This is a genomic window from Sinorhizobium meliloti, assembly GCF_017876815.1.
Lineage (GTDB): Bacteria > Pseudomonadota > Alphaproteobacteria > Rhizobiales > Rhizobiaceae > Sinorhizobium > Sinorhizobium meliloti.
On sequence record NZ_JAGIOS010000003.1, the window covers coordinates 110431 to 168101 of the forward strand.

Consider the following 57671-nt stretch of genomic DNA (forward strand, 5'->3'; position numbering starts at 1 on the left):
CTGAATGACGGACCGGTCCTGGCCGCCGCAGATATCGGTATCGCCGTCGGCTCCGCCACAGATCTCGCCCGCGAGACTGCAGGGCTCGTGCTGCCTGCGGATGGATTTTGGATGCTGCCCTGGATCGTCGACGTGGCCCGCGCGGTCCGCAGGACCATCTTGGCCAACCTTATGTGGGCGTTCGGCTACAACCTCGTCGCGCTGACGTTCGCAGCATTCGGACTTCTGCAGCCAATCCTTGCGGCGGCGGTCATGGCCGGCTCGAGCATCCTCGTTGTGGTGAATTCGCTGCGGCTGGAGCGGCTGCCCGATCCTGTTCCAGCGCTCATGCCGGCGCAACGATCCGACATCAATGTGGAGCGCACACACAACGTAAGCGGCATTTCCGCGATGGCCGGGCCGGCCGTCGGGCATGACCTTGCCACCCGTGGTCCGCTCGATCCTTAAAGCCCACGACTTCTCATGCAAGACGATCATACCTCTGTCACTCGTGGGGCTACGGACTGGGGGACAGCTTGTCAGTTCTGGCCAGGCGTACAACCGCAGGCGCGGCTCGCCGATGCATTCTCTATGCAGGCACCGCAAGAGAGGCAGACGATAACCCGAGTAATGGATTGGATTGGCAAAATCCGCCGGTGAACATCGCCTGTCCAACTCACTTGCTCGCTGCCCGCGCCGACTGTCGTATGCGCGCTCTGGCAAACAAAGCGGCCTGAGCAATTGATTGCAAGGACGTGCGAACAGCACCGCCTTGGTGACGGTCAGCGCTCTCGTTGCGACCGGTTGTGTCGCGCAGCTACGAGCCACTTGAATCTCGGCATGGACAATGGACTGACGCTGGATCAGATCGCGGGTGCCATCTGAATGGCCCGCTTGGGGGCGAGATAGGACATGCCCAGAGTTGTCGCCGGACGGCAGCTTTCGGTGGGAAGCGGTCGTCGCCAAGCTGGTCCCCGAATGACGTATCTGGGCTGCATTCCGGACCGACAGATTCTTGCTCGGCGATGAGGTTCGCGACGTTCAACTGCGATCGGTGTGGTGAACTGACCGAAGCTGGAACTGATTACCCCGCTACATTGTATATCGCGGCAAGGTCGCGTAAATCCCAGTTCCCGCCAGACAACACCGCACAGACTTTTTCATCCGGCTTGACGTCTATGATGCCCGCCAACAGTGCTCCGACGCCAATCGAGGCGGCTGGTTCAGCGATCAATTTCGCATCCTTGGCAAGAGCACGCATCCCGGCGATGATGTGCTCGTCTTCAACAAGAACAATCTCGTCCACATACTTTTCGATAATCGGATACGGGTTTTGACCCGGAACGCTTATCCTCAAGCCATCCGCAATGGTGTTCTTCAAGGGAAGCGATGTGCGCTCCTTGTTTATCCGGCTGTGAAAATACTTCGGTGTCAAGGCAGGCTCTGCCCCGATAACGCGCACCGATGTTTCGTTTCTTTTATGGCGGTAGCGATTCCTGAGATTAGGCCTCCGCCGCCTACGGGAACGATGATCGTATCTACATCGTCCAGGTCATGTAGTATTTCACACCCGTCGTTCCCTGACCGGCCATCACGATGGGGTCCTCAAAAGCGTGAACCGCCGCGTATTCGTTTTCTTCAGCGATTTCATACACCCTTTTCCATCTGGCGGCGGTGTCACCATCGAAAAGAATGACTTCTGCCCCGAGGGCTTTTGTATTTTCGATCTTGATTTTGGGCGTGGTGACCGGAAGCACCAATATCGCTTTTACGCCCAGCATCCTGGCGGCATAAGCAAGCCCTTGGGCATGATTGCCTGACGACGTCGCAATAATGCCGTTTGCGATCTCTTCTTTCGAGAGCGAGAGAGCCTTGTTCAGGGCGCCGCGAATTTTGAATGCGCCAGTAATCTGCAGGGTTTCCGGTTTGAGATATAGCCGACAACCAGCGGCTTTCTCTATTTTTTCTGCCCGCAATAACGGCGTGTGTCTGATGTGCGGTTCCCGTGGAATCGAAAATCGTGATTTCGTCATCACTTTCTCGTCCCGGCTTCCTTCCCAACAAGACCTCGCCGATTTCGCCATGGATGTCGTCTTTAGCGATGATGTTTTTGTTCAGCGGGTGCCAGGTTTCGCCCTTTTCTGTGCATTGCGAGATCGAGTCGACGATGATTTTCGCGTTCCTGAAGAGCTCCGGATCCAGCTCCTGTTTGCCGCGTTGATCTGTGCCGACTGCAACGATGTGTGTTCCGGGCTTCACCAAATCCGCTTCCACAAGCTCCCCTTTTCCCCGGGTCGTCGTAATCAAGATATCGGCCTGCTCAACCGCTTCCTTCTTGGAACTTGCGACGATGACGGGAATGCCGAATTCGCGTTGGATGTCCGTCTTGTATCTGGAAAGGCTTTCCGGGGTGCGGCTCCAGGCGTGAATCTTTTCGATCTTCATGATCTCGTTGACCGCACGGATTTGCATTCTCGCCTGATTACCTGTGCCGATCGATGCGACCGTCCTGGCGTTCTTTCTCGCCAGTGCTTTGACGGAGACGGCTCCAGACGCCCCCGTTCTGAGGCCAGTGATCAAGCTTCCATCCATGATGCAAATCAACGCACAGCTCCTGGCATCAAACAGGAGAATGGTGCCTATGCTATTGGGCACGCCATGTTCTGCCGGGTTGTTGGTGAACCCTCCAGAGTGCGCTTTCATGGAGATGATTTCATTGGCTTTGTAATAGCCAAGCTTGAAGTCGATTTCTCCACGGAGAGAGGGGTGATGTATCCCGATATAGTCAGGTTGTTACACCTGATCGCTGCTGAAGGCCTTGTAAGCCTCTTCCACCGCGCCGATGACTTCCGCCATACCGATTAGCCGCCTTACTTCATCCTTCTTGAGCAGCAGCGTTTTCATGAATGACCTCTCTATTTTTGGATTCATGGGATGCATCGGCACAGCACGCCTGTACCGCAATCACCATAGTGGGCGAGCGGGGAGACTAGTGGCCGCATTCGCCGCGAGCTGAAGCAGATTGCTTTGTATCGCATAGGGGCTTTGGCAGAGAGTTGCGGCAGGCGTCTTTCCGAGCTTAGGCGAAAATGTTGGAAGAGGCGCTTGCCGTCACTGGTCGCCATGCGAGGACCTCATTTAAAAATCAGCGACTTTACCCCAGGCGGATTTTCCGAAGCGGTCCGGATGGTAAGGGTGGGGATCGACGATCGGCTCGCTGCCGGTCACGATATCTGCGATCAAGTGGCCGGCGCCCGGACCGATACCGAAGCCGTGCCCGCTGAAGCCGGCGGCGAGGATGAAACCCGGTATTGCAGCGATTTCGCCTATGCCCGGCACCCCGTCCGGCGTGCTATCGATATAGCCTGCCCAGGCGGCGGTGATCCTGGTGTTCTTCAGAGCAGGCAGTAGGTCGAGCGCGCGCGAATGGGTGAGGCGAATGGTGGCGTTATCGACTGCCGGATCAAGGATGCGCATGCGCTCCATCGGTGTGGGGGCGTCCAGTCGCCAGCGGACCAAGGTCTCATGGCCGGAGCGGAAGCCCTCAAGCCCGCCCGGTGCCAGGCTGCGCCACCGTTTGACGAACATCGGCAGAAACTGCGGCGCGAACCTGAGTTGCTGCGGGGTCGGGTCGATGCGGCCGCGGCCGCTGATGGCGAGCGAATAGCCCCCATCGCTGCGGCGCGTCACCGAAACCGCCGCCGTATGCAGCGCATCCGGAAGGCTGGTCACGCCCGGTGAGACGGCAAGGATCGACGAGCGGATGGCGGCTTGTGGAAAGCGGATGCCAAGCTGGCGGCAGAAGGAGGACGCCCACGCACCGCCGGCAAGGATCGCCGTCTTCGTGCGGATGGCGCCATGCTCGGTGACGACACCGGAGAGACGGCCCCCTTCGGTCTCAATGCCGCGAGCAGCGCAGGATTGGTGGATGGTGCCGCCGAGCTCGAGGATCGCACGAGCCACCGCGGGTGCTGCACTTGCCGGATCGGCAGTGCCGTCGGTCGGCGAAAAGACCCCGCCCTTCCATGGCTTGCCGGTTGCGCGGCCGCGCTCGGTCGCCTGTGCGCTGTCGAGCATATGGGTGGTTACGCCGACGGTTCGGGCGAAGTCGCGCCAGCGTGCCCAGCCGGCCAGCTCCTCTTCGCTATTGCTGAGGTAGAACAGCCCGCAGCGGCGAAAGCCGGTGTCTCCGCCGTTTTCAGCGGCGAAGCGCTCCCAAAGATCGAGGCTCTTCGTCGCCATCGGCAACTCGCGGGCGTCGCGGTTCTGCTGGCGGCACCAACCCCAGTTGCGGCTCGATTGCTCCGCGCCGATCCTTCCTTTTTCTACAAGTGCCACCTTCAATCCACGGCGGGCAAGGTAATAGGCCGAGAACACGCCGATGATGCCGCCGCCGATCACGACGGCATCCGCGGCATCGGGCAGCTCACATGTTGTGTGGACGAATTTCAGCGGTGCGGGCATGGCGGGACCTCCGTTTCGGCGCAGTTTAGCGGCTTTGGCGCGGCGGCGTTGTCGGAGTACGGCCGGAGAGCAGCAGAAGATGCCGTCTTGCAGGAGCAATACCGCCCTTTTTGCTTCGGTTCACTACTCCAAACCAAATCGACACGCCTGTCGCATGTGTTAAGGTTGTCGCTGGGAAAGTCGCAGCACAATCTGCTGCGCCGTTGACCCACTTCAGCAAGGGGAAAGACGCGCCATGAAACTCGACCGGATCGACATCAAGATTCTGTACGAACTGCAGAAGAATGGCCGCATCACCAATGTCGAACTCGCTGAGCTGGTCAATCTCTCGCCGAGCCCCTGCCTGATGCGCGTGAAAAAGCTGCAGTCGGAGGGCTATATCGACGGCTATTCCGCGCAGATCAACGTCGGCAAGCTCGGACAGACCCTAACGGTCTTCACCGAGATCACTTTGAAGAACCACCGACAGATCGACTTCGCCCGCTTCCTTGCGGCAATCGAGAAGGTCGACCAGGTGATCGAATGCCATCTGGTGTCCGGCGGCTATGACTATCTCTTGAAGTTCGTCACGGCCGGCATCAACGAATACCAGACGATCATGGAGCGCCTCACCGACATGGACGTGGGCATCGACAAATATTTCAGCTTCGTTGTGCTGAAGTCGCCGATCGTCAAGGCGCACATGCCGCTGACCAGCCTGTTTCGGGTCTGATTCGTCTGAAATCTGCAATCCCGCCCCCGGGTGACACCCTCTGCCCGGCAGGGCAGAAGAGTGTATCACACCCTTTCCCGTTTCCGCGGTGCGATCAGATGGGAGCCTCTACCTCCGGCAATAGGCCCTGACCAATTCCGGATCCTGTTCGAGGCCATCGAGCCAGGAGGGATCGAGCTTCGGCACCGAGGAGAAGAGCAGCTGCGAATAGGGGTGGTGGGGCGCATTAATCTTGGCCGGAGTGATGTCCTCAACCTTTTTGCCGCCATACATCACGACGATCTCGTCGCAGATCGCCTCCACCAAGGAGAGGTCGTGGCTGATGAAGATGTAAGAAAGACCGAGCTCGCGCTGCAATTCCTTCAACAGCTCGATGACCGCGGCGGCGACGACCGTGTCGAGCGCCGAGGTAATCTCGTCGCAAAGGATCAGCTTCGGATCAGCGGCGAGCGCGCGGGCGAAGTTGACGCGCTGTTTCTGGCCGCCGGAAAGCTCGCCCGGCCGGCGATGACGCAGGTTGCGAGGCAGGCGCACCATGTCGAGCAGCTCGTCAATGCGGAGGCTGCGGGCCCTCGCATTCATCCCATGATAGAAGACGAGCGGCCGGTCGAGGATGTCCTCGACCGATTTCGCTGGGTTGAGGGCGGTGTCGGCATATTGAAAGACGATCTGCATTTCGCGCAGCTGGTCGCGCGTGCGCTCGCGGGCGCTGCGACCGAGTTCCTTGCCGTCGAAGACGATCTTGCCGACGGCGGCCGGCAATATGCCGGCAATGGCGCGGGCGAGCGTCGACTTGCCGCACCCCGACTCGCCGATGATACCGAGGTTGCGACCCTTTTCCACCTTTAGGCTCACATCTTCGACGGCGCGCACGAGCGGCAAGCCGTCGGTCTTGGACGCACCGTATCCCGCGACCAGGTTTTCGATCTTGAGCAGGGGAGCCGGTGCGCGTTCGGCTGCGTCGGCAGCCTCCCGTGGCTTTGGTTCAAAGGCCGAGAGCAGTTCGCGCGTATAGGGGTGCTTGGCGCTCGAAAGAATTTCCTCGGTGGTGCCGACCTCCTGTACTTCGCCGCCCTTCAAGACGACGATATGGTCGGCGATCTGAGCGACGACCGCGAGGTCATGCGAGACGTAGACGCCGGCGATGCCGCCCTTCTTCATCACGGACTTGAAGGCGCGTAGCACCTCGATCTGGGTCGTTACGTCTAGCGCCGTCGTTGGCTCGTCGAAGATGACGAGCTTCGGGTCGCTGATGAGGGCCATGGCGGCCGAAAGACGCTGCAGTTGTCCGCCGGAAACCTGGTGCGGATAACGGCTGCCGATCGTCTCGGGCTCGGGTAGCGACAACGCCCGGAAAAGTTCGACGGCGCGGGCACGCGCCTCGGCGGCAGCCATAAGTCCGTGAATACGGGTGACCTCGATCACCTGGTCCATGATCGTGGCGGCCGGGTTGAATGCGGCTGCAGCTGATTGCGGAACATACGTGACCTCGGTGCCGCGCACCTTGGCTCGCTGCTTTTCCGTCAACGTCACCAAGTCATTGCCGGCGACCAAGACGCTGCCGCCGGAGATGCGGCAGCCCGGGCGGGCATATCCCATCAGCGTCAGCGCTATCGTCGTCTTTCCCGAGCCGCTTTCGCCGATAAGAGCGACGATCTCGCCCTCGGCGACATCGAGGCTGACGCCCTTGATGATCTCTACACGGCGGCCGGTATCGGTGGTGGCTTCGACCTTCAAGTCACGGATTTCTACGAGGTTGCCCATTATTCGCTCCGATCGCGGATCTTCTGCGGCAGGTTGTCGATCAGGAGGTTCACGCTGATCGTGAGGCTTGCGATGGCAAACGACGGGAAGATTACCGCCGGTGCGCCGAAGGGAAGGCCGCCGATGTTTTCGCGCACCAATGCCCCCCAATCGGCATAGGGCGGCTGGACGCCGAGGCCGAGGAAGGAGAGGCCCGAGAGCAGCAGAACGATGAAGACGAAGCGGATGCCAAGGTCGGCAAGTACCGGGCCGATGATGTTCGGCAGGATCTCCGAACGGATGAGATAAAGCGTGCTCTCGCCGCGGATACGAGCCACGGTAATGAAATCCATCGCATTGATGTTGACAGCGAGCGCGCGGGCGAAGCGGTAGGCGCCCGGGATGTATATCACCGACAGCGTCAGGATCAGCACGGGAATGGAGGAGCCGACGGCGGCGACCACCACGAGACCGAAGAGCTTGCTCGGGATCGAATTGAGGGCGTCGAGAAGGCGGCTGAGCAAAGTGTCGAGCCAGCCGCCGGCGACCGCTGCAATCATGCCGAGGACCACGCCGCTGAAGCAGGCGATGGTGACTGCCGCAAGCGAGATGCCGACCGTGTAGCGGGCTCCCATCAGGATGCGTGAGAGCATGTCGCGGCCGAGGTAGTCGGATCCAAGCCAAAAGTCGCGGCTCATGGGGCCGAAGTAGTCGAGATCGACGATCTCCCCGACCGGATAGGGGATGATTAGCGGCGCGAAGATCGCGACGAGCGCCCAGCAAAGGATGATGGAAAGACCGACCATCCCGACAATATTGAAGCGATAGCCGAGCCGGGTTCCGGAAATCCGGGCAGACTTGGTCTCAGAGTGGGTCATTGTCATCGTAGCCTCGGATTGGAAAGGATGGCGATGATGTCGGCTGTCGTGATCAGGAGCAGGTAGCCGAGGCAGAAGACCATCGCGCAGCTCTGGATCAGCGGCAGATCGCGGGTGGAGACGGCATCGACCATCAGCTTGGCAATACCGGGATAATTGAAGATCGTTTCTACGATGATGACGCCGCCGAGCAGATACGAGAGCGAAAGTGCAACCGCATTGACAATCGGCCCCAGCGCGTTTGGCAGCGCATGGCGAAACACCATGCGCGACCGGGAGGCACCCTTGAGCAGCGCCATCTCCACGTAGGGCGTGTTGAGGGTCTCGATCACTGCTGCCCGGGTCATGCGGATCATTTGGGCCGAGATGACGAAGGTGAGCGTGATGACCGGCATTGCATAGACACGCAGGAGATCGGTCATCGACGTCACCTCATTGGCAAAGGAGAGTGCCGGCAGCCATTTCAGATAGACGGCGAAGACCAGCACGGCGGAAGTCGCTATCATGAATTCCGGCACGGAGATGACCCCGATGGTGAGCACCGTCACGATCCGGTCGTAAGGCGAACCGCGCAGCATCGCCGACGTAATCCCGAGGGTGAGTGCGATCGGCACAGAGAAGAGGGCGGTAACGCCGGCGAGCTGCAGTGTGTTGACGAAGCGCCCGCCAATCAGATCTTTGACCGGCATCTCGTTGGCATAGGATGTGCCGAGGTCGCCTTGCAGCAGACCGACGATCCAGCGCAGGAAACGGAAGATCGCCGGCTCGTCGAGGTGCATCGCCTTGCGCAGGCCTTCGACGGCCTCCGGCGTGGCGGCCTGGCCGAGCAGGATCGACGCGGTGTCCCCCGGCAGGAGCGTCGTCGCGAAGAAGACGGCGAAGGAGACGATCACCAAGGTGATCACGGCGATGAGCAATCTGCTCAGCACGAGGGATAGGACCCGGTTGTTCACGGCGCTCCCTTTCGGCTTTTCAAGACAGGTTTCGAATCAAAGTGCCGGGGGCGCAGCGATGCGGTTGCAGCCCCCCAGCCCAGTTGCTCAGTCAGGCCTCGAGCCAGACATATTCCGCAAAAGCATAACCCATCTGCCCGCCAAGCGGATTGGCTTCCAGGCCCTTAAGCTTGGCGGTGATCGCGTCGACATTGGAGATATAGGCCGGAATGATGGTGCCGGCTTCACTAGCGACCATCACCTGCATCTCATTATAGATCGCCTTGCGCCTCTCCTGGTCGAGCGAGCCACGCGCCTCTATCAGCATCTTATCGAACTTCTCCGACTTGTATTGGCTCTCGTTCCACGGAGCCTCCGAGGAGTAGAGCAGAGAGAACAGGATATCCGGCGTGGGGCGCGGGTTGATGTTGCCGAAGTGGACCGGCGCCTTCAGCCAGTAATTATCCCAGTAACCGTCTGCGGGAACGCGCTGGACATCGAGCTTCAATCCGATTTCGGCAGCGGAGGCCTGGATGATCATCGCCATATCGACCGCGGAGTTCGCTGCATCGGAGGCAACCACCGGGATCGACTGGCCTAGCATGCCGGCCTTCTCGAAGTGGAACTTCGCCTTCTCGGGGTCGAAGGCGCGCGGCTTCAGGTCGGGATTGTGATAGAAGTTGGCCGGGGATACCGGCTGGTCGTTGCCGACCTCACCTAGACCCCGAAGCGCCGACTTAACGATCTGCTCGCGGTTGACGAGATACTTCATGCCTTCGACGAAGTCGCGCTTGCTGCCGGGTTCCATGTCCAGCCGCATGTTGAGGTTGGTGTAGTTGCCGGAGGTCGTCTTCGAGAGGACGAAGCCGGCGCCCTGACTCTCGACCAGGCGCATGGAGCGCGGATTGATCGTGGCGGCGAGGTGGATGTCGCCGGACAAGAGCGCATTCACCCGGGAACTGTCGTCGCTGATCGCGAAGTACTCGAAAGAGTCCACGTTCGGTCCGGACTTCCAGTAGTTCTTGTTCTTGATGCCGACGGAGCGCACGCCAGGCTCGAAGACTTCTCTCACGAAAGCGCCGGTGCCGTTCCCTTTTGAGAAGTCGGTGGTGCCGTCGGCGACGATCATGAAGTGGTGCATCGAGAGGATCGTCGGCAGGTCGGCATTAGGGCTCGCAAGCGTGATTTCGACCGTCTGCTTGTCCACCGCCTTGAAGCCCGTCATCTGCGCGGCGATCTTGGCGACCTTTGAACCGACAGACGGGTCGAGGTGGCGCTTCAGCGAGAAGATCACGTCGTCGGCTGTTAGCGGCTTGCCATCATGGAAGGTGACGCCCTTCCTCAGCTTGACGGTCCAGGTCTTCGCATCCTTGGTTTCGATGGCTTCGGCCAGCTCCATCTGCGGCGTGCCGCCTTTATCGAGGAAGGCGAGGCGGTTATAGAAGGAGCAGCAGCGGACATAGTCGGTGGAGAGCGATGCCTTGGCCGGATCGAGCGTGTCGGCGGTGGAAGCCGACCACCCGGCCGCTCTGAGCGTACCGCCGGAGACCGGCGTTGCAGCAACCGCATTCCCGGCTCGGCCGAGCACCAGGCTGCCGGCGGAGAGGGCGGCACCGCCGGCCAGCATCATCTGCAGGAGCTCGCGGCGTGTCGCTCCGCGACGAATGGCCGTTTCGACCATAGCGTCGTCGGATCTGGTCCAGTTGGTGATCTTGTCGTTCATGTCATTCCCCTTTTCGTTTGTGGCGGCTGCCCGTCTTACGCGGGTTCGGACCCGATACGGTGAACTGGTCAGCCGCGTGCGACGACCACGGCATCGGCAAGAGCGGCCATGGAGGTGAAATGGTAATCGGGTGCGGTGAATTCGGCGGGCTCAATAGTGCCGCCATAGCCCTTCTGTGCGTGGCGACGCTCGATCCAACAGTTGGCCAACCCGAGCTTCCGGGAAATGCCGATATCGTGATATTGGCTCTGGGCGACATGCAGAATGTCGTCCTTTGAATTTCCTTCCGAGCCGACGAAATCGAAGACCTTCTCGAAGAAGACGGGGTCCGGTTTTTCAGTCCCGGTATCGTCGGCCGTAAATGCCGCGTAAAAAGGGTTGCCCAGCTGCTGGGCGAAGAGATCGAAGGCCCAGCGACGGGCATTGGTCATCGCCACGAGCCGGCAACTTTTGGCAAGCCGTGCCAGCGCCTCGGCGCTGTCGGCAAAACCTTTCCAGTTCTTCGTGGAGTCCCTGAAACGTTCTCCATATTTCGGTTCGGCTGGCAGGCCAAGCTTTGGCGCGATTTCAAGGTAGACCCGTACGAGGTCGTCTGGGAAGAGGTCGGCGTCCTTGGAATAGCGCGCTGCGCGGTAAAGGCTGAGCGCTTCCTCGCCATCGATCGCGACACCTGCCTCGGCGGCAATGCCGGCGAGACAGTCCTTGAGGCCACCTTCGAAGTCGATCAGGGTGCCGACGACGTCGAAAGTCATGTATTTGAACTCCTGAAGGCTCTTGCGCACGTCGATACCCCAGTTTTTCGGGCGCTCCCTCGGGAGCACGGCTTCGTGAAGAAGGTTATACTGTTCCCGGCGGCGGGTGATTTTCCCGCTCTTGGTAAAAGGGCTCGAATTTGCTCGGATCCGGTCCTTTTCCTCGACTCCAGTTTGGCACTTGTGCTGCACGGAAGTGGCCGAAAAGACATTCTGAAGCGGCACAAAATTCCGAATATGACGTTTTCGCGATATATCGCGCCCCGTCATGCGTCAGGTCTTCAGAGCCCGGCGAACGTCCGGGTCCTCCAGGGTCTCATCCAGTGATTGGCGGGTGCGCTCGATAATCGCGTCGATTTCCGTTTCGCTGCAGCAGAGAGGCGGCGCATAGCCGAGCACGCCATTGGCGAAGGCGCGGATGACGAGACCATTTTCCCAGGCACGGTCGAAGATGCGGCGCGCAGGTTCCGCGGCTGCCGGCAAAGGGGTCTTCTGCGCCTTGTCGACGACGAGTTCAATGGCCGCGAGCATGCCACGGCCGCGCACGTCGCCGACGAGCGGGTGATCCCTCAGGCTTCCGAGACCTTCCATCAGTCGGGCACCGGCCTTCACGCCGTTCTCCAAAAGACCGTTCTCGTAAAGCCTCAGCACCTCGAGGCCGACGGCGGCGCTGACCGGGTGGGCCGAATAGGTGTAGCCGTGGCCAACGGCGGAAGCGCCGGCACCGTCGGCTATCGTCTGGTAGATGTGGTCGGCCATGAAGACGGCACCCATCGGCACATAGCCGGAAGTGAGACCTTTGGCCGTGGTGATGAAGTCCGGCACGATCTCTTCTTCGGTCGAGGCAAAGAGCGGACCGGTGCGCCCGAAGCCGGTGATCACCTCGTCGGCCACGAAGAGGATGCCGAGGTCGCGGCAGAGCTCGCGCATCGCCTTCACCCAGCCCCTGGGCGGCACAAGCACGCCGCCCGACCCCTGGATAGGTTCGGCATAGAAGGCAGCAACGCGCTCGGGGCCGATTTCCTCGACCTTGCGCCTGAGGGCTGTGAGCGAGGCCGCGATGATCGCCTGCGGATCATCACCCACCGGATTGCGGTAGGCGTAGTGCGACGGAATTTTGTGCTGCCAGTCGAAGGGTATGCCGAAGCCGGTGTGGAAGGCGGGCAGCGCCGTCAGGCCCGCCCCGACGGTCGAGGAACCGTGGTAGCCTTGCTCGACCGAGATGAACTGGTCGCGCTGCGGCTCGCCCCGCGCAATCCAGTAGTAGCGGATGAAGCGGATCGTACTGTCGACGGCGTCGGAGCCGCCGAGCGTGAAATAAACATGATTTAAATTGCCCGGCGCGCGCTCTGCGAGTTCCGAGGCGAGGCGGATCGCCGGTTCCGAACCGAGGCCGAAATAGGCCGTCGCGTAGGACAGCTCGCGCATCTGCTTTGCCGCCGCCTCGACGATTGTCTCGTGGCCATAGCCGGCATTGACGCACCAGAGACCGGCAAAGCCGTCGATCAGTTGCTTGCCTGAAGCGTCGGTGACCGTCGCGCCTTTGGCCGAGGCAAGCACGCGCACGCCGAGCTTTTCGTGGCCGCGATAGGAGGCGACCGGATGGATGAGGTGGGCGCGATCGAGTTCGATGAGGGAGTTGCTGTACATCAAGAACCTCCGGATCAGCCGAGCGCCTGGTTGGCGAGGGCAAAGGTGTTAGCGATGGGATCGGCGGCGCGGCGGATCGGTGGCTTCATCATGGCGATGCCGCCGCCGACATGAGCGAGCCCCTGTTCGGCAAGCCATACGGAGAGGCCCGTGCCGGCGGTCGTATCGACGCGGAGGAACCGGCCCGGCCGTGCGGCGATGAAATGGGCGACGAGTGCCTTGGCATTATCGAGGTCGGCGGCGACCACGGGACCGATGACCTCGCCACGGCCGAAGGCACGCAGCGCGGCGAACCCGGTGACGCGGCCGTCGCGGCGAAGGACGGCGAATTCGCCCACCTTGGCGAGATAGGCAATCAACGCTCCACGGTCGGCGCCGAAGGCAAGGCGGTCGAGTTTGGCGATCGCTTCGACATCGGCGGTGCTCGCAGCCTCCGGTTCGGCCGCTGCGGCGATTTCTCCGACTACGCCCTGATGCTGCAGGACGGCGTCGCTCTCGCCAAAACCGAGCTTGTCATAGAGCGGCAGGCCTTCGGCCGTCGCCACCAGCCGGAGCGGCCGGTCGCCGGCGATCCGGAATGCGGCGTCCATCAGCTTGCGACCGAGGCCGCGACCGCGCACCGCCTCGTCGACGATGACCATGTTGATGGTCGCGCAGTCCCTTTTATATGGGGTGACAAGCACGGTGCCGACGACCCGCCCGTCCTCAACGGCGACGATACCTTCGCTCAAGGCGAGCGCCATCTGCCAGTCTTCCAGCCGATGCGGCCAACCGGCCTGCCGCGAGAGCCTGATGGCGGCTTCAAGATACTCGGGACCGAAGGCGGTGAGTTCGATCTCATTTGTCTGCATGGGGATGTCCTTCATTTCTGCTCTGAAGTCTGAAGGAGTGCCGGCCGGCAGTTCGTCTGAAGGCTGCGGTCCAAGCGAAATCTTATAGCTTTGCTCTCACGGACCGCCGCATCTTATGCTGCCAGGCAAGAACGGCAGCGAAAATCTGGGCGGCAATAAGCAGAGCGGCAGGCAAAGCTCGCAACCTTCTGCCAAAGCCGACTTTGGATACGATAGATTCTGCTTCTATTCTTGCGAAATCAGGTGAGCCGAGGAATGAGCTGGCGCCTATGATCTTACACGTAAACCCTGGTCCGCTCTTTCGAGGATAGTTCACATGTCGATCTTCCGTCCGAAATACATCACCTTCGATTGCTATGGCACGCTAACCAACTTCCAGATGGCGGAAGCGGCGCGCGACCTTTACAGCGAACAGCTCGACGAGGCGCGCATGGCGGAATTTATCAAGAATTTCGCTGCCTACCGCCTCGACGAGATCCTCGGCGACTGGAAGCCCTATGCGGAGGTGGTGCATAATTCGCTCGAACGGACCTGCAAGCGCAACGGCATTGAATTCCGCGAGGAAGCGGCGCGCATGGTCTATGAACGCGTCCCGACCTGGGGTCCGCACGCCGACGTACCGGCGGGGCTCGCCAGGGTCGCCAAGGAGATCCCGCTTGTCATCCTGTCCAACGCGATGAACTCGCAGATCATGTCGAATGTCGAGAAGCTCGGCGCTCCTTTCCACGCGGTCTATACCGCGGAACAGGCGCTGGCTTACAAGCCACGTTTCAAGGCGTTCGAATACATGCTCGACATGCTCGGCTGCGGTCCGGAGGATATTCTCCATTGTTCATCCTCCTTTCGCTATGACCTGATGTCGGCGCATGACCTCGGCATCAAGAACAAGGTCTGGGTGAATCGCGGCCATGAGCCGGCCAACCCCTATTACGGCTACGTGGAGATCGCCGACATTTCGGGGCTTCCTGGCGTCGTCGGTCTTTAGAGAGAGGCGTAGCGCCATGAAATTCCTGTCCTACTGGCACGACACCGCCCCGGCCTTTGCCGGGGCTGCTCAGGGTTCGGTCGAAGGCCATTTCGACGTCGCCGTGATCGGCGGCGGCTTCACCGGCCTCGCTGCTGCTCGGCAGCTCGCCAAGGCGGGCTCGAAGGTCGTCGTGCTGGAGGCGGAGAAGGTCGGCTGGGGCGCCTCCGGCCGCAATGGCGGACACCTCAACAACGGACTTGCGCATAGCTATCTGGCGGCCAAAGCGGAGCTCGGCAAGGAGCGGGCGATCGCGCTTTACAAGGCGCTCGACGACTCGATCGACACGATTGAGGCATTGATCGCGGAGGAGGGAATCGACTGCAGTCTCCGCCGCGCCGGCAAGCTGAAGCTCGCCTCCAAGCCTCAGCATTTCGAGACGATCGCACGCAACTTCGAAGCCGTGCACGCGGAGGTCGATCCCGACACGGCGCTACTTAGCGCAGACGACCTTAAGCAGGAACTCGGCGCGCCTTTCTTCGGCGCCATGCTCTCGAAGAAAAGCGCGATGATGCATATGGGCCGTTACGTCGTCGGTCTCGCCGAAGCGGCCACGCGTCACGGCGCCACGATCTTCGAGCAGGCAGCCGTCACTGAGCATCGACAGGAAGGCGGCGGTCGGCACGCGTTGAAGACCACGCGCGGCAACGTCACTGCGGATGCAGTGCTCGTCGCCACCGGCGCCTATACGCCTTCGGCCTTCGGCTATTTCCGCCGCAGGATCATCGCGGTCGGCAGCTTCATCATTGCCACCCGGCCGCTGACGGCGGAGGAGATCGAGGCGACGATGCCGGGCAACCGCACCTGCGTCACGTCGATGAACATCGGCAACTATTTCAGGCTCTCGCCAGACAGCCGGCTGATCTTCGGCGGCCGCGCCCGCTTCTCGGCGACGTCCGACCAACGCTCGGACGCGAAAAGCGGTGCGATCCTCAAGGCGAGTCTGGCCGAGATCTTTCCGCAGCTCGCCAAGGTCGACATCGATTATTGCTGGGGCGGTCTCGTCGACATGACCAAAGACCGCTTCCCCCGCGCCGGCTATCACGATGGAGTCTGGTACGCCATGGGCTATTCCGGCCATGGCGCACAGCTTTCGACTCATCTTGGGATGATCATTGCGGACGCGATCCTCGGCCGGCCGGACCGAAATCCACTGAAGGGTTTCGAGTGGCCGGCGGTGCCGGGCCATTTCGGCAAACCATGGTTTCTGCCGCTCGTGGGCATGTATTACAAGATGCTGGACAGGGTCGGGTAGACAGCGCAGGCTTATAAGGAAGGGCGCGGACCGGAAAGGTGCCGCGCCCTTCTTGCTTGGAGATTTAGCCTGAGCATGCTGCCTAAGGCGTGCAGCAGTCTTGCGGCGGCGACATGCGCAAGGACAAGGAACTGAAGCGCCTCGCATGCGCTTGAGGGCGGGATGAGGAATGGACGGTGGCTTTCCGCGCCCATAGCGCTCTAACCTGACAACCCGATCAAGTTTAGGGTCTTGGGTCGATCCGACCCAAGATCCTCGGGACCCTAGTCCAGCCCCCCGATGTGGAAGCTCTTCATCTCGAGATATTCTTCGATGCCGACCTGGGCGCCCTCGCGTCCGAGGCCGGATTGCTTGACGCCGCCGAAGGGCGCGACTTCGGTCGAGATGGCGCCGGTGTTAAGGCCGATCATGCCAAACTCCAGTGCTTCCGCCACCCGCCAGGAGCGCTTCAGGCCTTCGGTGTAGAAATAAGCGGCCAGCCCAAAGGGCGTGCCGTTGGCGATGGCGATCGCCTCGTCTTCGGTCTCGAAGCGGAAGAGCGGGGCAACGGGACCGAAGGTTTCCTCGCTGGCGAGCAGCATGTCCGTGGTGGCGCCGGTGAGCACAATCGGGGCCGTATATTGCCGGCCCCCCGGCACCGACCTGCCACGCGCCGCCAGCTTTGCGCCCTTGGCAATCGCGTCTTCGACGTGGCGGTCGATCTTGTCGATCGCAGCCTCATTGATCATCGGGCCAATTGCGATGCCGGGCTCCGTCCCCGGGCCTACCTTCATCGCGTTGACGCGGGCGCCGAGCTTCTCGGCGAAGGCGTCATAGACGCCGGCCTGCACGAGAATTCGGTTGGCGCAGACGCAGGTCTGCCCGCCATTGCGGAACTTCGACGCGATCGCGCCTTCCACCGCAAGATCGAGATTGGCGTCGTCGAAAACGATGAAGGGGGCATTGCCGCCGAGTTCGAGCGAGAGCCGCTTGACGCTGTCTGCAGCGCCGCGCATCAGCAGCGAACCGACGCGGGTCGAGCCGGTGAAGGAGATCTTGCGTACCGTCTCGTTCGTCATGAACTCGTTACCGATCGCCGTCGGCATGCCCGTGACGATATTGACGACGCCGGCCGGAATGCCGGCGCGCTCGGCGAGCACGCCGAGGGCGAGCGCCGAGAAGGGCGTGAACTCCGAGGGCTTGATGACCACCGTGCAGCCGGCGGCGAGCGCCGGGGCGACCTTCCGGGTGATCATCGCGTTGGGGAAATTCCACGGCGTGACGATGGCGCAGACGCCGACCGCTTCCTTCAGCACGACGATGCGGCGGTCCGACGTCGGGGAGGGAATGGTGTGGCCGCCGATGCGGCGGGATTCTTCCGCGAACCATTTGACAAAGGCGGCGCCGTAGCGGATCTCGCCACGCGCCTCCTCGAGCGGCTTGCCCTGTTCCATCGTCACGAGCACCGCCAGATCTTCGAGGTTTTCGATCATCAGCGCGTGCCAGCGCTCGAGCACGGCGGCGCGTTCGGCGTGGGTTTTCTTCTTCCAAGGTCCGAAGGAGGCATTGGCCGCTTCGATGGCCGCGCGGGTTTCGGCCGTTCCCATGTCGGGCACGGTGCCGAGAACGGCCTGGTTCGCAGGATCGATGACGTCGACGACCTCGCCCGAAGCTCCGGCGATCCACTCACCGCCGATCAGGCCCAATTGCCGGAAGAGTTCCTTGTCCTTCAATCTCATGTGTTTATCCCTCCTGTGTTTATCCCTCTTGCGATCAGTCGAGCGCGGCGAGCACTGCCGCGGTGATGGATCGGGTCCTGTCTTTTCCCGAAACGGTGCCGATGCCGCGGATGGTCGTGCGTTCGAGCGCGGCCATGATCATCCCCGCGGCCTCTCTTTCTCCAAGATGCTCGAGCATCATCGCGCCGGACCAGATGGCGGCGATGGGGTTGGCGATGCCGAGATGGGCGATATCCGGGGCCGAACCGTGCACCGGCTCGAACATGGAGGGGGCGCTTCTGTCCGGATTGATGTTGGCGGAAGCGGCAAAGCCCAAACCGCCCTGTATGGCGGCGCCGAGATCGGTGAGGATGTCTCCGAAGAGGTTCGAGGCGACAACGACATCGAGGCTTTCGGGCGCCATCACGACGCGCGCGGCCATGGCATCAATGTGATAGCTCGTCACCTCGACGTCCGGATACTCGGCAGCGAGCTGTCGCGTGACCTCATCCCAGAACACCATCGAGTGTTTCTGGGCGTTCGATTTGGTCACCGAGGCGAGCTTGCCGCGTCGCTGACGTGCCTGCTCGAAGGCGAAGCGCAGGATCCGTTCGACACCCGCGCGGGTGAAGATTGAGGTCTCGACCGCCACCTCGTCCGCCGTGCCCTGATGGACGCGACCGCCGGCGCCGGAATATTCGCCCTCGGTATTCTCGCGGACGCAGAGGATATCGAAGTCGCTCGCCTTCAGCGGTCCTTCGACGCCCGACAGCAGTCTATGCGGCCGGATATTCGCATATTGCACGAAGGCCTTGCGGATTGGCAGCAGCAGGCCGTGCAGCGAGATGGAATCCGGCACCTCCGCGGGCCAGCCGACAGAGCCGAGCAGGATGGCGTCGAAAGGGCGCAGCGCTTCGATGCCGTCCGCCGGCATCATCGCGCCGGTCTCCTTATAGAAGGCGCAGGACCAGGGAAAAGACGTACCGGTTAACGTGAAGCCGGAATGCCTGGCGACGGTGGAAAGGACCTGCCAGGCGGCATCCGTCACTTCCTGGCCGATCCCGTCGCCGGGGATGAGTGCGATCGAATAGGATTTCATTGCTTTCCCCTAGAGGCTGATGAGCACGCTCTTGCTCTTGCGGTTGGCGTGGTAAGCCTCGCGGCCAAGATCCCTGCCGATGCCGGAGCGCTTGTAGCCGCCGGTCGGCAGGATGTGGTCGCGAGAGCGGCTGTAGCGGTTGACCCAGACGGTTCCGGCCTGGAGTCTTCGCGTCAGCCCCAGGGCGCGCGACAGGTCGCGGGTGAAGAGGCCGGCGGCAAGGCCGTAGGTCGGGTGATCGGCGAGCGCGAGCGCCTCCTCTTCGTCGGCGAAGGTCTGCATGGTGAGCACCGGGCCGAAGATTTCCTCGGTAATCGCCGGCGAGGAGCTGTCGCGTACGGCCATCAGCGTCGGCTGATAGAAATAGCCCGGCGCATCCATTTGGGCGCCACCGAACAGGCATTCGCCGCCCGCCTCGACGGCCGCCTCGACGATGCCGTGGATGCGGTTCAACTGGCGCTTCGAGATGATGGGCGAGTATTCGCTCGTCTCGTCCCAGGTCGGGCCCGGCTTCGCAGCCTCCATGCGCGTGACGATCGCTTCGGCGAGGGGAGCGGCAATGCATTCTTCGACGATCAGCCGGGAGCCAGCGACGCAGGCCTGGCCGGCATTCGAAAGCATGCTCTGCGCGATCGCCGCCGCCGCGTTGTCGAGATCGGCATCGGCGAAGACCAGTTGTGGGCTTTTTCCCCCGAGTTCCAGCGTCATCGGCTTAATGCCGGTGCGGGCGACGTTGGCCATGATAGCGGTCCCCGCGCCGGTCGAGCCGGTGAAGCTCACCTTAGCGATATCCGGGTGTCCGGTCATGGCCGTGCCGGTGACGGGGCCGTCGCCCAGAACGACGTTGATGAGGCCGGCCGGCAGACCGGCCCGGATCGCGAGCTCCGCAAGGTAGACAGTCGAGAACGGCGTCATTTCCGAGGGTTTCAGCACCACCGCATTGCCTGCCGCGAGTGCGGGGCCGAGCTTCCAGGCGGCCATGGAAACGGGAAAGTTCCAGGGCGTGATGGCACCGACGACGCCATAGGGCTCGGTCATGATCATGCCGAGATTGCTGTCGTCGGTTGGCACGAGATCGCTTCCCTCCTTGTCGGCGAATTCGGCGAAGAAACGGATCTGTTCGGCGCTGACCGCAATGTCGCCGGCGACGAGATGACCAACGGGCCGGGTTGAGGAAAGCGCCTCGAGCTTGGCGAGGGTTTCCGCCTCGCTTTCGATCAGGTCTGCCCAGCGCTGCAGCACGACTGTTCGCTCGCGCGGCCGCACGCCGCTCCAGTTGCTCGCCTTGAGCGCCTTCTTGGCGGTTTCGACGGCGCGATCGACGAGCACCTCATCCGCAAGCGGGCAGCCTGCATAAGACTTGCCATCGGAGGGGCGATGCATGTCGATGATGCCTTCGGCCGGCACCAGCCGACCGTCGATGAAGTGGCCGACGGGCAGGGGAAGTGTGTCTGGATCAAAGCTGAGTGTCATCGCGTATCCTCGGTATCGGCTTGAACTCAAAGCTACTGGAGGAACGCGAGCAGCATGCATCGACTGGAGATGCCGGCACGGTGGAAAATTACGTTTTTGGCGGCACGACAACCAAATCTTCGGCAGTCATTATGGCGCCTGCCGTGCGACGCGTCGGCAAGGTGTGGGAGGCGATCCGAGGAGGGCGGCGGACAGACGTCAGATAGTCAAGCGGAGACGGCGCGGTCGGTGATGGCACGCCCGAGAACCAGAGAGCGTGCCATCTTCAGCATGAAGGTAGAGAGAATGCTCTTGCGCGACCTCTGAGGCGACCGGGTCGCGCGGCCTCGGCGTCACATCACGGTCACGTAGATCTTGCGGACCGTCTCGATTGTCTTCCAGATGCCGACGAAGCCCGGCTTCATGACGAAGCTGTCGCCGCTCTTGTAAACGACCGGCTTCCCGTTCTCCGGCGTGAGTTCGACGACTCCGGAAAGAATATGGCAGAACTCGAAGGTCTCCCCCTTGACCGAGCGCGTCTCGCCGGGGGACGCTTCCCAGACGCCGGTTTGGATCATTTCCCCGCGTGCGACGTCCTGTGCCCAGGTCTTGAAGGCAGGATTGCCGGAGATCAGACGTTCGGGGAGCGGGCTGGACTCGCGCGGCGCGAAAGAAGGGTTGGTCTCGATGGTTTTCAAGAGCGACATGGTTTTCCTTTCCTGGGTTTAGAACTTGATGCATGCCGCCCAGCGGGTACAGGACAACCGGCATATGGCTTCGATCTGGTTCGACGCGCCTCAGTAGCCGCGGCGACGGTCGACCAGCCCGATCGGCTCGAGACCTTGCCGGTGCCGTTTGATATTCTCGATCACGGCTCTGGCGGCGGTTTCCGGCTGGGTGACGCTCGCGATGTGCGGCGTCAGCAGGATCTTCGGGTGGGTCCAGAAGCGATGACCAGAAGGAAGCGGTTCGGGGTCGGTCACATCGACCATGGCGCCGGAGAGATGGCCTTTATCGAGTCCCTCGACAAGTGCGTCGTGATCGAGTTGAGGGCCGCGGCCGACATGGACGAGTGCTGCACCGGCCGGGAGCCGAGCAAAGAGTTGGGCATTAAGGAAGCCGCGCGTCTCGTCGGTGAGCGGCAGGAGGCAGACGAGAATGTCGGTCGAGCCCAGCAAAGTGTCGAGACCGTTCCGGCCGCTTAGGCACCTCACGCCTTCGATTTCATGCGGGCTGTGGCTCCAGCCAGAGAGCGGAAAGCCGAAAGGCTTCAGCCGATCGAGTACCGCAGTTCCGAGCATGCCGAGCCCGAGCACGCCGACGCGGCGTTCGACCGCCTGGACCGGGGCAATGGCCTGCCAATTTTCGCCTTGCTGCTGCTCGAGATAGGCCGGCAGGTTGCGGTGATGCGCGAGCACGGCAAGTGTCACATATTCCTGCATCATCCGAACGATGCCGTCCTCGACCATGCGCACTACCCGCACATGCGGCGGCACCGCGTCGATGCGGAACTGGTCGACGCCGGCGCCGATCGAGAAGAGGATTTCGAGGCTGCGATAGCGTGCGAGATTGTCCGGCACCGTCCAGGTGATCAGGTACCGCACGGCATCGGGATCCACCGCTGCGGGATCCACGGCAAAAGGAATGTCGGGCAGCTCGCGCGCGAATGTTTCGGCGAAAATCGCGCCGCGCTTCGCATCGGAGTTGAAGAGGAAGGCCATGGCGCGTCTCCTTACGCTGTGCAGCGGGCGCCGAGCGCCTCGACCATCGCCCGACATGCCATGAGCTCATCGATGAGGATGTATTCGTCTGGCTTGTGGGCGCGCCCAATGTCACCGGGGCCGCAGATGATCGCGTCGATGCCGGCCCGTTGGAAAAGGCCCGCCTCGGTGCCGTAGCTGACGGCGGGGAGAGCTTCGCGGCCAGTCAACTCCTCGAGCAGGGCCGCCAGCGGAGCGTGAGGTTCAAGCGAAAGCGCCGGATAGGCACTGAGTTCCTGCCACTCCACCTCGAAGCCTAGTGTCGTCAACGCCTCGGCGGTCTTTCGCACCGGCGCCAGCAGCTCTGCCGGGTCGACGCCGGAAATCGCTCGGGCCTCGAACTCGACCTCGCAGCTGTCCGGAATGATGTTGACCGCCTGACCGCCCTTTACCGTTCCGATCTGGAGGGAGGAGTAGGGCGGTTCGAAGACATGCTCGAAGGGGCCGCCGACCAGCCGGTCGGCTTCCGCGACCGCCTGGGTCAGCACGCCTGCTACGCCGTGTATCGCATTCAGCCCCTGATCCGGGCGCGAAGAATGCCCGGAACGCCCCCTGACCGTCAGCCGTGCCGCCGCCTTGCCCTTGTGGGCACGGATCGCGCGCATGCCGGTCGGCTCGCCGATGATCGCGCCGAGCGGCTGGCGGCAAAGTTCCGGCAGGCGTGCGATCATGTGTGGTACGCCGCGGCAGCCTGCCTCCTCATCATAGGACAAGGCGAGGTGCAGCGGCCGACGAAGCGGCATTGCCGCAAGCTTCGGAACGGCTGCGAGAACGGCCGCAAGGAAACCCTTCATGTCGGTGGTGCCGCGGCCATAGAGCCGGTCCGCCTCGACGCGAAGGCGGAAGGGATCGCTCGTCCAGCCGGTCTCCGCCGCCGGAACGACGTCCATATGGCCGGAGATAATATAGCCACGCGCCTCTTTTGGCCCGATGGTGGCGAAGATGTTGGACCGATCGCCCTCCGGACCGGGAAGGACATCCACTGCGATGCCGTGGCTTTCCAAATAGCCGCGGATCCAGGACACGACGTCGTTGTTAGGTAGCCCCACGACGGAGCGAAAGCCGACGAGCTTCCCTAGTATTTCCGCTGCCTGCATTGGTGTCCTCGCAACATGCCCGGCTTGTCAATATCTGCCGTCGATCATGCGTCCGCAACGAAAGGTTTGTATCGCGTCGCCATGCATGAGATGACGGGCAAGCGACCGCTATCTCGCTTCTCCTAGATAGCTTAGAAGCCTGCGAACGATTTACATGCCGAAAGCGCATCGAATTCGGAGGATTGTTGTGCGCGCAATGCGCTCTCGAGCGAAACCTGTCGAGCGGCGGGCTTTATTGTGAACAATTGAAAAGCTTTCGCCGTTGCCTGGCCGGAACTGAATTGGTGAAGACGAGACGAAAGCAAAAGCAATGGCAGGGAGGCAAGTGGTGGACGCACCGGCATCCGAATCCAAGTTGATCGACAGCTTCAAAATGCACGTGGCTACAATTGAGAGCGCCAATCTCGAGCAGTTGCATGCCTTGTCCGTTTCCGTCGGTTGGCCTCTCCGCTCCGAGGACTTGCAGTTTCTGCGCGACTGCGGCCGCGGCTATGTCGCACACGACGACATTGGCAGGCTAACAGGTTCGGCCATGTGGTTCCCACATGGCGACGATTTCGCCACCATAGGCATGGTGATCACTTCCCCGCGTCTGCAGTCAAACGGCACCGCACGCTGGCTCATGGAACACGTGCTTTGGGATTGCTGCGGACGCAATCTCAGACTCAATGCAACGAGGGCCTCCCGCCGGCTCTATCATTCGCTCGATTTCCAGCCCATGCGGACCATATACCAATGCCAGGGCATCGTCCGCCAGGCCGACTCGACCGCAACGACGGAGCAGCCACCGGTCAGGCGACTGGAAGGCGAGGACCTTGCCGCCGTCGCTGAGCTGGATGCAGGGGCATTCGGCGTTTCGCGGACGACTCTGATCGGCAAACTCTTCGCGCAATCGGTCGGTTACGGCCTATTTCGTGGCGGTCGGCTGGAGGCTTTCGCGCTTTGTCGTCCTTTTGGCAGGGGCCATGTTATCGGCCCGGTCGTTGCAGACTCTGATGCCGACGCCCTCGCAGTGATCCGACGGCATGTCGCCGCACACGAAAACCAGTTTCTGAGGCTGGACACCCCGGTCGAGACCGGCCCTTTCGCGACATTTCTCTCCCAGTCCGGCCTGGCCGTGTTCGATACGGTGCTCGCAATGTCGCGTCGGGGCAAAGGCCGCGCCGACGTGGTACCAGGGTCGAACCTCTACGGCTTGGCAAGTCACGCCCTCGGCTGAGCCTTTACGGTCTCCGCGATTGGGAACGCAGACGCGAAGAGCGGCTTTGGGGGCAGTACCCGGACATTCCAAGCGGTGTCGTTAATCGGCCAACCAGCGACCTATCCGCCGGTGATAGGTGCGCGACAGCTCAACAGAACTTCGCGGTAGCGTGCAATCCCATATCGGTGCGGCGCGCGGCACCCGTTGTGCATTCAGCCGCGCTCCGCCTTGCCCGTCACGCGCCAGATCACATCGCCGACATCGTCCGCCACCAACAGGGAGCCGTCAGGGCCGATGGCAACTCCAACCGGCCGTCCATAGGACGCTCGCTCGTCGGGTGAAAGGAAACCCGTCAGAATGTCACGCGCCGGCCCGGCCGGGCGTCCATTCACGAATGGCACGAAGACAACCTTGTAGCCGCTCAGTGTGCTGCGGTTCCAAGAACCATGCTGGCCGATGACCATGCCCTCCGAAAAGCCGGGCAGAATGCCTGCGGGAAGCCAGCAAAGGCCAAGTGATGCAGTGTGTCCACCCAAGGCATAGTCCGGTGTTATAGCGGTTGCGACCATCGCCGGGTCCTGAGGCACCCGGTCGTCGACGATCTGCCCCCAATAGCAATAGGGCCATCCATAGAAGCCGCCGTCGCGCACTGATGTCAGATAGTCGGGAGGCGTCTCGTCGCCCAAGCCATCGCGCTCATTAACCACCGTCCAGAGTGCACCTGTTGTTGGCTCCCACGCCATGCCCACGGGGTTGCGCAAGCCGGAGGCAAATATGCGGTGCTCACCACTCTTGAGGTCAAGCTCGTGGATAGCGGCCCGTCCTTCCTCGACCGCCATTCCGCGCTCGCCTATGTTGCTGAGCGAACCGACGCCGATAAAGAGCTTTTGTCCATCGCGACTCGCAAGCAGACTTCGCGTCCAATGCCCGCCGGCCTTGAGGTCAGCCAGCTTTCGTCCGGTCGTGCTGATACGCGTGTCGCCCGTTCTATACGGGAACGCAACCACCCCATCTGTGTTGCAGACGTACAGCGTATCGCCCAGCAACGCCATGCCGAACGGCTGACGGAGTCCGTCGAGAAATACCGGGCGCACTTCGGCCACGCCGTCGCCATCGGCATCACGCAACAGCGTGATGCGATTTGGACTTGCGCCCACGGCGGCCGCGCGCTTCATCGTGCTGAACACGGCGTAGTCGAAGGCGGATTTGATGCCCCCCGGCTCGCTCAGTGCCTCAGCGACCAGTACGTCGCCATTCGGCAGCACATGAATCCACCGCGGATGTTTGAGCCCGGCCGCAAATGCGTTCACCTTGAGCCCGGCCGCCGCAGTAGGCATCTGCTCCGCGGCCCATCCCTTGGCTGTCGGCATCTTCAGTGTCGGAATACCCTGCGGCTTGGCTTTCGGGATTTTCGGGGTACTGCCATAAGCTGGTTCCAGAGAATCGCTGTCCTGGCGCCGCAAAAGGATAGCCGCAGCGCCGATCAGCGCGACCACACGACCGAAAATATCTGACAGACCCATGTGCCCTCCTAATCCTGATGTGCACGCTACCCGAAGCGCCTGCCGGTTAGTATCCTTAAACGGCATTGCTTTCATGGCGACCTCCCTGGGTGGGAAGCGCGCTACACCCGCTTGGCAGTTGGTGACAAAGATCTTGACTGGCTCCGGTTCGGCGGAGAGAGGGGCAAACTCAGGCGATGGCAGCCGTTCGCCACGAGCCTCGCGCCTGGCTTGTTCCCTTTCTGTGCTAAAGGATCGCATAACGAAGCGATTGGAGCCCACCAGCTGTATGCACGCTCAATGCTAGCTGCCCGCGCTGTCGCTGAGAACGTCCATGTACGCGCGATAAACGAACACCCGGCCTCGGCGTCGCCGGGGCTTCTTCGACGATTCCAAGGTTCTGTAGCTGGTCTAGCGCTGCGTTCACAGTTGGAACTGTGAGACCGCTCCGTTTAGACGCCGACATCGACGAGCCGCCATTCTACTCGCGCAATTGTTCGCCGTGCAGGGACCCGGACGCAAGCGGTCGACCAGAGCCGAACCCTGATTGCTTTGCGTGTTTTGCCAGATCTTCACCAGCATGGCCGTGAAAATACATGAACTCGAGGCCTGCCCCGGCTCCGGCGAGCACCAGCGACATCGGAAAGCGCGTCTATTACGTCAGGAACGCGTGCAATGCTTCCAATTCCTCCGGTCGGATCTCATGTCCGCCGGAATGGTAACATGCCTCGACGCGGGCCTTCTGTGCCGCGAAGTAGTCGGCCAGCCGCGCTGAGAGGGGGAGCGGGCAGATCGGGTCGCGTTGCCCCGCGGTGATCAGGATTGGTCGATCTTTCAACTGCTCGCTGTTCGGGGGGATCCATGGAATGAGTGGATGCAGCAGGGCAGCTCGGTCGAAAAGGCCGGCATTCTTGAACAAAACGGACGCAAGGATGGTTGCCCCGTTCGAATAGCCGAGCCCGTATATTGGCCGCCCCGGATTTGCTGCTTTGTGGGCGGCAATGAATCTGGCCATCTTTTCTGTTCGCAAGGTCAGGTCCTCCATGTCGTAGGAGCCTTCGCTCGTCCGACGAAAGAAGCGCAGCGCGCCAAATTCCGACACGTCCCCTCGCGGCGAAATAACTCCGGCATCCGGCAGGATGAGATCGTCATCGTGGTCTTCTCCGTCGGGCTGGACGCGAACTGCTGCGGCCCCGAAGTTGGTCAGTCTTTGATCGGTTTTAGACGGCGTGAGATCTGGTCGCGATAAGGCTCGTAGCGCGTGGGAAGCTTCACTGCCCCACAGAGGTGTGCGGTGTCTTCATCGCGGTCAAACCCCGGCTCGTTGGTCGCGATCTCGAACAACACGCCCCGGGGCGTGGGGAAGTAGAGCGCCCAGAAGTAGTCACGGTCTATGACAGGCGTTACCTGATAGCCGGTGTCCATCAGAGCCTTGCGAACCTCGAGCTGAGCCGCCCGATCGTCCACGGCGAAGGCGATGTGATGCACCGAGCCAGCGCCGAGGCGGCGAGATCGGCCTTGGGAACTGTTTCCAGAGCGATGACGTCGGCGCCGTTGCCGCCGCTGGCGGCGAAGCTCGACCGGTCGCCTTTGCGATCCACCTCCTGGTAACCCATGAAGCTGATTAGCTCGCGCGTTGCACCGGCATCCTTTAGAGGCAGACTTGTCCGGTGGAAGCCCGTGATCGCCTTGTCCGGGTCGACCTCTGTGTTGCCCAACCGGGCCGCGGGCGCCATCGACTGCGATAGACCTCCGGGTCGTCGAAATTCACAGTCTTCTTTACGCGGCGCGGCCGAGCGCCTTGGCAAGTCGCTGTTCTCCTGGGTGCTGGCGCCCATCGACGTGAGATGATGAAGGCCTTTGATCTGTGTGAGCATGGCAAGTTCCCTCGGCTAGCGTGTATCGCCTGATCTGGAGAGAAAATCGCTCAGGTCCTCATGAAAGTGAACAGCAATAATATTGACAAATTTGTTGCGAAAATTGCAATAATATAGGCATGGGCGATCTAAGCGACATCCGGGTTTTCTTGGCCGTAGCGCAGCAACGCAGCTTCACCGCGGCGGCGCGACAGTTGTCGATGACACCGCCGACCGTGACCCGCTCCGTCAGCGCGCTGGAGCAGAGCCTGGGAGTGCAGCTCCTGCTGCGCACCACACGTCAGGTTTCATTGACGTCGGCCGGCGCCGTCTACGCGGCGCGCGTAGAGCCACTGATCAGGCAGTTCGACCAAGTGAGGGACGATCTGCGCGAAGAGCAAGGGGACGTGGCCGGGCTCATCCGCATCAATGCGCCGCTTTCACTCGGCCAACAACTGCTGCCGGACATCGTCTCAGGGTTTCGGGCCGAACATCCGCAGGTAAGCGTTTCGCTGTCTCGAACCGACCGCTTCATCGACATCGTGTCCGAGCGTTTCGATCTCGCATTGAGAGTTTCGGAGGCGCCGCGCGACAGGTCGACAATATGGCGAAAAGTGTGTCGCGTGCGGCGCATCCTTGTCGCCTCCCCAGGCTATCTCGCCATTTTCGGAACACCTGAGACGCCCGATGATCTCAGTCGACATGGCTGTATCGCCTACGACGAGGAGGCGATCTCCGAGACCTGGGAGCTGACGAACGGTGGGCGCACCCGCAAGGCGTTCGCCGGCAAAGTGCTGGCGGCGAACAACGGCGAGTTAATTGCCAAACTGGTGGAAGACGGGCAGGGCTTAGCCCTGCTGCCGCATTTCATCGTCGGCGATGCGCTAGCGCGCGGCGCGCTGAAGCAGGTCCTTGCCGAGTGGGAGCCTCCGGAGCTCTGGCTGACATTGTACTATCCGCCCTACGAGAAACTGCCGATGCGCGTTGCGAGATTCTCGGACTTCTTCGAAAGATATGTTACCCATACGCGCCCGCTGTGAAGAAAAGGCGAACTCAAGTCCTCTTTTCGCGTCGGAAGGCGTCCTTTCCGGCAAAAGGCGAGCATATGTTACAAGAATTTGACGACGCCCTCAGGCATGCTTCCTTTGAATCGGACTTGAACGGCCTATATGCGGCCCTTCTGTTGTCGAGATCTTTTGGGTCTTCCGAATCGCGAATACGGTCCCTCGGCCGGTCGCTACCGGACCTCTCGCAACAGAAAAGCAGATTTGTTTGGAGGCGCGAATGAGTCAAAGGACCGGAACGGAAGAGGGCGTCGGCGCACATTTTGGGCTGCCGTATGCTCCATGCCTCCCGGCTCGACCGGTTCGGGACGCCGGGTTTTCCGTGACGCGCCTGGAATGGCGGCTCAACGGGGAGGCCAACCGCTTGGTATCCTTGCCGCCCGATTCAGCATACTTTCTGATGCTGTACCTCAAGGATGCGTATCATTGCGACGTTGCTCCCGATGGCACCGAGAGCGAGACTCTCCGCTTCCGGCAGGGCTCCGTTTGCCTCGTCGATCTCGCTCATGGCGCCTGCATCCGGCTGTTCAGCGATCTCGATTCCCTCGCCTTCCAACTGCCGCGAGAGCTCATTCGGGAAGTAAGCGAGTTCTCGGCTGCCCCAAGAGCAACCACGCTTAGATGCCGTCGCGGCGAAGACGACGATGTGTTGCGCAATCTCGGAGCGGCTCTTCTGCCGCTGTTCGAGCGGCAAGGAAATTCCCACACTGCGGTCTTACAGCACATTGCCATCGCCATTTGTGCCCACTTGCTCCACGCTTACGGCGATCATGGCGGTCAGGGGGGACCCCGTTTAACACAATTTACTGTTTGGCAGGAGAGGGCAGCAAAGAACTTCATGATCGACCATTTTGCCGATCAATTCCCAATGGCGGCAGCAGCTTCGGCGGCTGGTGTTTCCATCCGTCGCTTTATCGAAAGCTTCAAACGCGTAACGGGCCAGACGCCGAAACAGTGGCTACTGGGCTATCGAACAGCACGTGCCAAGCAGTACCTCGGCGAGCGTTCTTTGACACTTGCAGAGATCGCCACCGGGTGCGGCTTCACCGACGAGGATCATTTTACCAAGGTTTTCCGTCGAGTGGCGGGTACCACCCCGGCAGCCTGGCGGGCGCGTTGGCTGCATTGACAGCGGTTTCGGTTTCGTGTGCGAATGAGGGCCGCTCCGCATTCTAACTTTGGACTATTGTAGCACCGCAATCGAACCCTGGACTATTGTAGGATCCGAAACAACGGTGTATCGCGCCTAGCCAGAAATCGGGAGACCACGTCGATGGCCCTGCACGAAGCATTGAACGCCGCAGGTCGTGTGCCGGGCCCGATCGTCAAGTCGATTGCTGCCGGCGATATCAACGTTACGAGGACCTATTCCGATCGGTTTGATCTGGACGTCGCACCGGCCATCCCCTGCACAGACGCATTTGGCGTTATTGTTCAGCTTCGTGACTTCGATACCCATCGGCTATGGCGACGTGGCGAATTGGTTTACGAGGGCGGACACGCAAAGGCGTCGCTGGCAATCACCGACCTACGCGACCAGTGGCAGTGCCATCATCTCTCGCCGTTCGACAATATCCGCTTCCACATTCCGTTTTCCCGCATGCGTGCCTTCGCGGAAGAGGTGGGCCGTAGCGAATATATGGCGCTCGCTTGTGTCCAGGGGCGCATAGATCCGGTCATGCACGGCCTTGCCCAGGCATTGCTGCCATCGCTTGACGATCCTAGCGACGCCAATCCTCTGTTTCTGGAGCAGATCAATCTCGCCATGTTGGCGCACCTCAGTCAAACCTATGGCGGGCTGCACTTCCCCGTGGACAAAAAAGGGACTCTGTCGCCTTGGCAGGAAAGACTCGCTACGGACTTTTTGGCTTCCCATTTCAACAAACCGTTTTCGATTGGAGATCTGGCTTCTCGCTGCGGATTATCGCGCAGCTATTTCAACAAGGCTTTCAAGGAGAGCTTTGGGCGCACCCCTTCAAAGTGGCTGACCGAGTACCGGGTCGCGCGGGTCAAGGAAATGTTGTTGTTGGACCTGTCGATTGCTGAGGTCTCGATCAATTGCGGCTTCGCCGATCAGAGCCACATGACCAGGGTCTTCACAAGTCTGACTGGCGACACACCGGCACGCTTCAGACGAAAGAACAGGACGTTCGGCGTGGCCTTGGATCCGCTAATGGTCTAATCGCCTCCATTGGCTCACATCGTTCAAAACGCGTGAATTTCGTACAAGATCGTTTTCCCGGTCGCGGCGATGATGCGGCGATTGAGGGCGACTCCGCGCACCTGAGTGGAGGCTGCCTCTTGAAACCACGATCCGCACAGGGCCTCGGTCCTATTCCGATGTTTGTGGTCGAGAGGTTTTCGCTACAGGTAAGCTCAAAATACGGGACCCAAGGCATGACGGACGTCTCTTCCATCGCAGCAACCAAAAGACATGACAGTCTCGGCTGCTCCATGGACAGGCTCGACGATGACCGAACGATCGAGGGCCGTGACATGTCGTTCCATCGCAAGAGGTCGGCTTCGGCGCCGCCCGGCAGAGTCACGACACCAGCGACCGGACGCGGATATCTGCTCGGTCTCTCCGCAGCAGGCGGACACAGTCGGCGGATCATCAAAGAGCACCATTCGACTGTTCATGATTTTGAGCAAAATGCGGTCTACCTGCGGAATTTCGCCGATGATTATTGTGCTGACCTCAGCGGCTCCTTCGACTTCATGCTGCTCGAAATCAATCATAACGCGCTCGAGCGGATCGCCGACGCGGCGGACTTGAGAAGTGTCAGCGAGTTGCGCCCGGTTGCCGCCCACGCAGATCCTGTGCTTGGTGGCATGCTGGGCGCCTTGTTTGCGACAGTGGACGGAAGCGCCGACAGGAGCGCCTTGTTTGTTGACCAGCTCTCGATCGCAATTGGGGTTCATGTTGTTCAGCAATACGGCAACGGTCGCGGCAACGTGGCGGCCAGCGGGCGCCGGCTTTCCTCACGTTGCCAAGCCAGGATCAAGGACCTCGTCCAAAGCCAGCTGAATGGTGAGCTGACCGTCGAACAGCTCGCTTCGGCCTGCAATCTGTCGCAGGCCACTTTTCTTCGGGCCTTCCGCGAAACGATGGGGAAGACGCCGCATCGATGGCTGCAGCAGCAACGCATCGAAAAGGCCGTGGATCTGCTGCAGTTCTCACAAACCCAGTTGAGTGAGATCGCCAGCGTATGCGGCTTCTCCGACCAGAGCCACTTCACACGTGCCTTCGTACAGGCGATGGGCGCCACCCCCGGGGCCTGGAGACGAAGCCGGCAGTTGAGCGCTTGAAAAAGAAAGCGCGGTTCCAGTCAGGGAGCCAAGAGTGCGCTATGCGACGGTACGGTTGACACCTCTCTTACTGGTTCAACTGCAGCAAGTGATCTCTCATCAATTCGTAGGTCGCGCGCTTGGTGGCGATCAAAAAGTTCAAAAGTCCCTCATCCGTTACAAGAAATGGGCAGTCGTCCTCGCCATGGTGTCGGACATCAGCAACCAACCGAAGAGGCCACTACCATGACCGCGACACCGACCCCCGGGAAACTTCTCGTTTCGCCCAAGGATCACGCCCTGATCATGATCGACTTCCAGTCGCAAATGTCCTTTGCCACAAAGTCGATCGACGCTGTGCAACTGCGCAACAACGCGGCGGTGGTCGCGAGCGCGGCTGCCGGCTTCGGTGTCCCGACGATCCTGACGACAGTCGCGGAAAAGAGCTTCTCCGGCCCAATGTTCGCGGAGATCACCGATGCCTTCCCCGAACAGCCGCTTCTCGACCGCACCTCCATGAATACCTGGGAAGACGCAGCGGTGATCGAGGAGGTCAACCGAATCGGAAAGAAGCGCCTCGTCTTCTGCGGCCTTTGGACCTCCGTCTGCATCGTCGGCCCGACCCTGTCAGCGCTCGATCAGGGCTTCGAAGCCTACGTCATTGCCGATGCCTGTGGCGACGTGTCGGACGAGGCGCATGAGCGCGCCATGGACCGCATGGTGCAAGCCGGAGTCCGTCCGATGACCTCGCTCCAATACATGCTCGAGCTGCAGCGCGATTGGGCACGCACCGACACCTACGACATGACCACCGGCATCGCCAAAAAATTCGGCGGCGCCTACGGCCTCGGTATCATCTACGCCAAGACCATGTTCGGCGCTTCCGAAGGCCACTGACCTTCACTGGGGTTGCTCAGCCGAGCGCCACTCCGGCCGCCTCCAGCGGGCGGAGTGGCGACGACCAATGTTAAAGGGAATGACGATGAAGATGTATCTCCTTTCACTCGGGGCCGGGCTACTCGTGGGTGTCATCTACAGCCTGCTCAACGTCCGCTCCCCGGCTCCGCCGGTGATCGCGTTGGTGGGGCTATTAGGGATCCTCGTCGGCGAACAGGCAGTGCCACTGGTCAAGCGCCTGATGTCCGGCAATCCGGTCAACATTTCTTGGTTCAATAGTCACTGCATCCCGCATGTTTTCGGGGAACTGCCGACCGGTGCCGCACATAATCCTGTTGCTGCGCGCGACGAGCCGTCTGCACGGGAGATCAGCTAATGCCGACCCGCCGCGGTTTTCTGGGTGCAGCGTCCGCCCTGGCGCTCCCTAACCTGTTTTCACCGGCGCGCGCCGCCGATCCCGTTTCGACCTCAGGAGACAAGCCAATGAGTGCCGATCTGATCCTGCACCATGGTCTGGTGACCACGCTGGACCGGACGAACCCGAACGCCACGGCCATCGCTATTCGGGACAGCAAGTTCCTCGCCGTTGGCGACGACAGGGACATCATGGCGCTTGCCGGACCAGAGACGAAGGTGATCGACCTGAAGGGCAAGCGCGTCCTGCCTGGACTGATCGACAATCACACGCATGTCGTCCGCGGCGGTCTCAACTACAATATGGAGCTGCGCTGGGACGGGGTGCGCTCTCTCGCCGATGCGATGGACATGCTGAAACGTCAGGTGGCGATCACACCACCGCCGCAATGGGTCCGGGCGGTCGGCGGCTTCACCGAGCACCAGTTCGTCGAAAAGCGCCTGCCGACAATTGACGAGATCAACGCCGTCGCGCCGGACACGCCAGTCTTCCTGCTGCATCTCTATGACCGCGCCCTGCTCAATGGTGCCGCGCTGCGCGCCGTCGGCTATACGAAGGACACGCCGAACCCGCCGGGCGGCGAGATCATCCGCGACGCCAGCGGCAATCCTACTGGCATGCTGCTCGCGAAACCCAACGCCGCCATCCTCTATTCGACGCTCGCGAAGGGGCCGAAACTGCCCTTCGAGTACCAGGTCAACTCGACCCGCCACTTCATGCGCGAGCTCAACCGCCTCGGCGTCACCGGAGTCATCGACGCGGGCGGCGGCTACCAGAACTATCCGGATGACTACGCGGTCATCCAGAAGCTCGCCGACGATGGGCAGATGACTGTTCGTCTTGCCTACAATCTCTTCACCCAGAAGCCCAAGGAGGAGAAGCAGGACTTCCTCAACTGGACTTCTTCTGTGAAGTACAAGCAGGGCGACGACTACTTCCGCCACAATGGTGCCGGCGAGATGCTGGTGTTCTCCGCCGCCGACTTCGAGGATTTCCGCCAGCCACGCCCGGACATGCCGCCGGAGATGGAAGGCGACCTTGAGGAAGTCGTGCGTGTGCTAGCTGAGAACCGCTGGCCCTGGCGCATGCACGCTACGTACGACGAGACCATCTCACGGGCGCTCGACGTGTTCGAGAAGGTCAATCAGGACATGCCGCTTGAGGGGCTCAACTGGTTCTTCGACCATGCGGAAACGATCTCTGAGCGATCTATAGACCGCATCGCCGCGCTCGGCGGCGGCATCGCCACCCAGCACCGGATGGCCTATCAGGGGGAATACTTCGTCGAGCGATACGGGCATGGGGCCGCCGAGGCAACGCCGCCGATCGCAAAGATGCTGGAGAAAGGCGTGCACGTCTCCGCCGGCACCGATGCCACCCGGGTCGCCTCCTATAATCCCTGGGTCTCGCTCTCGTGGATGATTACAGGAAAGACGCTCGGCGGCATGCAGCTCTATCCGCGCGCCAATTGCCTCGACCGCGAGACGGCACTTCGGATGTGGACCGAGAACGTCACGTGGTTCTCCAACGAGGAAGGCAAGAAGGGCCGGATCGAGAAGGGTCAGTTTGCCGACCTGATCGTGCCCGACAAGGATTTCTTTGCCTGCCCGGAAGACGAAATATCGTTCATAACGTCCGAGCTTACCATGGTCGGCGGCAAGATCGTCTACGGGACCGGCACGTTCGCCGATTTCAACGAGAATGACGTTCCGCCGGCTATGCCGGACTGGTCTCCGGTGCGCATGTTTGGCGGTTATGCGGCGTGGGGAGAACCCGAGGGCGCGGGCAAGCGTTCTCTGCGGCGGACTGCGATGGCCACCTGCGGCTGCGCCAGCAACTGCAACGTGCATGGCCACGACCACGCCGGGGCGTGGACATCGAAGCTGCCAATTTCGGACCTCAAGGGCTTCTTCGGCGCACTCGGCTGCTCCTGCTGGGCCGTTTAGGAAGGACCGTTTCATGACGACCATTTCGAAAGAGACCCGCGGAGCGGCCTATGCGCGGCCGCTCCTTACCTCTCCGCCGATCCGCTTCCTGGCGCTGCTGGCCCTGTGTTCGGCCTACATCCAGGGGCCGCTGATGAAGATATATGACTTCGAAGGCGCGATCGCGGAGATGAACCATTTTGGCCTGACGCCAGCTCCGCTGTTCGCGGTCGGCGTCATCGTCTTCGAACTCGCCATGTCGGCGCTCATCCTTCTCGGCATCTTCCGCAAGGTGGCCGCACTTTGCCTGGCAGTCTTTACAGTGGCTGCGACCTTCCTGGCGTTTCGCTTCTGGGAGCTGCCGTCCGGCATGGAGCGCATGATGGCGACCAACGGCTTCTTCGAGCATCTCGGCCTCGCCGGCGGGTTCGTCCTCGTCGCCTGGCATGATCTGCACGAGCGCACCGTTTCCGGAAAGGTGCGTGCGCTATGACGGATGTGACGGCACCGACAAGTGGCTTTGCGCCGCTACGCCAGAAGGTCTTCGCCGTCCTCTGGATCGCCACGATCGTCGGAAACACCGGAAGTTTCATCCGCGATGTCGCCAGTTCCTGGCTGGTGACCGACCTGTCGGCTGCGCCCGCTGCCGTCGCGATGGTGCAGGCCGCGGCGACACTTCCGATCTTCCTGCTGGCGATTCCAGCAGGCGTGCTGTCGGATATCCTCGACCGCCGCAAGTTCCTGATCGTCATCCAGCTTCTCCTTGCGGCGGCCAGCATCTGTCTTATGCTCTTGTCTGCAACCGGACTTCAGTCGGTCAGCTCACTAATTGCGCTCACCTTCGTAGGCGGCATCGGCGCGGCACTGATGGCCCCCACATGGCAGGCGATCGTTCCTGAGCTTGTGGCAAGACAGGACGTCAAAAGCGCTGTCGCCCTGAACTCCCTCGGCATCAACATTTCCCGTTCGATCGGTCCGGCGGTCGGTGGCCTGTTGCTGGCCTGGTTTGGCGCGGCCGTCACCTACGGCGTCGACGTCATCAGCTATGTCTTCGTGATCGTGGCTCTCACGTGGTGGAGACGCGCCGCAACTCCAGACGATGTCCTCTCCGAGCGCTTCTTCGGAGCCTTCCGCGCCGGACTCCGCTTCGCGAAGGCCAGCCGCGAGCTGCACGTTGTGCTCCTGCGCGCGGCTGTCTTCTTTGCATTCGCCAGTGCTGTCTGGGCGCTTCTTCCACTCGTCGCGCGTGATCTCCTCGACGGGGACGCGGGCTTTTATGGCATCCTTCTTGGCGCGGTCGGAGCTGGAGCGATCGGTGGAGCTCTGATCTTGCCGAGGCTGCGGACACGGTTCGACGCCGACGCGCTTCTGCTGGGGGCCGCAGTCGTTACCGCAGCAGTCATGGCAATTCTCTCGGTCGCCCCGCCGCGGTGGGGAGCCATCGTGGCACTTCTTGCGCTCGGCGCTGCCTGGATCACGGCGCTGACGACGTTGAACGGCGCGGCCCAGGCGATCCTGCCTAATTGGGTGCGGGGCCGCTCGCTGGCCGTCTATCTGACCGTCTTCAACGGAGCGATGACGGCGGGAAGTCTCGCCTGGGGCGCTGTCGCTGAGGCACTGAACATCCCGCTCACTCTCAATATCAGTGCCATTGGCCTTGCTGCAGCCGGACTTCTCTTCCATTTCGTCAAGCTGCCGAAGGGCGAGTCCGATCTTATCGCCTCAAACCATTGGCCCGAACCGTTGGTCGCCGCACTTGTCGACAACGACCGCGGTCCTGTCCTCATCCTCATCGAGTATAAAGTCGACAAAACCGAGCGTCCGGACTTCCTGAAGGCACTGGCGAAGCTTTCGAACGAACGCCGTCGCGACGGGGCGTATGGCTGGGGCGTCACCGAGGACGCTGCCGATCCGGAGAAGATCGTCGAATGGTTCATGGTCGAATCCTGGGCCGAGCACCTTCGCCAGCACCGGCGCGTCTCTAAGGCCGACGCCGATGTCCAGCAAGAAGTCCGCCGCTTTCACAAAGGTGCAGAAGCGCCGGTCGTGAGCCACCTTTTGTCGATCAATCGTCCGCAGTAAACCTAGGAGAGAGAGAACGATGACCACTCGCAGATCGGTACTTAAGGGAACGCTCTCCCTCATGCTGGCCCCCACAGCAATGACGACACTTGCGCCGCCCGGCGCGGCCGCGAAGGCGCAGCAAGTCAAGATCCAGGCTCCAGGCTACTACCGGATGATGCTGGGCGACTTCGAGATCACGGCGCTTTCCGACGGAACGGCGAAGTTTCCCGCCGAGACCCTCTACGCCGGTGCCAAGGATCAGGTCGCAGCGCTACTCGCAAAGGCTTTTCTCGACTCGCCGGTCGAACTTTCGGTCAATGCCTTTCTGGTCAACACGAATGAGCGGCTGGTGCTTATCGATGCCGGTGCCGGAGGCTTCTTCGGCCCGGCGCTCGGCAAGCTCGTTCCCAACCTCGTCGCCGCCGGCTACCAGCCGGAGCAGATCGACGACATCATTCTCACCCATGCCCATGTGGACCACCTCGGCGGCCTCGTTGCCGGGGAAAAGATCGTCTTTCTCAATGCCACTGTTCACCTCAACCAGCGCGATGCCGATTTTTGGCTGAGTTCCGCCAACCGCGACGCCGCGCCGGAGGCAAAGAAGGAATTCTTTTCTATGGCCGTGCAAGCGCTTTCACCCTACCGCGATTCCGGCAGGCTGAAGACCTTTGCCGACGAAGCTGAGCCGGTGCCCGGCTTCAAGACGGTCCTGCGTGCCGGCCACACCCCCGGCCACAGCGCGGTCGCCATGGAGAGCAAGGGCCAAAAGCTCGTATTCTGGGGCGACATCACCCACGGCGATGTCGTGCAGTTCGAGGAGCCGGACGTGACGATCGGCTTCGACGAGAACCCGGCCGCGGCTGCAAGCGCGCGCGATGCTGCCTTCGCCGAGGCGGTCAAGGAGGGATACCTCATTGCCGGCGCGCATACGCGTTTCCCTGGCATCGGCCATGTCGGCACGGACAGCGACAAGTTCGACTGGGTGCCGCTGAACTATAGAGCGACGCTCTGATCCGCGGTTTCCCCCTGATCGGGGTCGCCCCGGAGGCTTCGGGCGACAGTCTCTATCTCGAACCAAAGCAAAAGGAATGGCTTCCATGACGCAAAATTTCATCAAGACCGAGGACGGTGTCGAAATCTTTTACAAGGACTGGGGCTCCGGGCAGCCGATCGTCTTTCACCACGGTTGGCCACTTTCCTCCGACGATTGGGACGCGCAGATGCTCTATTTCCTGGGCAAGGGCTATCGCGTCATTGCCCACGACCGTCGCGGCCACGGTCGCTCGACCCAGGTCGGCGATGGCCATGACATGGCGCACTATGCAGCGGATGTCGCCGCACTTTCAACTGAGCTCGATCTGCGCGATGCCATTCACATCGGCCACTCCACCGGCGGCGGCGAGGCTCTGGCCTATGTCGCTCGCCACGGTGCCGGACGAGTCGCCAAACTTGTCATGGTCGGCGCGGTGCCGCCGATCATGCTCAAGACGGAAGCTTACCCCGGCGGACTTCCGATCGAGGTGTTCGATGGTCTGCGCGTTCAGCTCGCTGCAAACCGCGCGCAGTTCTTCCTCGATCTGCCGAGCGGACCTTTCTATGGATTCAACCGCCCCGGTGCGCAGGTCTCGACCGGCGTGATCCAGAACTGGTGGCGGCAGGGAATGATGGGCAGTGCCAAGGCCCATTATGACGGGATCAAGGCGTTCTCAGAGACCGACTTCACCGAGGACCTCAAGAGGGTCGAGGTGCCGGCGCTGGTGATGCACGGAGACGACGACCAGATCGTGCCGATCGACAGCTCTGCGCGCCTCGCTGTTAAGCTTCTGAAAAACGGTACACTGAAAGTGTACAAGGGTTATCCGCACGGCATGCTAACGACGCATGCCGATGTGATCAATGCGGATCTGCTCGAGTTCATCAAAGCCTAAGAAAATCCGGGCCGGCGATGGAAACGTCGCCGGCCCCGCAGAGCCGGCGCTGCAGGGCATTCGCGAGCACGCGGCGACCCAAGACATCGGGACTGCGCTCTTGGTTTCGAGAGGGCGTTCACAAGCTTGTCGATAAAACGCAAACCTTGGGCGGGCAGAGCCTGGTCGTCGGACAAACCGCCCAGATCGCGTCGGTCTCCGACTCCGCGTCCGCAAAGGCGACGCGTAGCGGACCGGACTTAAGGTCGTCGGCAATCGCGTCTCGAAGGCCGACGCCGATATCCCAAAGGAGGTACGCCGCTTCCACAAGGTACCCGAATGCCCGGCCGTCCAGCGCTTCCTGTCCATGGCCCTGTTGTACTTCCCTGACCCGGAAGGAAGAGCATGGATCCGCACTGGCTCCGATTGGACAGGTTACATAGCCGCGCCGGGACGTCTGCCAACGATTCACACACATAAGGATAAAAGACGATGACCAAGCCTGCGACCATCCCATTCCCAACAGTCATCTTGGCCGCCGCAATCTTCAGTGCACCGGTCGCAGCACTCGCAGGTGGCAGCTACTATCGAGGGGTCACGTCGGAGCCGATCAATATCGGCCACAACGTGAACTCTGCAACCCAGAAGAACTCTCTCAGGGCCAAGGTGGTGGCGAACCACTCCTTTCCTAAGAGAGGAGCATATTACAGGGGCCTGATGCGGAACGAGCAACCGCGATGAAGCATCTGTAGGCTGGGCGCGGTGCTGCCGACCATGCCGATGACGCCCTCGAGCCCCGGCGGGCGTCCCATCGAGTTCTTCGACGGCGTTCGGTCCGCGAAAGCCTATCGGCTGCCCGCCTCCGCAGCCGCGACGCTACCGTCGCACCGCACCGATTCGTCGGCAGGTGCGCGCGGAATGGGATAAGCCGCTGCGCCACTGTGGGGGGCTCGGACTCAATTTGAGATGTGCGTTGATCACACTGCTGCATCTCAGTCGTCGCAAATTTCCCGAGTTCTGAACCAGTGAAATTGACGGGGTCCGCAGCGAGCGCCGTGGCCAAGTTGCGCCGTTTCCCTCTTTGCATTCTCTCTAGCATTAAACTTTCCAAGGGACTTTGCAGAAACAACCCAAGTCATTGATCTAGAGGGAGCACCTCCCGATCTCCTTCAAGCGCACGTGCGCGCCTGCGTACTCACAAGAGCTGCAGGTTACCTGCTAAGAGCTGAGTGGCCATCCAAGGGCGTTGGGAATAGCATAACAGGGAGATCCTGAGACCAACCGAGGACGGCCTCCGTTAACGAATCCAGGTCTGGAACAGGAAACGATCAGTCCCTGATTTACTCCTGGGCCTCGAGCCACGTCACGGCAAATATCGCAACGATACCAAGGAGAATCATGATGCCAGCGACGTTGACCGGATCCATTCGGGTTTCCTCCGTCTATCGTGCTCAACCCTGCAGGCGACGGTATGTTCCGCATGAATCTGTCGAAAGCTAAGAGGCGCCAAGAAGGGCAGCGCTCCCGGATTGAAAAGGAGCGCTGCAGTTGGTCGACTTGTGCGATTGTCCGCTAAGCCAACGTTTCAGCGGAGAACTTCCGTCTGAATAGGAACTCTCTTTTAACCGCTTGCTTGTTGAAATGTTCCTTAAACTGGGTCCAGATCTAGCTACGCGCGGCTGATGCCCGGTGATGCCGCTGCTAGCGCGGAGTGCGCACTTAGATAATGACTTGCTCTCCCAGCTCGACGACTCGATTAGCTGGCAGATGAAAGTACTCGGTTGGATCAATCGCCGAGTCCGCCATGGCGATGAAGAGCTTGTCTTGCCATTGGGGCAGCCCTGACTGGGGGTCGGCTATCAGCTTGCGCCGGCCGAGATAAAAGGACGTCGACATGATCTCGAACTTGAAACCCTCCTTTCGACAGCGCGCCAGCGCCCGTGAGACATTCTGATCGTCCATGAAGCCGAACCTCAGCTCCAGCAGGCTGAACCGATCAGACAGCTTTGTAATTGTGTAGCGGTCCTTCTCGGGCACGTAAGGGACCCGGGCGGTCTTGATGGTCATGATGACGTTGTGCTGATGAAGGACGTGATTGTGCTTGATGTTGTGCAACAGAACTGCCGGCGTCGTGTCGGGCGTGGCGGTCAGGAAGATCGCTGTTCCGGGGACTTGGACAGGAGCATGCTCGGACTTTCGTTCGACTATGGCCATGAACTGGCTCAGCGGGATGTCCTGACGGGCGGTCTTCTCGCGCAGCACGCTGACACCCTTCCGCCAGGTCCACATCATCGTGATCAAGGTGCCGGCGATGAGGATGGGCACGTAGCCCCCGTGGTGAACCTTCAACAGATTGGCGCCGAGGAAGACCAGTTCGAGACTGAACAGGGGAAGCAGGACAGCTATGGCTGTCAAAGCGGGCCAGCCCCATTGGCGCCGAACGAATTCGAAGGCGAGAATGGTATCGATCACCATCGCGCCCGTAATGGATACGCCGTATGCGGGGGCAAGGGCTTCGGAGCTACCGAACATCAGCATGAGGGCGAGAACACCGGTCAAAAGGATGGTGTTGACCAAGGGCAGGTAAATCTGACCCGTTTGCGTTTCCGAGGTGTAGCAGATTTCGAAGCGGGGGAGGAAGCCGAGATGGATCGCTTGCCGTATAAGCGAAAAGGCTCCGGTGATCACCGACTGGCTGGCGATGATCGTTGCGGCCGTGGCAAGGATCACCATCGGCAACAAGGCCCAGTTCGGGAACATCAGGAAAAACGGATTGGAGATGGCATCGGGATGGGACAAAACCAGCGCGCCCTGCCCGAGATAGTTCAACGCGAGGGCGGGAAAGACGACCGCAAACCAGGCCGCCTGGATGGAATGGCGACCGAAATGGCCCAGATCGGCATAAAGCGCTTCAGCTCCGGTCACGGTGAGGAAGATGGCGCCGAGTACGATAAAGCCGATGAGGCCGGCATTCCATAAAAAACCGATCGCATTGAGCGGGTTAAAAGCCGAAAGGATCGCCAGATCGTCGCCAATATGCGCAACGCCGGCAGCTGCCATCACGAGAAACCAAACGAGCGTGATCGGGCCGAAGAACACGGAAACGGCACCGGTCCCGCGTGACTGGACGGCAAAAAGCAGCAGGATTATCACGACGGAGATCGGCAGAACGTAGTCGTGAAGCGCCGGCGCGACGAGCTTCAAACCCTCAACGGCCGACAGTACCGACAGCGCCGGGGTGATCATCGCGTCACCGATGAACAGGGCGGCGCCTAGAACGCCGGCAAAAAACATGAGGACCGGATATTTGGTGCCCTTCTTCAGCAACAGCGCGAGCAGGGACAAAGTGCCACCCTCACCATCGTTGTCGGCCCGAAGCAGAAAGAGCACATATTTGATGGTCACGATGGCGGTCAGCGTCCAGAGTACCAGCGACACGAGACCGATGACTTCGTCCCGCCCAACGCCACCTGGTCCAAACGGGCGCAGTGCCTCGCGGAAGGCGTAGAGAGGGCTGGTCCCGATGTCGCCATAGACCACACCGATTGCCCCGATGGTCAGCGCCAGAAACTGCGGCAGATTGTTCGCTTGTGCCGGTGCGTGGTCGAGGGAGTCGGCCATATGTTCTCCCTATCCTGAGGCGAGCTTTAAACAGTAACTCGGCTGGAGACGCTAGACGTCGCTCGTTTGAGAGCAACGGAATTAACTGGACCGCGTTCTTATTTGTTCCTGCTTAAAAGTAAATACAACCACCGCAGGGCGGTTTGTAGACCGGAATTCGGCCGTTCCTTCTCGACGAGCGACTCTGCTGCAGGTGTGATGCGCGAAATTCTCCAGAGGATCGAAGCGGGCCGGCGGGACTGAGCACAGGTGAGGCGTTGAGATGGCAGCGCCTCCGGCGAGGGCCTGCTCAGGTCGGCGTTTGCAGGGGTTCTATAGAGCCGACACGAACTCACGTTACACCTCGAAGCGAGGGCGTCTAACGGTCGGTCACTGAAGAGGCAACCGGGCCCTTCCTTAGAATGCGAGCCAAGCCGGGACGGATAGCGCGGTGATGACAAGGAGATCAGCAACCGTTGAGCGAGTGCATTCAGGGTGCCTTCGCATTCTCACTCAACATCACCTGGCAACGGTAAGTTCCGCCGCCAGACCAACCCGCGCCTCCGTCTGTTGCTTAACCGGGGCTCCAGATCCAGCGTAGCGCATGTGGAATTCTGCCCGCATAAGCAACCGCGCCTAAATCTTCAGCCTCCAAATCGTTCCGAAGAACTCCGGCTGTGTCCACCACAGCGGGGGGGAGGGACTCATATCGTCGTCTCCTTCCGGATCATGCCACCGTCCTTGCCAGTCGTCTCCCAGCGCTTCTTTTGCTTGTTGCCCGTCGAGTCGGCTCAATAGCTGTTGAAGCAGATGGGTCTCGGGAATGCCGCTTTCCGGATGCAGACACGCGGCGATGTCTCGCTCGCAATCTTCGATCAGCTTCTTCATCTTTTGTGCGTCGGCCATAATACCTCCTTGAGCGGGTCGATATGCTTGTCGATGGGCACGGCTTTTCGGGGACATTTACCAGAGGACGCCGTAAAGGGTGACGAAAACGATCATCCCGATACAAAGCACGGGCGTTGATCTGATCGCGAAATCGACCGGGTGAAACCGGTATCTGAAACTTCCAACATAGGATGTCATTTTTCTTCTCCCTGGTAGGGGTCATTTAGGATGTGCAGTGCCCGAGCCGCATTTCTGGGGCTGAGCCCGTCCAACCGCCACCTTCTTATTTCTGCGACTTCGCCCGAGGTGACATGATAGATCGTGTAGGTTCCATCCCCCTGGAAACTGCGACCATACTGACGGAGTTCGCCGGATCGGTCCGGCGCGCCTCCTTCTGCCTCCCAACTGCTGATAATCTTAGAGTGCAGTTCGTGTTTGCTTATCATCTTCGAACCTCTTTGCGGTGACGCTTGGAGGCAGTCGGTGCGGATGGCTCATCCACGCTCAGGCACTGATCGTCGTCAACAGGCGTGCGCAGAAAAACGGTTCTTGCCGAGAACTCAACAAACGGGGGAGTTTGATGGGCGGGGCGGGTGGGATGCACCCGGAAGCCGAGCAACCTGGCCCTGGAAATAATATCTCCCAAAACTAAGTCTTTAATAAGTTCGTTCTAAAAAGTAAGCGCTAGCCTCGGTCCTATAACTCTCGATTGCGCAAGCCACAGGACATTATTGCGCTCGTCGTTGACGCGAAAGCCACCGCACGAATATAGAGGGCCGTAGCGCGGCCTTTAAGGAGGCGCTAAACTGCCGGCATGACCCAGCGATACGAATTGCATGACGACAGCAATGGCTTTTGGAGCGTGATTGATCGCTTCACTGGCTGGCCTGCTCGATGGGAAGGCATATCGCAAACCGGCCTCGATTATTTCGATGCGGACGATCTCACCGATTTGCTCAATCTGCTGGACGAACGCAGACGAGCAAAAGGCAAGCCGGAAAGCGGCGAGCTAAAGTGAACGGCTTGCGAATCGTGAAGGGCGGAGAAAGTGAGTGCCCGCACGAGGAAGGGGTGCGGGCACTCTGAACAGGTTGGGGGACCTGGTGCCGCGGCAATGCGCGAGCCGCGGTAACGCGTCTCGTGCAACCTTGTTCCAGGCTTCAGCATTTATTTGCCGGGCTTGGTCTTCCTCGGTGTGGATCAAGGCGGGGCGCGTCGTGTTCATGCCGGCTTCTGAAGGCGACAAACGGCGAGGAGCGGCCTAAGTGCCTGGCAAACGCACGTCGGTGCATCGCATCCTATGAGGTCATCAAATCGATGATCCGCATGATCGCGACCGAGTTGCTCGTGTTCTGGGTGCCTTCTGTTGTATCGGCTTTGGCGCACGTCCAAACATCACCCTTCTTGACTGTGAATTTTTTTTCGTTCTGAACGACCGAAAGTTCTCCCTCAGTCATGTGGCAAAGCATGTCGTTCGTCATTACGTTGTCCGGCGTCTTCGCACCTGCTTGGATAACGACATCCCGCAGTTTGACCATTTTATAAGCCGGGATGACCGAAGCTCGCTCACCAAGCGCAACAACTCTGACACCGGGACCGATCTCCTCACCCTCATCGGGGCCGTAAGTCTGGGCGGCTGCTGGTGTCACCCAAGCGATCAAAGGTGTGGCGGCCATTGTAAGACCGAGTGCGAGTGTGGATCTACGATTGACGGCTTCCATTGCTTTCCTCCCTAATCAACTTGTTTCTGAATAAGTGGGAAACCGAATAGTGTTGAGCCGCTGCCACCGAGAGTCAATAGGTCCGTCCTATTAGGCATGCCTGCTAGCAGGCTTACCTGTCCTGGATGCATGAAGATGACTGTGACTTCCGCGATCCGCCGACCGAGGGTGATACACGGCGAGGGGCCGCGTGAGGACCCGTCGCCTTATTCCATTTGTGCAGCTATTGCTGATGCGCTGTCTCCACTACGTTTAGCCGCCGTGGCAAGAAGAACAGCGAAAACGACCGATAAACCGCCCCCGATCCCCCGCCCGCGCGTGTCGACCCATGCGTTGCAACAATTGTCGACAAGCCGCCGAAGGCGCGCGACTGGGCCTCCAAGGTGAAATGGGATGGATGTCGGATTGCCCTGCATATCGAGTCCACCCGGGTGAGGGTGCTCACGCGCGGCGGCTACGGCTGGACGGAACGTTCCTCGACGATTGTCGACACGCGTGGCGGCTCGTGGCTGCTGCCGCCCAATACAGACATTGCCGTCAGCGGTCCGAACGACGGAACCGGATGATGACGTCCACCTGGAACTTCACGAAGAGAACCATTCCGCGTGCTGGCACATGATAAACGTCCTGCCAAACGTGATCCGCAAAGTTGTCATCGACCTAGAAAACATACGCCTCGATCTCCGGCGATCGTTCCACAACACTCGCCCGGTCGAACCCGTGGCACCTCGTAGCGCGGTTTAGGTCATCGCAAGCGCTTCGACCGATCCGACCGTTACCTTGATTGCCTCGAGATCGTGGTCGCCCAATTTCTCCATGCCTCTATATGCCACTTAGTGGTGGCATTTGACGAGCTCGTATGAGGCTTCTGGACGTGCGCTGGTCTCGCTTCCCGTCAAGGCGAGGGATTCGGCTCAGGGCTTGTCTCAATGTAGCTTGTCGAGCAACTGCCTGGCCTGGGTCAGGTCGCGCGTATTGAACCCTTCGGTGAACGACTCATAGAGCGGCCAGAGCAAATCCCGAGCTTCATCGCCGCGGCCGTGCTCAGCCCAAAGCTTAGCAAGGCCAAGCGCTGCGCGGAGCTCGAACGACTTGGCGCTCTGACGTCGCGCGGTTACCAGTGCCGATTGGAACCTAGCTTCACATTCCACAGTGGAACGCGCACACACCTCGAGCATCTCGGCCTCGATCCGCTCGACTTCGGCATCCCACATGTGCTCGCAGTGGCAAGCGGCTTGATCCTTCGCCTCAGCGACGACGGCCAAGGCAGATTCGGCTGCGCCGGACTTCTGCAATGTTGTTGCAAGCATGCAAAGATACCGGACATGATACCAACTCACACCCAATGCGGATCGAGCCCTCAAATTCTGACGCATAACCGCCAAGCCTTCCTCAACGGACGCGCCCTGGGCGATCGCCCAACCTCGCAGGAACAGGCCGTTCAGTCGCCAGTAGTGCAGACTATGTTGATCTGCCAAAGCAACGATAGCGTCGGCATGCCGGCGCACAGCAGATGTTTCACCAAGAAGCTCATGGAGTCCGGCGCCCGCGTATGTTCTGACGTGGGCGGTGAGGTTCGCCTGCTTCAATTCTTCAGCATACCGAAGCGCTTCGATGGCCAAACCCCGCGCGGTGTCCGATTGCCCGAGAATCCACTTGAGGATCGCCAAGTAGGCAAGCGCTGAAATTTCGGATCATGGATGTACAGTACTGGTGGCGGACGGTGGCGGTCGGGATCATAGAGGCTCAGGATCGTCTCAAACTCGTGGGAAGCCTCTATGAAGGACCCGTCGTACATCGCCGTGATGCCATCCATACGGTGCCCTGCCAACTGAAATGCATCGTCGCCCGTGCGCTCGGCAGTCCGCCGGGCTTCCTTCGTCAACCGCCGCATCATTGCGCGGTCACCACGAACGAAGTGGTAAACGAACTCGCCGCTCAGGGTCGCGTGCAGGGCAGCGGCGTCCCCGAATTTTTGGCAAAGAATGCGTGCGCGAGCGTATGCTGCGCCGGTCTGGGAGGCAGCATATCCGTGCACGGAAATCAGCGCCGTTCCGAGTGCCGTCTGTAGAGCGAGTTCCTTCCAGTCCTTCTCCGACCCTAACGGAAGCGCTTCCAGTGCCTTCAGACCCCTCGAAAAGTGATCGATTGCCTCTAGATTTGCGGAGCGTTGGGCAGCCTGCTTCCCCGCGATGAGCCAGTAGTCGATCGCACGGGCCGCTTGCCCTGCTTTTGCAAAATGATGGGCCAGGACCTCGGGTTCGCGGGCAGCCCGGCCTGGGAATAGCTCTTCCAAAGTCCGAGCGATTTTGCCATGTAACTGTTGCCTGGGACGACGCAGGAGCGTGTTGTAGGCTGCGTCCTGCACAAGGGCATGCTTGAAGAGGTACAATGAATCGGCCGCCGTTCCGCGCCGGAAGACCATCCCGGACGAGGTGAGCTGATCGATGAACGCCCGCAGCTCAGTTGCCGCATACGGTGCCACCGCGGCCAAAAGGTCATGCGAGAACTCCCGCCCGATAACCGCGGCGATCTGTGCCACGTTTTTCGCCGCGCCTAGTCGATCTAGCCGGGCCATGAGGGACGCGTGCAGGGTGGCCGGGATGCCAAGACTCGCCGGCGATGCTGTCGACTGCGCGTGGTCTCCCTCCGCGCACATTTCTGCCACTGCTTTCGTGAACTCCTCGAGGTAAAGGGGCACTCCGTCCGTGCGCTCGACGATCCCTTGAATGGCTTCCGCAGGTAAGTCTTGTTGGCCAAGAACATGTTCGACTAGCGCGACTCCGTCGCGCTGTCCCAGGCGGCCAAGTGTCATCATTGACACGTGCGGCTGCCCGGACCAAGGCGGAGTGAACTCGGGCCGGAAAGTCACAACAAGCAGCACGGGCAGCATCCGAATGCGTTCGACAGTTCGATCCAGAAGTTCCAGGCTGGTCGGATCAATCCAATGCACATCCTCGAAGATCATCACGACGGGCTCCCGCCCGGCGAGGGCCTCCAACTGCCGTACGAGTGCCTGCAGGGTTCGCGATTTTCGCTGTTGCGGGCTGAGATCGAATGTCGGGAAGCGCCCGGAGCTGGGCAACGAGAGCAGATCTGAGACGAGGCTGCAATCTTCCGCCGCAGTCGACGTGGCCGCGAGCAGGGTTTCAAGCTTGTCGAGTTTCGTCGAGGTGTCATCATCTGGGCTCATTTCAGCGGCGCGCTCAAGCTGGCGGATGATCGGGTAGAGGGCGCTACCGCTATGATGTGGCGAGCAGAAATAGCAAAGATGCGTCCGCTGCTCGTTCGCAATCTCCTCCAGGACGGCAACAGTGATACGCGATTTGCCGATGCCTGGCTCTCCCACGAGAAGGATCACCTGACCCTCGATGCCCTTTGCGCGCTGCCAGCAGTGGCGCAGCGCTTCGATTTCGTTCTCGCGGCCCACCAGCGGGGTGAGCCGCTCGCCGTGCAATGCCTCGAAACGACTATCCAGAATGCTCGGTCGAAGCACTTGGTAGGCGCGGATGGGCTCGGAATAGCCCTTGACCTCGAGGGTGCCAAGGTCACGAAAATCAAAGAGATGGCCGAGGAGGTGGTGCGTTCTCTCCCCGATCACCACCGTGTCCGGTTCGGCCAAACCCTGCAGTCGCGCAGCAATATTCGGCGTCTCACCGATTACGCCTCGCTCGCGAGCCTCACCAAAACCGACAATGTCTCCGACGACCACGATTCCAGTAGCGATGCCGATACGCACTTGCAGCGGATCTGAGAGTTCAAGCTCATTGACAATGTCGATTAGCGCCAGGCCGGCCCTTACCGCCCGCTCAGCGTCATCTTCATGCGCCTGCGGATAGCCGAAATAGACGAGCACGCCGTCGCCCATATATTTGGCCACGAAGCCGCCGAACCGCTTGATCGTATCGGACACGCATTGCTGATAAGCACCGATAATCTCGCGAAGATCCTCGACGTCGAGGCGCGATGCCAAGGCTGTCGAGCCGACGAGGTCGCAAAACATGACAGTTAACTGCCGACGCTCTGCACCGGCCTCTGGCGAAGCAGCGGTCGGCGCTGGTAGAGGTCGATCCACCGATACGTTGCTTGAACGGGCATCCTCGTCTCGCAAATCCGCAATCGCATCAATAAGCTTGCGACGGTGTCCGATCGAAGCAACGCCAAGTTCCTTGAGATCCTCGGCTTTCAGGTGCAGGAGAAGTTGTGCGTCAATGTCGTTGTCACGAAACGCCGACGCGTATTCCTCTAATCCCAAACTGCGCAACCAGGCAGCGATGTCCACCGCAGAATCCTCCGGCTTGCTTTGATCTTTTCAACAGCCAGGACGACGGGGCAATTCTACACGATTTGAATGAAACACGATGCGGAATGTCATGCGCGATTTCAGCAGGTGGCGGAACAAAAACGTCGGCTCTTCGTCCCGCTGCAGACGTCCAGGCAAGCCGACACAAAGCTCTGGAATGGTGCTTATTGAAAGGTCTTGGAGCGAGATCTAGACGGCCCTAGGGCAAGGTCATGAGCCATTTCGGGAATGGCCAGCGCCCGAAAGCTTTGTCGGGCGACGAAACTCCGCCGCTGACCCCGCGAAGTTGAGGGTTTTCGGAGACGAACCATGCCTGCGATTGGTACCTGTTTCGATGCACCGATCTTAGCCCTCAGTCAACAAAGGAAAAGGTTCCTACCGTTCGGCGCCGGCAGATCGCTTCTGCCTGTGACTGGGGTCGTCCTCCTAGCAGGGTGTTGAAAAAGCCCTAGCGCCCGGGCTCTGGTCATGATTCACTCGCTGTATTGCGATTTGGAGCTGATGGATGCGCGGCGGCGATGTGAGGACAGGCGAACTCTTCAGCTATGTCGATCTTGAGGATCGTGTTCGAAAAGATCATCCTCTACGTGCCATCCGTCAGATCGTGAACGATGCACTCGTCTCGCTGGAACGAGATTTTGCAGCACTCTATTCGCCGATCGGACGGCCTTCGATCGCGCCTGAGAAGCTTCTACGTGCCATGCTTTTGCAAGCCTTCTATTCGATCCGTTCTGAACGGCTTTTAATGGAGCGGCTGGAATACGACCTTCTTTTCCGCTGGTTTGTTGACCTCGGCATTGACGATCCGGCTTGGGACCACTCGGTGTTTTCGAAGAACCGCGACCGGTTGCTTGATGGCGACATCGCTGCGAAGTTCCTGGGTGCAATCCTTTCCCAGCCCAAGGTAAAGCGGCTGCTGTCAACTGACCATTTCTCTGTCGATGGCACACTGGTCGAGGCCTGGGCGTCGATGAAGAGCTTCAAGCCGAAGGACGGCCCAAGGGGCGATAATGGCGAACCACCATCAGATAGCGGCGGTCGGAATGCGGGATCAGACTTCCACGGCGAAAGGCGTTCCAACGAGACGCATGCTTCAACGACCGACCCCGATGCAAAGCTTTATAAGAAAGGCAAAGGCAAGGAAGCCAGCTGTGCTTTATGGGCCATGGGCTGATGGAGAACCGCCATGGCCTACTGGCCGATGCCTGCCTAACAGAGGCCAGCGGATATGCCGAACGTGTCGCGGCGCTTGCCATGATCGAACCCTTCTCCGACCGGCCACAAGCGATCACGCTGGGTGCCGACAAAGCATATGACACAAAAGACTCCGTCAAAGATTTGCGATCGATAAAGGTGACACCCCACGTGACGCAGAACATCAACGGTCGCCGTTCGGCCATTGATGGGCGCACGACGCGACATTGCGGCTATAAGGCCAGCTTGCGTATCCGCAAGCGCATCGAAGAGGCGTTCGGCTGGATCAAAACCGTCGCGGGGCAGGATAAGACGAAGTTCCGCGGGCGCGACCGCGTCGGATGGGCCTTCACCTTCGCGGCCGCCGCCTATAATCTGGTGCGGCTGCCGAAGCTCATGACGGAGACAGGCTGATGGCGAGAGTTTCTCCCTTCGCCAAGGCCTTCGCCGGTCGTTGGCGCATCGTCGAGATGGACAACTGGGACAACGACGTCCTCGATCTCGTCGAAGAGGCGCATCTGACATTCCAGGGCACAGCGGACGGCGAAATCGCATTTGTCGCGCTCAAGGGCTTTCTCGATGTTCGCTATGGCGCACGCGATGGATCCGCCTGTGCAGAGTTCTCATGGGAAGGACAAGACGAGAGCGACCCGGTCTGTGGTCGTGGATGGGCAGCTCTCGGCTCCGCTGGACGCCTTGTCGGACACATCTACGTCCATAACGGAGACGATTCCGGTTTCGTGTGCGAACGCGACTGACTTCTTCAACAGCCTGCTAGGAGATGACCTCTTCCGCCTTGAATGTTGCAATCATATTTCAGCTGAAAGGGAGGCTTGCATGAGCAGGCGTATCATCAGGGGCAATGACGTCGAGATCGCCACCGGAGCTTTCGACGGCCGGGCGCATCCGTCGGTCCTCCTCGTCATGAGGGCACCCATGCCATGGTGGCCCGAGAGATTCTGCGGGACTGTCAGGAATTCTGTGCGGTGGGCCATGATGATGAAAAGGAGAGAATCATCACATGGCTATCGAGAAAGAACTTCTGGACCAGCTCCTGGCTGGACGTGATCCATCCGAGGTTTTCGGCAAGGACGGTTTGCTGGACGATCTGAAGAAGGCGCTTTCAGAGCGCATCCTCAATGCGGAGCTTGACGACCATCTCGACGTCGAGCGCCTGGAGGGCGGCCCCGCCAACAGGCGCAACGGTTCCTCCAAGAAGACGGTTTTGACTGGCACATCGAAGATGACGCTGACCATCCCGCGCGATCGGGCGGGTACCTTCGACCCAAAGCTGATCGCCAGATATCAGCGCCGGTTTCCCGATTTCGACGATAAGATCATTTCGATGTACGCCCGTGGTATGACAGTGCGCGAGATCCAGGGGCATCTTGAAGAGCTCTACGGCATCGATGTGTCGCCGGATCTGATCTCGGCGGTGACCGATACGGTTCTGGAGGCCGTTGGAGAGTGGCAAAACCGGCCGCTCGAGCTTTGCTACCCCCTCGTGTTTTTCGACGCCATCCGGGTCAAGATCAGAGACGAGGGCTTCGTACGCAACAAAGCCGTCTATGTCGCCCTGGCCGTGCTCGCTGACGGCAGCAAGGAGATCCTCGGGCTCTGGATCGAGCAGACGGAAGGGGCAAAGTTCTGGCTGCGGGTCATGAACGAGCTGAAGAACCGCGGTTGCCAGGATATCCTAATCGCCGTGGTCGACGGCTTGAAGGGCTTCCCCGAGGCCATCACCGCCGTCTTTCCCCAAACAATCGTCCAGACCTGCATCGTCCACCTGATCCGGCACTCGTTGGAGTTCGTATCCTACAAGGATAGAAGGACCGTTGTGCCGGCGTTGAGAGCCATCTACCGCGCCCGAGATGCCGAGGCGGGCCTGAAGGCGCTGGAGGCCTTCGAGGAAGGGTACTGGGGCCAGAAATATCCCGCTATCGCTCAAAGCTGGCGGCGCAACTGGGAACACGTCGTTCCCTTCTTCGCCTTCCCCGAAGGGGTCCGCCGCATCATCTACACGACGAACGCAATAGAGGCCCTCAACTCGAAGCTTCGGCGAGCTGTGCGTTCCCGCGGGCATTTCCCTGGTGACGAAGCCGCGATGAAGCTGTTATATCTCGTTCTTAACAACGCGGCCGAGCAATGGAAACGGGCGCCGCGGGAATGGGTCGAGGCAAAGACACAGTTCGCCGTCATCTTTGGCGAGCGGTTCTTCAACTGATGAAACCGGCCCACCGCACAGAATTCCTGACAGTCCCGATTCTGCAGCCGGATCCCGGACAAGACCGCTATGGCTGAGCTTGTGCGCTCTTACTAGAGCACGTGCTGCGATCGATGAATCGATTGTGAAGTGACGACGCAGGCCGAAGCTGATTCAACATCCACAGCGAAGAGGTGGATGATGGGCCAGGCACTGAGCGACGATCTTCGAATACGGGTTTTGAAAGCGTCTGCAGCGGGCATGTCAGCTCGACAGGCTGCAGCCCGGTTCGGAGTTGGGATCTCGACAGCGATCCGCTGGATCGCGAGAGCGAAAGAGGGCGAGCTGACCCCTCGGCCGCAGGGCTGGAGGCGGCCATCGGCGGTAGACGCACACGAGGAATTTGTTGTCGCCCTGATCGAAGAGCGGAAGGACGTGACGCTCGATGAAATGGTCCAGCGCTTGTCCGTCGAACGGCAGGTGAAGATCAGCCGTAGCGCACTTGGCGCCTGGCTTCGAGGCCGAGGATGGACCTTTAAAAAAAGACCGCACACGCACTGGAGCAAGACCGGCCGGATGTCCTGAAGCGCCGGCGCGTCTGGTTTGATGGTCAGCTCGATCTCGATCCGGAGAAGCTGATCTTCATCGATGAAACCGGCCTTTCCACGAAGATGGCACGTCTGCGCGGGCGTGCACTGCGAGGCGAACGTTGCCGGGCCGGCGTACCGCACGGGCACTGGAAGACAACGACCTTCACCGGCGCCTTGCGCCTAACCGGAATGACCGCACCGTTTGTCTACGACGGCGCGATGAACGGCAACGTCTTCCTGGCCTATGTCGAACAGGTACTTCTGCCGACCCTTCAGGCCGGGGACGTCGTAGTCATGGACAACTTGCCAGCACACAAGACATCCGGTGTGCGGGATGCCATCGAGCGCGCCGGGGCCAAGCTTATGTTCCTCCCGCCCTATAGCCCAGACTTCAATCCCATCGAGAATGCATTCTCGAAACTGAAAGCCATGCTGCGAGGCCGCGCGGAGCGAAAGATCGATGCCCTGTGGGACGCAGTCGGCGCCTTGATACCCCGCTTCACTCCTGACGAGTGTGCCAACTACTTCAGGGCTGCCGGGTATGACCCGGATTGAACAGGATCTGCTCTAACATCGCGCTCAAGTGGTGCATGCCAATCGAGGGCTGCAGTCTGACTCAAGATGTCATCCAGTTTCCTCGGCTCGCGCCAAGCCCTCGTGGCAATCACCGATGCAACTAGATGCTCCGGGATGCCGTCACTCAGCGACCATGTCGATTTTGGTCGTCGCGAAGCGCTTCCGCAACCATGTCGCCGCTGGGCCGCTGGGGCGTTGCTTGTGCCAGACCAGCTCTAACGCCACCGGATGCGCGCCGTCGTCGAATTGAAGCGCGGGGATCGCAAGATCCTGCGCCACCGGGGATCTCGCAAGGATATGCGCAGGGATCAGAGCCCAGCCAATACCCTGCTTTAGAATCTGCAGAATCACCCAATGGCTCTCGACCCACCAGACTTCCGCCGCCACCCGAAGGCGGTGCCGTTCCATACCTTCGGTGCGCACCGTCACCATAATTTGGCGGTGACGCTTGAGATCCTCCCAGCCGACGACCGCATTGGCAAGCGGATGGTTCCTGCCACAGACCAATTTCAACTGCACCCATCCGATCGTGTGAAAGCCCAACTCCGCGGGCAGATCCTCTTGCCGCCACATGACGCCGATATCCGCTTTCCCATCGAGGACCAGCCGGCTGACATCTTCCATCATCGGGAACAGCAGCTCGAGTTCGACGTGAGGAAAATGCACGGCAAACTCGGCAAACAGTTCGCCCAACGCGTGCTCGGGATAGAGTTCGTCGATAGCGACCACCAGACGCTTCTCCACATGCGCTTCAAAGCTGGCCGCCACGCCGATCAGGTGCTCACGCCTGTCGAGGATCAGCCTCGCTTCCGACAACAGGCGTTCGCCGGCGGCAGTGAGGGTCGGATTGCGCCCCTGCCGACTGAACAGCTCCAGTCCGAGATCCTCCTCAAGGTTCGAGACCTGCGTGCTGACGGCCGATTGCGCCTTGCGTAATGCCCGGCCAGCGGCCGAGAACGAGCCGTGTTCGGCCGCCGCAACGAAGGCCTCCAGCTGTTCCATCGAGACCGTCATCCACCTTATTTCCAGATAGGACCTAACTTCATGATCTCGGGAATACAGATATAAAGCGCTCTAATCAACATAACTCAAAAGGAGATGCGTCGTGAAGATGCGCACTTTCCCGGACCGGATTCGGCATGCATTGTTGTTTGAGGCCATTGGCTTGATGATTATCACTCCGGTTGCGGCCTATCTGTTCAACAAGCCCATCATGCATATGGGCGTCGTTGGCATCGGCTCCGCCACAATTGCAACGATCTGGAATTTCGTTTTCAATCTCGGTTTCGATCACGGTATGCGCCGGATGTTCGGGGACACCAACAAAACCTTCAAAATGCGTCTGGTGCACACGGTGCTGTTCGAGATCGGCCTTTTGGCGATCCTGCTGCCGCCCATCGCCTGGTACCTGAACATGGGGTTGTTCGAAACGCTGCAGCTCGACCTGGCCATTGTAGCCTTCTATCTCGTCTACAATTTCGTCTTCAATGTCGCCTATGACCGCGTTTTCCCCGTCCCGGCGGGGCGGCGAGCCGAATACGCTACCTAGCACTACAGTTGCATTTTAGTTTTGAGGTGAGCTCGTCGAGCGGCCGCCTGATGGGCGCGCCTCCAGCATGACCATGCGATGACGTAGGCGGGGCTTATGCGACGCTGAGCGAGTCTTATGGCGATGCGTCGGACTTCCTGGATAGACCAGCGGATTAAATCCTGATGGTCGGCATCCGCAGTCTTTTTTGGGGCGTCGCGTCATTGGCGCGGTATCGGATCACCGCCATCATGGCGAAGGCGAGCATGACGAGGGAGACGTGGCGATGCCAGCCATGCCATGACCGGGTTTCGTTGTGATCGAGTCCGAGCTCGTTCTTGGCGGTCTCGAAGCTGTCTTCGATCGCCCAGCGATGGCCTTCAACGGAAACGAGCGTCTGGATGCCCGTCCCGGCCGGGCACCATGTGGTGAAGAATGCGAGATCACCGTCGCTGATATTGCGCCGGATCAGGAGGCCACGGGTCCAAAGCCCAGATTTCGTCTCGTTGTATTCGTCGGCATCGAGGTCGGCGAGTTCGCAATAGGCCCAGTCATGAAGCCGAGCGCCTTTGGTGCCCTCACCGGCGGAAAGACGCTGCCATGCACTTGGATCGAGATCACGGGCGATCTCCTGCGCTGTGCCGGCGACCGGAGGCTTTCCCGACCACGAGCCGAAATGGTGGTCCGATTTAACCCCAAGAACGTAGCCTTTGCAGGCTCGGCGCAGGGTTCCTTCGATGTCCCCGACGCCATAGACCGCATCTGCGGCCACCCATGAAAACGGCACATTGGCTGCCAGCGCACGCCGTATCATCTCGACAGCCAGGCCTGGCTTGGTAGCGAAGGCTGTAGCCTGAGGAACATGAGCTGCTGCAAGCCTTGCCGGATCGCCAGTCCAGCTCTTGGGCAAGTACAGGGCTCGATCGATAAAGGCATGGCCGCGATCGGACACATAGGCGGCGAACACACCGATCTGGCAGTTCGTTATCTTGCCAGCCGAACCTGTATATTGACGTGCAACACCGCACGATGTCTTGCCCTGCTTGAGGAAGCCCGTCTCATCGATGACCAGGACCGCATCATCCGTGGCGAGGTTTTCTACGACATACTCTCGCACGATGTCGCGAAGTGCGTCCGCGTCCCAGCGCCCGCGCCCCAGAATGGCTTGTTGCCGCCACGGGCCGGGATCACCGGCCGCCTCAGCACGCATCCAACCTGTCTTACGCCGCTCGTCACCCAGCAAGCCGTCCAGGAAAAGGTTCGCAGAGGCTGCAACTCGCTCCTGCGTAAACAGTCCGCGCATGCGAGCCTTCACGTCGCGCAACGATGATGCCCAAAGCTCAAGCGTCGTCTCGATTGATGCACCTGCCATCCATGACCTCCGAATCATGGAGACCCATAGATTCAGATCATAGATAAATATGCAACTGTAGTGCTAGGGACAAAAATGCGCTCTGACAGCCGCCCGCATACATATGCGTTAGGGCATCACGGGTTTTCTGGGGAATGGGCGTCCCTCGGGTTTGTAGTGCATGATCCGTACGGAAGTGAACGGATGGATTTGGCGCTCACGGGCGTAGATGGGCGCAGTGACCGAACATCATCGAGGACCTCTGACGGTGTTGATCGCGTCGCTGCGGACATCGTTGAAGCCGGTGGCGCGGCGATCGGCATTGTGTGCGAGGTGGGCGAGCTTGACCAGATCACCGCTGCAGTCGACCAGGTCGTCGCCGCTTACGGCCGGATTGACATTCTGGTGAACAACGCAGCCGGTCGCTCCGCAGTCTTGTCAACGATTCTCGACCTGTCGATCGAGCAACTGCAACGGAACTTCGATACCGGGGCGATTGCTTACATCCGTTTCATGCAATCCGGCGGGCT

General features: G+C 60.5%; 48 protein-coding genes and 7 pseudogenes (3 of these 55 cut by a window edge). 25 read left to right on the forward strand and 30 right to left on the reverse strand.

The window, feature by feature from the left end; translation table 11 throughout:
* A protein-coding gene (locus JOH52_RS27105; RefSeq protein WP_017272291.1) for a heavy metal translocating P-type ATPase crosses the window boundary here: on the forward strand, positions 1-447 show its final stretch. 1707 nt of this gene lie to the left of the window's left edge; 447 of the gene's 2154 nt are visible here — the last part of the coding sequence; its start codon lies off the left edge, out of view; the stop codon is at positions 445-447.
* A 616-nt stretch (positions 448-1063) separates the two neighbouring features.
* On the opposite strand, the pseudogene JOH52_RS35370 reads toward JOH52_RS27105, so the two are convergent.
* The 3 genes and pseudogenes from JOH52_RS35370 to JOH52_RS27120 form a co-directional block, all read right to left on the reverse strand.
* Positions 1064-2012: pseudogene (locus JOH52_RS35370) on the reverse strand (threonine/serine dehydratase).
* Positions 1969-2883 (reverse strand): annotated as a pseudogene (locus JOH52_RS27115) (ornithine cyclodeaminase family protein); the annotation flags it as partial. The pseudogenes JOH52_RS27115 and JOH52_RS35370, both read right to left, overlap by 44 nt.
* Positions 2884-3117: 234 nt before the next feature.
* Positions 3118-4443 (reverse strand): NAD(P)/FAD-dependent oxidoreductase, encoded by a 1326-nt coding sequence (locus JOH52_RS27120; RefSeq protein WP_010967985.1) that lies wholly within the window; start codon positions 4441-4443, stop codon positions 3118-3120.
* A 235-nt stretch (positions 4444-4678) separates the two neighbouring features.
* Between JOH52_RS27120 and JOH52_RS27125 the strand changes: the two genes are divergently transcribed.
* Positions 4679-5155, forward strand: a complete 477-nt coding sequence (locus tag JOH52_RS27125) for an Lrp/AsnC family transcriptional regulator (protein ID WP_003533554.1) — start codon at positions 4679-4681, stop codon at positions 5153-5155.
* A 108-nt stretch (positions 5156-5263) separates the two neighbouring features.
* Here JOH52_RS27125 and JOH52_RS27130 read toward each other — a convergent pair whose 3' ends face one another.
* The 7 genes from JOH52_RS27130 to JOH52_RS27160 all read right to left on the reverse strand — a co-directional run bounded on the left by JOH52_RS27130 (position 5264) and on the right by JOH52_RS27160 (position 13684).
* Positions 5264-6919 carry an ABC transporter ATP-binding protein gene (locus tag JOH52_RS27130; RefSeq protein ID WP_010967984.1) on the reverse strand — a complete coding sequence of 552 codons (1656 nt, stop codon included), beginning with the start codon at positions 6917-6919 and terminating at the stop codon, positions 5264-5266.
* A complete protein-coding gene (locus JOH52_RS27135; protein WP_010967983.1) occupies positions 6919-7782 on the reverse strand; it encodes an ABC transporter permease in 864 nt (287 codons plus the stop codon). The genes JOH52_RS27130 and JOH52_RS27135 overlap by 1 nt, the downstream gene beginning before the upstream one ends.
* A complete protein-coding gene (locus JOH52_RS27140; RefSeq protein WP_010967982.1) occupies positions 7779-8729 on the reverse strand; it encodes an ABC transporter permease in 951 nt (316 codons plus the stop codon). Before JOH52_RS27140 ends, JOH52_RS27135 begins: the two co-directional genes overlap by 4 nt.
* 91 nt (positions 8730-8820) lie before the next feature.
* On the reverse strand, positions 8821-10431 hold the full coding sequence (locus JOH52_RS27145; protein WP_014527932.1) for an ABC transporter substrate-binding protein: 1611 nt from the start codon (positions 10429-10431) through the stop codon (positions 8821-8823).
* A gap of 68 nt (positions 10432-10499) precedes the next feature.
* A complete protein-coding gene (locus JOH52_RS27150; RefSeq protein ID WP_026029646.1) occupies positions 10500-11213 on the reverse strand; it encodes an HAD-IA family hydrolase in 714 nt (237 codons plus the stop codon).
* 243 nt (positions 11214-11456) lie between these two features.
* Positions 11457-12833 carry an aspartate aminotransferase family protein gene (locus tag JOH52_RS27155; RefSeq protein ID WP_014531358.1) on the reverse strand — a complete coding sequence of 459 codons (1377 nt, stop codon included), beginning with the start codon at positions 12831-12833 and terminating at the stop codon, positions 11457-11459.
* A gap of 14 nt (positions 12834-12847) precedes the next feature.
* Positions 12848-13684, reverse strand: a complete 837-nt coding sequence (locus tag JOH52_RS27160; RefSeq protein ID WP_013845668.1) for a GNAT family N-acetyltransferase — start codon at positions 13682-13684, stop codon at positions 12848-12850.
* Between the two features lie 316 nt (positions 13685-14000).
* On the opposite strand from JOH52_RS27160, the gene JOH52_RS27165 reads away from it, so the two are divergent.
* Positions 14001-14669 (forward strand): haloacid dehalogenase type II, encoded by a 669-nt coding sequence (locus JOH52_RS27165; protein ID WP_014527929.1) that lies wholly within the window; start codon positions 14001-14003, stop codon positions 14667-14669.
* A gap of 16 nt (positions 14670-14685) precedes the next feature.
* Entirely contained in the window at positions 14686-15963 is a 1278-nt protein-coding gene (locus tag JOH52_RS27170) for an NAD(P)/FAD-dependent oxidoreductase (RefSeq protein WP_014527928.1), read from the forward strand.
* A 263-nt stretch (positions 15964-16226) separates the two neighbouring features.
* On the opposite strand, the gene JOH52_RS27175 is transcribed toward JOH52_RS27170, so the two are convergent.
* From JOH52_RS27175 to argE, 6 genes are all read right to left on the reverse strand, one after another.
* Entirely contained in the window at positions 16227-17681 is a 1455-nt protein-coding gene (locus JOH52_RS27175; RefSeq protein WP_017272288.1) for an NAD-dependent succinate-semialdehyde dehydrogenase, read from the reverse strand.
* Positions 17682-17715: 34 nt separating this feature from the next.
* Positions 17716-18759: a tartrate dehydrogenase gene (locus tag JOH52_RS27180; RefSeq protein ID WP_014527926.1), complete on the reverse strand. Its 1044-nt coding sequence runs from the start codon at positions 18757-18759 to the stop codon at positions 17716-17718.
* A 9-nt stretch (positions 18760-18768) separates the two neighbouring features.
* Positions 18769-20232: an aldehyde dehydrogenase family protein gene (locus JOH52_RS27185; protein WP_014531360.1), complete on the reverse strand. Its 1464-nt coding sequence runs from the start codon at positions 20230-20232 to the stop codon at positions 18769-18771.
* A gap of 332 nt (positions 20233-20564) precedes the next feature.
* Positions 20565-20918: a cupin domain-containing protein gene (locus tag JOH52_RS27190; protein ID WP_010967972.1), complete on the reverse strand. Its 354-nt coding sequence runs from the start codon at positions 20916-20918 to the stop codon at positions 20565-20567.
* Positions 20919-21008: 90 nt separating this feature from the next.
* A complete protein-coding gene (locus tag JOH52_RS27195; RefSeq protein ID WP_014531362.1) occupies positions 21009-21932 on the reverse strand; it encodes a 2-hydroxyacid dehydrogenase in 924 nt (307 codons plus the stop codon).
* Positions 21933-21943: 11 nt separating this feature from the next.
* Positions 21944-23068: an acetylornithine deacetylase gene (gene argE / locus JOH52_RS27200; RefSeq protein ID WP_013845663.1), complete on the reverse strand. Its 1125-nt coding sequence runs from the start codon at positions 23066-23068 to the stop codon at positions 21944-21946.
* Positions 23069-23396: 328 nt separating this feature from the next.
* On the opposite strand from argE, the gene JOH52_RS27205 reads away from it, so the two are divergent.
* Positions 23397-24287 carry a GNAT family N-acetyltransferase gene (locus JOH52_RS27205; protein ID WP_014531363.1) on the forward strand — a complete coding sequence of 297 codons (891 nt, stop codon included), beginning with the start codon at positions 23397-23399 and terminating at the stop codon, positions 24285-24287.
* A gap of 194 nt (positions 24288-24481) precedes the next feature.
* Here JOH52_RS27205 and JOH52_RS27210 read toward each other — a convergent pair whose 3' ends face one another.
* From JOH52_RS27210 to JOH52_RS27220, 4 genes and pseudogenes are all read right to left on the reverse strand, one after another.
* A complete protein-coding gene (locus tag JOH52_RS27210; protein ID WP_017265537.1) occupies positions 24482-25792 on the reverse strand; it encodes a PQQ-dependent sugar dehydrogenase in 1311 nt (436 codons plus the stop codon).
* A gap of 282 nt (positions 25793-26074) precedes the next feature.
* Positions 26075-26243 (reverse strand): annotated as a pseudogene (locus JOH52_RS36235) (Fic family protein); the annotation flags it as partial.
* Between the two features lie 183 nt (positions 26244-26426).
* Positions 26427-26912 (reverse strand): annotated as a pseudogene (locus JOH52_RS27215) (alpha/beta hydrolase); the annotation flags it as partial.
* Between the two features lie 62 nt (positions 26913-26974).
* Positions 26975-27474: pseudogene (locus JOH52_RS27220) on the reverse strand (VOC family protein); the annotation flags it as partial.
* A 293-nt stretch (positions 27475-27767) separates the two neighbouring features.
* Here JOH52_RS27220 and JOH52_RS27225 point away from each other — a divergent pair.
* From JOH52_RS27225 to JOH52_RS36240, 12 genes are all read left to right on the forward strand, one after another.
* On the forward strand, positions 27768-28667 hold the full coding sequence (locus tag JOH52_RS27225) for a LysR family transcriptional regulator (protein ID WP_014531369.1): 900 nt from the start codon (positions 27768-27770) through the stop codon (positions 28665-28667).
* A 244-nt stretch (positions 28668-28911) separates the two neighbouring features.
* Positions 28912-29820, forward strand: a complete 909-nt coding sequence (locus JOH52_RS27230; RefSeq protein ID WP_014531370.1) for a helix-turn-helix domain-containing protein — start codon at positions 28912-28914, stop codon at positions 29818-29820.
* A gap of 144 nt (positions 29821-29964) precedes the next feature.
* Positions 29965-30873, forward strand: coding sequence for a helix-turn-helix domain-containing protein (locus JOH52_RS27235; protein ID WP_010967963.1), 909 nt, complete (start codon positions 29965-29967; stop codon positions 30871-30873).
* 215 nt (positions 30874-31088) lie between these two features.
* Positions 31089-32000, forward strand: coding sequence for a helix-turn-helix domain-containing protein (locus JOH52_RS27240; RefSeq protein WP_010967962.1), 912 nt, complete (start codon positions 31089-31091; stop codon positions 31998-32000).
* Between the two features lie 225 nt (positions 32001-32225).
* Complete coding sequence (locus JOH52_RS27245) at positions 32226-32876, forward strand: hydrolase (RefSeq protein WP_014531372.1); 651 nt, start codon at positions 32226-32228, stop codon at positions 32874-32876.
* Between the two features lie 85 nt (positions 32877-32961).
* The gene (locus tag JOH52_RS27250) at positions 32962-33252 is read left to right on the forward strand and encodes a XapX domain-containing protein (RefSeq protein ID WP_014990228.1); all 291 of its coding nucleotides are present in this window, start codon (positions 32962-32964) and stop codon (positions 33250-33252) included.
* On the forward strand, positions 33252-35237 hold the full coding sequence (locus tag JOH52_RS27255; RefSeq protein ID WP_014531373.1) for an amidohydrolase: 1986 nt from the start codon (positions 33252-33254) through the stop codon (positions 35235-35237). The genes JOH52_RS27250 and JOH52_RS27255 overlap by 1 nt, the downstream gene beginning before the upstream one ends.
* A 13-nt stretch (positions 35238-35250) precedes the next feature.
* Positions 35251-35709 (forward strand): DoxX family protein, encoded by a 459-nt coding sequence (locus tag JOH52_RS27260; RefSeq protein WP_010967958.1) that lies wholly within the window; start codon positions 35251-35253, stop codon positions 35707-35709.
* A complete protein-coding gene (locus JOH52_RS27265) occupies positions 35706-37298 on the forward strand; it encodes an MFS transporter (RefSeq protein WP_014531374.1) in 1593 nt (530 codons plus the stop codon). The genes JOH52_RS27260 and JOH52_RS27265 overlap by 4 nt, the downstream gene beginning before the upstream one ends.
* Before the next feature lie 19 nt (positions 37299-37317).
* Positions 37318-38292 carry an MBL fold metallo-hydrolase gene (locus JOH52_RS27270; protein WP_010967956.1) on the forward strand — a complete coding sequence of 325 codons (975 nt, stop codon included), beginning with the start codon at positions 37318-37320 and terminating at the stop codon, positions 38290-38292.
* 76 nt (positions 38293-38368) lie between these two features.
* Positions 38369-39208, forward strand: a complete 840-nt coding sequence (locus tag JOH52_RS27275; RefSeq protein WP_017264864.1) for an alpha/beta fold hydrolase — start codon at positions 38369-38371, stop codon at positions 39206-39208.
* Positions 39209-39679: 471 nt separating this feature from the next.
* A complete protein-coding gene (locus JOH52_RS36240; RefSeq protein WP_013845653.1) occupies positions 39680-39928 on the forward strand; it encodes a hypothetical protein in 249 nt (82 codons plus the stop codon).
* 978 nt (positions 39929-40906) lie between these two features.
* Here JOH52_RS36240 and JOH52_RS27280 read toward each other — a convergent pair.
* From JOH52_RS27280 to JOH52_RS35995, 3 genes are all read right to left on the reverse strand, one after another.
* On the reverse strand, positions 40907-42808 hold the full coding sequence (locus tag JOH52_RS27280; protein ID WP_013845652.1) for a potassium transporter Kup: 1902 nt from the start codon (positions 42806-42808) through the stop codon (positions 40907-40909).
* Positions 42809-43423: 615 nt separating this feature from the next.
* On the reverse strand, positions 43424-43693 hold the full coding sequence (locus JOH52_RS27285) for a hypothetical protein (RefSeq protein ID WP_013845651.1): 270 nt from the start codon (positions 43691-43693) through the stop codon (positions 43424-43426).
* Positions 43694-43750: 57 nt separating this feature from the next.
* Positions 43751-43873: a hypothetical protein gene (locus tag JOH52_RS35995; protein ID WP_013845650.1), complete on the reverse strand. Its 123-nt coding sequence runs from the start codon at positions 43871-43873 to the stop codon at positions 43751-43753.
* A 616-nt stretch (positions 43874-44489) separates the two neighbouring features.
* On the opposite strand from JOH52_RS35995, the gene JOH52_RS27290 reads away from it, so the two are divergent.
* Complete coding sequence (locus JOH52_RS27290) at positions 44490-44693, forward strand: hypothetical protein (RefSeq protein WP_014531379.1); 204 nt, start codon at positions 44490-44492, stop codon at positions 44691-44693.
* A gap of 280 nt (positions 44694-44973) precedes the next feature.
* On the opposite strand, the gene JOH52_RS27295 is transcribed toward JOH52_RS27290, so the two are convergent.
* Positions 44974-45396, reverse strand: a complete 423-nt coding sequence (locus tag JOH52_RS27295) for a hypothetical protein (RefSeq protein WP_010967949.1) — start codon at positions 45394-45396, stop codon at positions 44974-44976.
* Positions 45397-45827: 431 nt separating this feature from the next.
* Here JOH52_RS27295 and JOH52_RS36250 point away from each other — a divergent pair, with 431 nt between their 5' ends.
* Positions 45828-45962 carry a hypothetical protein gene (locus tag JOH52_RS36250; protein ID WP_017267317.1) on the forward strand — a complete coding sequence of 45 codons (135 nt, stop codon included), beginning with the start codon at positions 45828-45830 and terminating at the stop codon, positions 45960-45962.
* On the opposite strand, the gene JOH52_RS35380 is transcribed toward JOH52_RS36250, so the two are convergent.
* The 3 genes from JOH52_RS35380 to JOH52_RS27305 all read right to left on the reverse strand — a co-directional run bounded on the left by JOH52_RS35380 (position 45934) and on the right by JOH52_RS27305 (position 49678).
* Positions 45934-46011 carry a hypothetical protein gene (locus JOH52_RS35380; RefSeq protein ID WP_234705654.1) on the reverse strand — a complete coding sequence of 26 codons (78 nt, stop codon included), beginning with the start codon at positions 46009-46011 and terminating at the stop codon, positions 45934-45936. The two genes, JOH52_RS36250 and JOH52_RS35380, sit on opposite strands and share 29 nt — an antisense overlap.
* Positions 46012-46322: 311 nt before the next feature.
* Positions 46323-47018 (reverse strand): CyaI4 adenylate/guanylate cyclase, encoded by a 696-nt coding sequence (locus tag JOH52_RS35385; RefSeq protein ID WP_014531382.1) that lies wholly within the window; start codon positions 47016-47018, stop codon positions 46323-46325.
* Positions 46982-49678 (reverse strand): AAA family ATPase, encoded by a 2697-nt coding sequence (locus JOH52_RS27305; RefSeq protein ID WP_014531383.1) that lies wholly within the window; start codon positions 49676-49678, stop codon positions 46982-46984. The genes JOH52_RS35385 and JOH52_RS27305 overlap by 37 nt, the downstream gene beginning before the upstream one ends.
* 526 nt (positions 49679-50204) lie before the next feature.
* Between JOH52_RS27305 and JOH52_RS27310 the strand changes: the two are divergent.
* The 4 genes and pseudogenes from JOH52_RS27310 to JOH52_RS27325 all read left to right on the forward strand — a co-directional run bounded on the left by JOH52_RS27310 (position 50205) and on the right by JOH52_RS27325 (position 54241).
* Positions 50205-51307 (forward strand): annotated as a pseudogene (locus tag JOH52_RS27310) (IS5 family transposase).
* Positions 51307-51651: a hypothetical protein gene (locus JOH52_RS27315; protein WP_013845644.1), complete on the forward strand. Its 345-nt coding sequence runs from the start codon at positions 51307-51309 to the stop codon at positions 51649-51651. Before JOH52_RS27310 ends, JOH52_RS27315 begins: the two are co-directional and overlap by 1 nt.
* 263 nt (positions 51652-51914) lie before the next feature.
* Positions 51915-53117, forward strand: coding sequence for an IS256-like element ISRm3 family transposase (locus JOH52_RS27320; protein WP_010967204.1), 1203 nt, complete (start codon positions 51915-51917; stop codon positions 53115-53117).
* Between the two features lie 180 nt (positions 53118-53297).
* A protein-coding gene (locus JOH52_RS27325; RefSeq protein WP_186808768.1) for an IS630-like element ISRm10-1 family transposase occupies positions 53298-54241 on the forward strand; the annotation gives its coding sequence in 2 pieces (ribosomal slippage) (positions 53298-53634 and positions 53634-54241; 945 coding nt in all).
* 141 nt (positions 54242-54382) lie between these two features.
* Here the strand turns inward: JOH52_RS27325 and JOH52_RS27330 are convergent.
* Entirely contained in the window at positions 54383-55276 is an 894-nt protein-coding gene (locus JOH52_RS27330) for a LysR family transcriptional regulator (protein WP_010967943.1), read from the reverse strand.
* Positions 55277-55367: 91 nt separating this feature from the next.
* Here JOH52_RS27330 and JOH52_RS27335 point away from each other — a divergent pair, with 91 nt between their 5' ends.
* On the forward strand, positions 55368-55811 hold the full coding sequence (locus JOH52_RS27335; RefSeq protein WP_010967942.1) for a PACE efflux transporter: 444 nt from the start codon (positions 55368-55370) through the stop codon (positions 55809-55811).
* A 154-nt stretch (positions 55812-55965) separates the two neighbouring features.
* Here JOH52_RS27335 and JOH52_RS27340 read toward each other — a convergent pair whose 3' ends face one another.
* Positions 55966-57180 (reverse strand): IS701-like element ISRm31 family transposase, encoded by a 1215-nt coding sequence (locus tag JOH52_RS27340; protein ID WP_080597544.1) that lies wholly within the window; start codon positions 57178-57180, stop codon positions 55966-55968.
* Between the two features lie 165 nt (positions 57181-57345).
* On the opposite strand from JOH52_RS27340, the gene JOH52_RS27345 reads away from it, so the two are divergent.
* A protein-coding gene (locus JOH52_RS27345) for an SDR family NAD(P)-dependent oxidoreductase (RefSeq protein ID WP_013845641.1) crosses the window boundary here: on the forward strand, positions 57346-57671 show its 5' portion. Its footprint extends 13 nt past the window's final position; only the first 326 of its 339 coding nucleotides appear in the window; the start codon lies at positions 57346-57348; its stop codon lies beyond the right edge, outside the window.
* Positions 57668-57671 (reverse strand): annotated as a pseudogene (locus tag JOH52_RS27350) (nucleotidyltransferase family protein); its annotated part runs 338 nt beyond the window's last position; the annotation flags it as partial. The gene JOH52_RS27345 and the pseudogene JOH52_RS27350 sit on opposite strands and share 17 nt — an antisense overlap.

Bases quoted from the DNA above. Each gene is read 5' to 3' on its own strand.
- JOH52_RS27120 (WP_010967985.1), bottom strand. From the start codon at position 4,443: ATGCCCGCACCGCTGAAATTCGTCCACACAACATGTGAGCTGCCCGAT.
- JOH52_RS27125 (WP_003533554.1), top strand. From the start codon at position 4,679: ATGAAACTCGACCGGATCGACATCAAGATTCTGTACGAACTGCAGAAG.
- JOH52_RS27130 (WP_010967984.1), bottom strand. From the start codon at position 6,919: ATGGGCAACCTCGTAGAAATCCGTGACTTGAAGGTCGAAGCCACCACC.
- JOH52_RS27135 (WP_010967983.1), bottom strand. From the start codon at position 7,782: ATGACAATGACCCACTCTGAGACCAAGTCTGCCCGGATTTCCGGAACC.
- JOH52_RS27145 (WP_014527932.1), bottom strand. From the start codon at position 10,431: ATGAACGACAAGATCACCAACTGGACCAGATCCGACGACGCTATGGTC.
- JOH52_RS27155 (WP_014531358.1), bottom strand. From the start codon at position 12,833: ATGTACAGCAACTCCCTCATCGAACTCGATCGCGCCCACCTCATCCAT.
- JOH52_RS27160 (WP_013845668.1), bottom strand. From the start codon at position 13,684: ATGCAGACAAATGAGATCGAACTCACCGCCTTCGGTCCCGAGTATCTT.
- JOH52_RS27165 (WP_014527929.1), top strand. From the start codon at position 14,001: ATGTCGATCTTCCGTCCGAAATACATCACCTTCGATTGCTATGGCACG.
- JOH52_RS27170 (WP_014527928.1), top strand. From the start codon at position 14,686: ATGAAATTCCTGTCCTACTGGCACGACACCGCCCCGGCCTTTGCCGGG.
- JOH52_RS27175 (WP_017272288.1), bottom strand. From the start codon at position 17,681: ATGAGATTGAAGGACAAGGAACTCTTCCGGCAATTGGGCCTGATCGGC.
- JOH52_RS27180 (WP_014527926.1), bottom strand. From the start codon at position 18,759: ATGAAATCCTATTCGATCGCACTCATCCCCGGCGACGGGATCGGCCAG.
- JOH52_RS27185 (WP_014531360.1), bottom strand. From the start codon at position 20,232: ATGACACTCAGCTTTGATCCAGACACACTTCCCCTGCCCGTCGGCCAC.
- JOH52_RS27190 (WP_010967972.1), bottom strand. From the start codon at position 20,918: ATGTCGCTCTTGAAAACCATCGAGACCAACCCTTCTTTCGCGCCGCGC.
- JOH52_RS27195 (WP_014531362.1), bottom strand. From the start codon at position 21,932: ATGGCCTTCCTCTTCAACTCCGATGCGAAGCGCGGCGCGATTTTCGCC.
- argE (WP_013845663.1), bottom strand. From the start codon at position 23,068: ATGCAGGCAGCGGAAATACTAGGGAAGCTCGTCGGCTTTCGCTCCGTC.
- JOH52_RS27210 (WP_017265537.1), bottom strand. From the start codon at position 25,792: ATGGGTCTGTCAGATATTTTCGGTCGTGTGGTCGCGCTGATCGGCGCT.
- JOH52_RS27225 (WP_014531369.1), top strand. From the start codon at position 27,768: ATGGGCGATCTAAGCGACATCCGGGTTTTCTTGGCCGTAGCGCAGCAA.
- JOH52_RS27230 (WP_014531370.1), top strand. From the start codon at position 28,912: ATGAGTCAAAGGACCGGAACGGAAGAGGGCGTCGGCGCACATTTTGGG.
- JOH52_RS27235 (WP_010967963.1), top strand. From the start codon at position 29,965: ATGGCCCTGCACGAAGCATTGAACGCCGCAGGTCGTGTGCCGGGCCCG.
- JOH52_RS27240 (WP_010967962.1), top strand. From the start codon at position 31,089: ATGACGGACGTCTCTTCCATCGCAGCAACCAAAAGACATGACAGTCTC.
- JOH52_RS27245 (WP_014531372.1), top strand. From the start codon at position 32,226: ATGACCGCGACACCGACCCCCGGGAAACTTCTCGTTTCGCCCAAGGAT.
- JOH52_RS27250 (WP_014990228.1), top strand. From the start codon at position 32,962: ATGAAGATGTATCTCCTTTCACTCGGGGCCGGGCTACTCGTGGGTGTC.
- JOH52_RS27255 (WP_014531373.1), top strand. From the start codon at position 33,252: ATGCCGACCCGCCGCGGTTTTCTGGGTGCAGCGTCCGCCCTGGCGCTC.
- JOH52_RS27260 (WP_010967958.1), top strand. From the start codon at position 35,251: ATGACGACCATTTCGAAAGAGACCCGCGGAGCGGCCTATGCGCGGCCG.
- JOH52_RS27265 (WP_014531374.1), top strand. From the start codon at position 35,706: ATGACGGATGTGACGGCACCGACAAGTGGCTTTGCGCCGCTACGCCAG.
- JOH52_RS27270 (WP_010967956.1), top strand. From the start codon at position 37,318: ATGACCACTCGCAGATCGGTACTTAAGGGAACGCTCTCCCTCATGCTG.
- JOH52_RS27275 (WP_017264864.1), top strand. From the start codon at position 38,369: ATGGCTTCCATGACGCAAAATTTCATCAAGACCGAGGACGGTGTCGAA.
- JOH52_RS36240 (WP_013845653.1), top strand. From the start codon at position 39,680: ATGACCAAGCCTGCGACCATCCCATTCCCAACAGTCATCTTGGCCGCC.
- JOH52_RS27280 (WP_013845652.1), bottom strand. From the start codon at position 42,808: ATGGCCGACTCCCTCGACCACGCACCGGCACAAGCGAACAATCTGCCG.
- JOH52_RS27285 (WP_013845651.1), bottom strand. From the start codon at position 43,693: ATGGCCGACGCACAAAAGATGAAGAAGCTGATCGAAGATTGCGAGCGA.
- JOH52_RS35995 (WP_013845650.1), bottom strand. From the start codon at position 43,873: ATGACATCCTATGTTGGAAGTTTCAGATACCGGTTTCACCCGGTCGAT.
- JOH52_RS27290 (WP_014531379.1), top strand. From the start codon at position 44,490: ATGACCCAGCGATACGAATTGCATGACGACAGCAATGGCTTTTGGAGC.
- JOH52_RS27295 (WP_010967949.1), bottom strand. From the start codon at position 45,396: ATGGAAGCCGTCAATCGTAGATCCACACTCGCACTCGGTCTTACAATG.
- JOH52_RS27315 (WP_013845644.1), top strand. From the start codon at position 51,307: ATGGCGAGAGTTTCTCCCTTCGCCAAGGCCTTCGCCGGTCGTTGGCGC.
- JOH52_RS27320 (WP_010967204.1), top strand. From the start codon at position 51,915: ATGGCTATCGAGAAAGAACTTCTGGACCAGCTCCTGGCTGGACGTGAT.
- JOH52_RS27330 (WP_010967943.1), bottom strand. From the start codon at position 55,276: ATGACGGTCTCGATGGAACAGCTGGAGGCCTTCGTTGCGGCGGCCGAA.
- JOH52_RS27340 (WP_080597544.1), bottom strand. From the start codon at position 57,180: ATGATTCGGAGGTCATGGATGGCAGGTGCATCAATCGAGACGACGCTT.